At 70.3% G+C, this 57,140-nt stretch carries 52 protein-coding genes (2 of these 52 only partly in view); 14 read left to right on the forward strand and 38 right to left on the reverse strand.

Features of this window, described 5'->3' with window-relative positions; translation table 11 throughout:
* Positions 1–449 carry the 3' portion of a DUF559 domain-containing protein gene (locus MRBLWH7_RS08810; RefSeq protein WP_342001270.1) on the forward strand. The gene continues 445 nt to the left of window position 1, outside the view, so only the last 449 of its 894 coding nucleotides appear in the window; its start codon lies beyond the left edge, outside the window; the stop codon is at positions 447–449.
* A gap of 518 nt (positions 450–967) precedes the next feature.
* On the opposite strand, the gene MRBLWH7_RS08815 is transcribed toward MRBLWH7_RS08810, so the two are convergent.
* The 21 genes from MRBLWH7_RS08815 to MRBLWH7_RS08915 form a co-directional block, all read right to left on the reverse strand.
* On the reverse strand, positions 968–2,782 hold the full coding sequence (locus tag MRBLWH7_RS08815) for an ABC transporter ATP-binding protein (RefSeq protein ID WP_342001272.1): 1,815 nt from the start codon (positions 2,780–2,782) through the stop codon (positions 968–970).
* Positions 2,779–4,638 carry an ABC transporter ATP-binding protein gene (locus tag MRBLWH7_RS08820; RefSeq protein ID WP_342001273.1) on the reverse strand — a complete coding sequence of 620 codons (1,860 nt, stop codon included), beginning with the start codon at positions 4,636–4,638 and terminating at the stop codon, positions 2,779–2,781. Before MRBLWH7_RS08820 ends, MRBLWH7_RS08815 begins: the two co-directional genes overlap by 4 nt.
* 397 nt (positions 4,639–5,035) lie before the next feature.
* The gene (locus MRBLWH7_RS08825; RefSeq protein WP_342001275.1) at positions 5,036–5,545 is read right to left on the reverse strand and encodes a methylated-DNA--[protein]-cysteine S-methyltransferase; all 510 of its coding nucleotides are present in this window, start codon (positions 5,543–5,545) and stop codon (positions 5,036–5,038) included.
* Complete coding sequence (locus MRBLWH7_RS08830) at positions 5,542–7,122, reverse strand: Ada metal-binding domain-containing protein (protein ID WP_342001277.1); 1,581 nt, start codon at positions 7,120–7,122, stop codon at positions 5,542–5,544. Before MRBLWH7_RS08830 ends, MRBLWH7_RS08825 begins: the two co-directional genes overlap by 4 nt.
* A gap of 77 nt (positions 7,123–7,199) precedes the next feature.
* Positions 7,200–8,903, reverse strand: coding sequence for an ABC transporter substrate-binding protein (locus tag MRBLWH7_RS08835; protein ID WP_342001279.1), 1,704 nt, complete (start codon positions 8,901–8,903; stop codon positions 7,200–7,202).
* Between the two features lie 10 nt (positions 8,904–8,913).
* A complete protein-coding gene (locus MRBLWH7_RS08840) occupies positions 8,914–9,138 on the reverse strand; it encodes a hypothetical protein (RefSeq protein WP_342001281.1) in 225 nt (74 codons plus the stop codon).
* Positions 9,139–9,244: 106 nt separating this feature from the next.
* On the reverse strand, positions 9,245–9,538 hold the full coding sequence (locus tag MRBLWH7_RS08845; RefSeq protein ID WP_342001283.1) for a WXG100 family type VII secretion target: 294 nt from the start codon (positions 9,536–9,538) through the stop codon (positions 9,245–9,247).
* A 94-nt stretch (positions 9,539–9,632) separates the two neighbouring features.
* The gene (locus tag MRBLWH7_RS08850) at positions 9,633–14,204 is read right to left on the reverse strand and encodes an FtsK/SpoIIIE domain-containing protein (protein WP_342001285.1); all 4,572 of its coding nucleotides are present in this window, start codon (positions 14,202–14,204) and stop codon (positions 9,633–9,635) included.
* Between the two features lie 55 nt (positions 14,205–14,259).
* Positions 14,260–15,618, reverse strand: a complete 1,359-nt coding sequence (locus MRBLWH7_RS08855; RefSeq protein ID WP_342001287.1) for an RDD family protein — start codon at positions 15,616–15,618, stop codon at positions 14,260–14,262.
* 6 nt (positions 15,619–15,624) lie between these two features.
* On the reverse strand, positions 15,625–16,014 hold the full coding sequence (locus MRBLWH7_RS08860; RefSeq protein WP_342001289.1) for a hypothetical protein: 390 nt from the start codon (positions 16,012–16,014) through the stop codon (positions 15,625–15,627).
* Between the two features lie 20 nt (positions 16,015–16,034).
* Positions 16,035–16,655, reverse strand: a complete 621-nt coding sequence (locus MRBLWH7_RS08865; RefSeq protein WP_342001291.1) for a DNA/RNA non-specific endonuclease — start codon at positions 16,653–16,655, stop codon at positions 16,035–16,037.
* On the reverse strand, positions 16,655–17,356 hold the full coding sequence (locus tag MRBLWH7_RS08870) for a hypothetical protein (RefSeq protein ID WP_342001293.1): 702 nt from the start codon (positions 17,354–17,356) through the stop codon (positions 16,655–16,657). The genes MRBLWH7_RS08865 and MRBLWH7_RS08870 overlap by 1 nt, the downstream gene beginning before the upstream one ends.
* 102 nt (positions 17,357–17,458) lie before the next feature.
* Positions 17,459–18,097 carry a hypothetical protein gene (locus tag MRBLWH7_RS08875; RefSeq protein ID WP_342001295.1) on the reverse strand — a complete coding sequence of 213 codons (639 nt, stop codon included), beginning with the start codon at positions 18,095–18,097 and terminating at the stop codon, positions 17,459–17,461.
* Between the two features lie 3 nt (positions 18,098–18,100).
* A complete protein-coding gene (locus tag MRBLWH7_RS08880; protein ID WP_342001983.1) occupies positions 18,101–18,802 on the reverse strand; it encodes a hypothetical protein in 702 nt (233 codons plus the stop codon).
* A gap of 161 nt (positions 18,803–18,963) precedes the next feature.
* Positions 18,964–19,821 carry a hypothetical protein gene (locus tag MRBLWH7_RS08885; protein WP_342001297.1) on the reverse strand — a complete coding sequence of 286 codons (858 nt, stop codon included), beginning with the start codon at positions 19,819–19,821 and terminating at the stop codon, positions 18,964–18,966.
* 23 nt (positions 19,822–19,844) lie between these two features.
* Complete coding sequence (locus MRBLWH7_RS08890; RefSeq protein WP_342001299.1) at positions 19,845–20,522, reverse strand: hypothetical protein; 678 nt, start codon at positions 20,520–20,522, stop codon at positions 19,845–19,847.
* On the reverse strand, positions 20,519–21,256 hold the full coding sequence (locus tag MRBLWH7_RS08895) for a hypothetical protein (protein ID WP_342001300.1): 738 nt from the start codon (positions 21,254–21,256) through the stop codon (positions 20,519–20,521). The genes MRBLWH7_RS08890 and MRBLWH7_RS08895 overlap by 4 nt, the downstream gene beginning before the upstream one ends.
* 2 nt (positions 21,257–21,258) lie before the next feature.
* Positions 21,259–21,957, reverse strand: coding sequence for a hypothetical protein (locus MRBLWH7_RS08900; protein ID WP_342001984.1), 699 nt, complete (start codon positions 21,955–21,957; stop codon positions 21,259–21,261).
* A gap of 124 nt (positions 21,958–22,081) precedes the next feature.
* Positions 22,082–23,686, reverse strand: coding sequence for a bifunctional phosphoribosylaminoimidazolecarboxamide formyltransferase/IMP cyclohydrolase (gene purH, locus MRBLWH7_RS08905; RefSeq protein WP_342001302.1), 1,605 nt, complete (start codon positions 23,684–23,686; stop codon positions 22,082–22,084).
* Between the two features lie 27 nt (positions 23,687–23,713).
* Positions 23,714–24,316 carry a phosphoribosylglycinamide formyltransferase gene (gene purN / locus MRBLWH7_RS08910; protein ID WP_342001304.1) on the reverse strand — a complete coding sequence of 201 codons (603 nt, stop codon included), beginning with the start codon at positions 24,314–24,316 and terminating at the stop codon, positions 23,714–23,716.
* Between the two features lie 41 nt (positions 24,317–24,357).
* Positions 24,358–25,980 carry a DUF6350 family protein gene (locus MRBLWH7_RS08915; RefSeq protein ID WP_342001306.1) on the reverse strand — a complete coding sequence of 541 codons (1,623 nt, stop codon included), beginning with the start codon at positions 25,978–25,980 and terminating at the stop codon, positions 24,358–24,360.
* A 127-nt stretch (positions 25,981–26,107) separates the two neighbouring features.
* Here MRBLWH7_RS08915 and MRBLWH7_RS08920 point away from each other — a divergent pair, with 127 nt between their 5' ends.
* The gene (locus MRBLWH7_RS08920) at positions 26,108–27,592 is read left to right on the forward strand and encodes an NCS2 family permease (protein ID WP_342001308.1); all 1,485 of its coding nucleotides are present in this window, start codon (positions 26,108–26,110) and stop codon (positions 27,590–27,592) included.
* Positions 27,593–27,757: 165 nt separating this feature from the next.
* On the opposite strand, the gene MRBLWH7_RS08925 is transcribed toward MRBLWH7_RS08920, so the two are convergent.
* From MRBLWH7_RS08925 to MRBLWH7_RS08955, 7 genes are all read right to left on the reverse strand, one after another.
* Positions 27,758–28,501, reverse strand: coding sequence for an SUMF1/EgtB/PvdO family nonheme iron enzyme (locus MRBLWH7_RS08925; protein ID WP_342001310.1), 744 nt, complete (start codon positions 28,499–28,501; stop codon positions 27,758–27,760).
* A 37-nt stretch (positions 28,502–28,538) separates the two neighbouring features.
* A complete protein-coding gene (locus tag MRBLWH7_RS08930; RefSeq protein WP_342001311.1) occupies positions 28,539–30,107 on the reverse strand; it encodes a polysaccharide deacetylase family protein in 1,569 nt (522 codons plus the stop codon).
* Entirely contained in the window at positions 30,104–30,631 is a 528-nt protein-coding gene (locus MRBLWH7_RS08935) for a hypothetical protein (protein WP_342001312.1), read from the reverse strand. The genes MRBLWH7_RS08930 and MRBLWH7_RS08935 overlap by 4 nt, the downstream gene beginning before the upstream one ends.
* 75 nt (positions 30,632–30,706) lie before the next feature.
* Entirely contained in the window at positions 30,707–31,147 is a 441-nt protein-coding gene (locus MRBLWH7_RS08940; RefSeq protein ID WP_342001313.1) for a nitroreductase family deazaflavin-dependent oxidoreductase, read from the reverse strand.
* 176 nt (positions 31,148–31,323) lie between these two features.
* The gene (sucD, locus tag MRBLWH7_RS08945) at positions 31,324–32,226 is read right to left on the reverse strand and encodes a succinate--CoA ligase subunit alpha (RefSeq protein ID WP_342001315.1); all 903 of its coding nucleotides are present in this window, start codon (positions 32,224–32,226) and stop codon (positions 31,324–31,326) included.
* A gap of 32 nt (positions 32,227–32,258) precedes the next feature.
* Entirely contained in the window at positions 32,259–33,422 is a 1,164-nt protein-coding gene (sucC, locus tag MRBLWH7_RS08950) for an ADP-forming succinate--CoA ligase subunit beta (protein ID WP_342001317.1), read from the reverse strand.
* 173 nt (positions 33,423–33,595) lie between these two features.
* Positions 33,596–35,179 (reverse strand): FAD-dependent oxidoreductase, encoded by a 1,584-nt coding sequence (locus tag MRBLWH7_RS08955; protein WP_342001319.1) that lies wholly within the window; start codon positions 35,177–35,179, stop codon positions 33,596–33,598.
* A 139-nt stretch (positions 35,180–35,318) separates the two neighbouring features.
* On the opposite strand from MRBLWH7_RS08955, the gene MRBLWH7_RS08960 reads away from it, so the two are divergent.
* The 4 genes from MRBLWH7_RS08960 to MRBLWH7_RS08975 all read left to right on the forward strand — a co-directional run bounded on the left by MRBLWH7_RS08960 (position 35,319) and on the right by MRBLWH7_RS08975 (position 40,364).
* Complete coding sequence (locus MRBLWH7_RS08960) at positions 35,319–36,008, forward strand: TetR family transcriptional regulator (protein WP_342001321.1); 690 nt, start codon at positions 35,319–35,321, stop codon at positions 36,006–36,008.
* A gap of 62 nt (positions 36,009–36,070) precedes the next feature.
* Complete coding sequence (locus MRBLWH7_RS08965) at positions 36,071–38,791, forward strand: cation-translocating P-type ATPase (RefSeq protein ID WP_342001323.1); 2,721 nt, start codon at positions 36,071–36,073, stop codon at positions 38,789–38,791.
* Positions 38,792–38,812: 21 nt separating this feature from the next.
* Positions 38,813–39,925: an alcohol dehydrogenase catalytic domain-containing protein gene (locus tag MRBLWH7_RS08970; RefSeq protein WP_342001325.1), complete on the forward strand. Its 1,113-nt coding sequence runs from the start codon at positions 38,813–38,815 to the stop codon at positions 39,923–39,925.
* 52 nt (positions 39,926–39,977) lie between these two features.
* Positions 39,978–40,364, forward strand: coding sequence for a hypothetical protein (locus MRBLWH7_RS08975; RefSeq protein ID WP_342001327.1), 387 nt, complete (start codon positions 39,978–39,980; stop codon positions 40,362–40,364).
* On the opposite strand, the gene MRBLWH7_RS08980 is transcribed toward MRBLWH7_RS08975, so the two are convergent.
* Together MRBLWH7_RS08980 and MRBLWH7_RS08985 are read right to left on the reverse strand one after the other, a co-directional pair.
* Positions 40,361–40,783 carry a DUF1801 domain-containing protein gene (locus MRBLWH7_RS08980; protein WP_342001329.1) on the reverse strand — a complete coding sequence of 141 codons (423 nt, stop codon included), beginning with the start codon at positions 40,781–40,783 and terminating at the stop codon, positions 40,361–40,363. The genes MRBLWH7_RS08975 and MRBLWH7_RS08980 overlap by 4 nt on opposite strands.
* Before the next feature lie 43 nt (positions 40,784–40,826).
* Positions 40,827–41,234, reverse strand: a complete 408-nt coding sequence (locus MRBLWH7_RS08985; RefSeq protein ID WP_342001331.1) for an ester cyclase — start codon at positions 41,232–41,234, stop codon at positions 40,827–40,829.
* Positions 41,235–41,366: 132 nt separating this feature from the next.
* Here MRBLWH7_RS08985 and MRBLWH7_RS08990 point away from each other — a divergent pair, with 132 nt between their 5' ends.
* Positions 41,367–41,723 (forward strand): hypothetical protein, encoded by a 357-nt coding sequence (locus MRBLWH7_RS08990; RefSeq protein WP_342001334.1) that lies wholly within the window; start codon positions 41,367–41,369, stop codon positions 41,721–41,723.
* A 68-nt stretch (positions 41,724–41,791) separates the two neighbouring features.
* Here MRBLWH7_RS08990 and MRBLWH7_RS08995 read toward each other — a convergent pair whose 3' ends face one another.
* Positions 41,792–41,953, reverse strand: a complete 162-nt coding sequence (locus MRBLWH7_RS08995) for a hypothetical protein (protein ID WP_342001336.1) — start codon at positions 41,951–41,953, stop codon at positions 41,792–41,794.
* A gap of 250 nt (positions 41,954–42,203) precedes the next feature.
* On the opposite strand from MRBLWH7_RS08995, the gene MRBLWH7_RS09000 reads away from it, so the two are divergent.
* From MRBLWH7_RS09000 to MRBLWH7_RS09020, 5 genes are all read left to right on the forward strand, one after another.
* Positions 42,204–43,442 (forward strand): acyl-CoA dehydrogenase family protein, encoded by a 1,239-nt coding sequence (locus MRBLWH7_RS09000; RefSeq protein WP_342001338.1) that lies wholly within the window; start codon positions 42,204–42,206, stop codon positions 43,440–43,442.
* 63 nt (positions 43,443–43,505) lie between these two features.
* Positions 43,506–44,657 carry an AI-2E family transporter gene (locus MRBLWH7_RS09005; protein WP_342001340.1) on the forward strand — a complete coding sequence of 384 codons (1,152 nt, stop codon included), beginning with the start codon at positions 43,506–43,508 and terminating at the stop codon, positions 44,655–44,657.
* Positions 44,658–44,832: 175 nt separating this feature from the next.
* Complete coding sequence (locus tag MRBLWH7_RS09010; protein WP_342001342.1) at positions 44,833–45,027, forward strand: hypothetical protein; 195 nt, start codon at positions 44,833–44,835, stop codon at positions 45,025–45,027.
* 402 nt (positions 45,028–45,429) lie between these two features.
* Entirely contained in the window at positions 45,430–45,645 is a 216-nt protein-coding gene (locus tag MRBLWH7_RS09015) for a hypothetical protein (protein WP_342001344.1), read from the forward strand.
* A gap of 31 nt (positions 45,646–45,676) precedes the next feature.
* The gene (locus MRBLWH7_RS09020; protein ID WP_342001346.1) at positions 45,677–48,619 is read left to right on the forward strand and encodes an AAA family ATPase; all 2,943 of its coding nucleotides are present in this window, start codon (positions 45,677–45,679) and stop codon (positions 48,617–48,619) included.
* Between the two features lie 33 nt (positions 48,620–48,652).
* Here MRBLWH7_RS09020 and MRBLWH7_RS09025 read toward each other — a convergent pair whose 3' ends face one another.
* A complete protein-coding gene (locus MRBLWH7_RS09025; RefSeq protein ID WP_342001348.1) occupies positions 48,653–50,230 on the reverse strand; it encodes a TrkA C-terminal domain-containing protein in 1,578 nt (525 codons plus the stop codon).
* A gap of 153 nt (positions 50,231–50,383) precedes the next feature.
* Here MRBLWH7_RS09025 and MRBLWH7_RS09030 point away from each other — a divergent pair, with 153 nt between their 5' ends.
* Together MRBLWH7_RS09030 and MRBLWH7_RS09035 are read left to right on the forward strand one after the other, a co-directional pair.
* Entirely contained in the window at positions 50,384–51,430 is a 1,047-nt protein-coding gene (locus MRBLWH7_RS09030) for an ATP-dependent DNA ligase (RefSeq protein ID WP_342001351.1), read from the forward strand.
* Positions 51,431–51,526: 96 nt separating this feature from the next.
* Positions 51,527–52,699, forward strand: a complete 1,173-nt coding sequence (locus MRBLWH7_RS09035) for a serine hydrolase (protein WP_342001353.1) — start codon at positions 51,527–51,529, stop codon at positions 52,697–52,699.
* Positions 52,700–52,865: 166 nt separating this feature from the next.
* Here the strand turns inward: MRBLWH7_RS09035 and ligD are convergent, their stop codons facing one another.
* From ligD to MRBLWH7_RS09065, 6 genes are all read right to left on the reverse strand, one after another.
* On the reverse strand, positions 52,866–53,909 hold the full coding sequence (gene ligD, locus MRBLWH7_RS09040) for a non-homologous end-joining DNA ligase (RefSeq protein ID WP_342001355.1): 1,044 nt from the start codon (positions 53,907–53,909) through the stop codon (positions 52,866–52,868).
* 42 nt (positions 53,910–53,951) lie between these two features.
* Entirely contained in the window at positions 53,952–54,548 is a 597-nt protein-coding gene (locus MRBLWH7_RS09045; protein WP_342001357.1) for a dihydrofolate reductase family protein, read from the reverse strand.
* A gap of 3 nt (positions 54,549–54,551) precedes the next feature.
* Positions 54,552–55,028, reverse strand: coding sequence for an SRPBCC family protein (locus MRBLWH7_RS09050; RefSeq protein ID WP_342001359.1), 477 nt, complete (start codon positions 55,026–55,028; stop codon positions 54,552–54,554).
* Positions 55,025–55,399 (reverse strand): metalloregulator ArsR/SmtB family transcription factor, encoded by a 375-nt coding sequence (locus MRBLWH7_RS09055; protein WP_342001362.1) that lies wholly within the window; start codon positions 55,397–55,399, stop codon positions 55,025–55,027. Before MRBLWH7_RS09055 ends, MRBLWH7_RS09050 begins: the two co-directional genes overlap by 4 nt.
* Before the next feature lie 81 nt (positions 55,400–55,480).
* On the reverse strand, positions 55,481–56,698 hold the full coding sequence (locus tag MRBLWH7_RS09060) for an SseB family protein (protein ID WP_342001364.1): 1,218 nt from the start codon (positions 56,696–56,698) through the stop codon (positions 55,481–55,483).
* A gap of 189 nt (positions 56,699–56,887) precedes the next feature.
* Positions 56,888–57,140, reverse strand: partial view of a hypothetical protein gene (locus MRBLWH7_RS09065; RefSeq protein ID WP_342001367.1) — the 3' portion only. The gene runs 164 nt beyond the window's last position; the window shows 253 of its 417 coding nt (coding positions 165–417); the start codon falls outside the window, past its right edge; the stop codon is at positions 56,888–56,890.

Genomic DNA, 57,140 nt, shown 5'->3' on the forward strand with positions numbered 1-57,140 from the left:
TCTGCCTCGCCCCGGAGGACGCGCAGATCGTCTGGAACTCCGCGCTCCAGACCGAGAAGATCACGCCGATGGCGATCCGACGTGTTCACTGGCCTCACCGACAGGCGCGCGAGTGCGCACAACGCGCATCAGGTCAGTCCGACTCGGGCCTGGAGACGATTCTGGTGGTTCGTCTGAGCGGCTGGGGTGTTCCGCTACGTCAGCAGGTTGTCCTCCTCGGGCGGCCGGTCGACCTCCTCATCGGAGAACGCCTGGTGATCCAGGTCGACGGCTTCGCCCACCACTCTTCTTCTGCACAACGTTCCAAGGACGTGGCGTTCGACGCAGAACTCTCGCTCAACGGCTATACAGTGTTCCGATTCACGTATGAGCAGGTGGTTCGTGGCTGGGACACGGTCGAGCGGACGATCGCCCGCGCGATCGCCGCAGGCGTACACCTGGCTCGGTGATTCGGGGCCACCCCCGCCGCACGCCCAGCCGGCGCGGGTGTACGGCCCGTTCTGGCCAGCTCACACGGCGATCCGAGAATCGGACTCCGGCGCGGTTGTCCGGATGTTCACCCGCCCGCCAGCCCGGGAAAGCGCAAGAACCCCGAAGTCCGGATCCGGGGATGGTCGACGGCGCCGTCACCGCCCGCTGACGCGCGCTGCAGCATCCGCTCGCCGCGATATGGCGGCGAGTGATCCATCCGCGACCCGATCCGAAGATCGGACCTTCGCGCCGTTTTCGGACCGCCGCCGCCCGCCTGACCCGGAAAAGCGCAAGGACTCCGAATTCCGGATCCGCGGGGGGCGGCGGACGGGCCGAGTCGACGGCGCCGCGGCCCTCGCGGCCCTCGCGGGCCTCGCGCCGCAGCATCCGCTCGCCCACGCGGTCTCGATCGCCTACGCGTGAGCCCGAGTACGGCGGATGCCCCGGCCCTGTGTGGACAGGGGGCCGGGGCATCCGCGGTCGAAGCCGGATCGGGCTAGACGAGCGACTCCCGCCACGCGGCGTGAAGCTGGGCGAACTTGCCGGTGCCGCCGATGAGCTCCTCGGGGGTGTCGTCCTCGATGATCTCGCCGTGCTCCATGACCAGCACGCGGTCCGCGATCGCGACCGTCGAGAGTCGGTGCGCGATGATGATCGCGGTGCGGTCGGCGAGCAGGGTCTGCAGCGCGTCCTGGATCTGACGCTCGGACGGGATGTCGAGCGACGCCGTGGCCTCATCGAGGATGAGCACCGCCGGGTTCGCCAGGAACGCCCGCGCGAACGAGATCAGCTGGCGCTGACCCGCCGACACGCGACCGCCGCGCTTGTTGACGTCGGTGGCGTAGCCGTCGGGAAGCGCCTGGATGAAGGCATCCGCTCCCACCGCTCGCGCCGCAGCCTCGATCTCGTCCATCGTCGCGTCGGGCTTGCCCAGGGCGATGTTGTCGGCGACCGTTCCGCTGAACAGGTAGGCCTCCTGGGTGACCATGACGATCGCGCGGCGGAGATCCTTCGGGTGCAGGTTGCGCAGATCGACACCGTCGAGCGTCACCGCGCCGCGCGTCGGGTCGTAGAACCGCGACACGAGCTTGGCGAGCGTCGACTTGCCGGCGCCCGTCGTGCCGACGAGTGCGATCGTCTGGCCGGCCGGGATGTCGAGCGAGAAGTCCGGAAGGATGACGCGGTCCTGGGAGTACCCGAACAGCACGTCGTCGAACCGGATGTGGCCCTTCGCCTCCCACAGGTCGACCGGGGTCTTGGGGTCGGGAACCGTGGGCTCCTCCTCCAGGACGCCCGACACCTTCTCGAGCGCCGCCGTCGCGGACTGGTACGAGTTCAGGAAGAACGCGACCTCCTGCAGCGGCGAGAAGAAGTTGCGGACGTACAGCACGGCCGACAGCAGGAAGCCGATCTCCATCGCGCCGTCGACGACGCGGATGCCGCCCCACGCGATGACGATCGCGAGCGTGAACGACGCCACCGCCATGAGCCCCGGCTCGAAAGTGCCGAACAGGCGGATCGAGCGCATGTTCACGTCCCGGTAGTCCATCGCCAGACCGCCGAACTCCTCGTCGTTGCGGCCCTCCTTGCGGAAGGCCTTCACGGCGCGGATGCCCGTCATCGTCTCGACGAACTTCACGATCACCTTCGCGCTGATGACGCGCGACTCGCGGTATACGAGCTGCGAGCGCGTGTAGAACCAGCGCATCAGGAGGAAGAGGGGGATACCCATGAACGTGAGGATCAGGCCCGACTGCCAGTCCACGATGAACAGCGCGACCAGCGTGAACGCACCGTAGAGAATGCCCGACACCAGCTCGTTCAGGCCCCCGTCGAGGAGCTCGCGGATGGTGTCGAGGTCGCTCGTCTGCCGCGAGATGATCCGGCCGGACGTGTACGACTCGTGGAACTCCAGGCTCAGCCGCTGCGTGTGCAGGAAGATGCGCTTGCGCAGGTCCAGCATGATCGCCTGGGTGAGGCGCGCCGCAACGACGACGTACCACCCGATGAGAGCGGCGCCGCCGAGCGCGGTCACGAGGTACACGAGGACCACGAGGATCGTCGGCGCCCAATCCATGCGCTCCACCGCGGCGGGCAGCGCGTTGTTGATGCCGATGCCGATGAGCCACGGCCCCGCGACGCGCAGTGCCGTCGAGACCACGAGCACGACGCCCGCGAGGATCAGCTGCCCCCGCACCGGGGTGATGAGCGAGCCGAGCAGGCGCAGCGAGCGCTTGCGGATCGCCTTGCTCTCGGCGCGCGTGTAGTCGGAGCGATCTTCGCCGCTCGTTCCGGTCACCGTCGTGCTCACAGGGTCACCTCCCAATCCTGGTCTTCCTGTCTCGCCCGGATGCGGGCTTCCTCGATCTCGAGGCTCGAGATCACGTGCCGGTAGTGCTCACTGGTGCGCAGCAGCTCGGAGTGGGTTCCGACGGCCGTCACGCGTCCCGCCTCGAGAAGGGCGACACGGTCGGCGAGCGTGACCGTCGACGGACGGTGCGCGACCACGAGTGCCGTCGTCTCGTGAAGGACCTCGCGGAGCGCGTCCTCGACGAGCGCCTCGGTGTCGACGTCGAGCGCCGACAGCGGGTCGTCGAGCACGAGCACCGCGGGCCGTGCGGCGACGGCACGCGCGAGCGCGAGGCGCTGGCGCTGGCCGCCCGAGAGCGACAGACCCTCTTCACCGATGATCGTGTCGACGCCGTCCGGCAGGTCGTCGACGAACGACGCCTGCGCGACGTCGAGCGCCTCCCGCATCACGTGTTCGGCCTCGGGGCTGCCGGGCACGAGGTCCTCGCGGCCCAGCAGCACGTTGTCGCGCACGGTCTGGGAGAAGAGCGTCGCGTCCTCGAACGCCATGCCGATGTGCCGGCGCAGCTCCCCCAGCGTGAGGTCGCGCACGTCGACGCCGTCGAGCGTCACGCGGCCGCCGGTCACGTCGTACAGGCGCGTCGGCAGCGTCGTGAGGGTCGTCTTGCCCGAGCCGGTGAGGCCGACGAGGGCCATCGTCTCTCCGGGCCGCAACACGAGGTCGACGCCGTCGAGCAGGTCGCGCTCCCGCTCCGCGGCATCCTGATACCGGAAGTGCACGCCCTCGAACGCGAGCTCGCCCCGCGGCTTCGCGATCGTGGCCGGCGTCTCGGGATCGACGATGGTGTTCTGCTCGTCGAACACCTCGAAGATGCGGTCGGACGCGGTGCGCGCGTCGAGGAGGAACGAGAACAGGAATCCGATCGACTCCATCGGCCAGCGCAGTACCGTCGCCATGGCGAAGAACGCGATGAGCTCGGGGCCCTGGAGCTGGCCGATCGCCGTGAGGTAGATGCCCGCGCCGAGGCACAGCGCGAACGCGATGTCGGGCAGCAGCACGAGCCAGAACCAGATCCAGCCGACGGCGCGCGCCTTGCTCAGCTCGGTCTCGCGGAGCGTCTCGGCCTGGCGCGTGAACTTCTGCAGCGCGTGCTTGCCGCGGCCGAACGCCTTGAGCACCCGGATTCCGTGCACGCTCTCCTCGACCGATGTGGCGAGGTCGCCCGCCTGGTCCTGCGACTGCCGCGCGAGCGTGCCGTAGGACTTCTCGAACCGGTATCCCGCGTACCAGAGCGGTGCGGACGTCACGAGGAAGATCGTGCCGAGCGCCCAGTGCCAGCGGAACAGCAGCGCCGTGCCGACGGCGATGGTGATGACGTTGACGACGAGCAGCACGAGCCCGAAAGCGAGCCAGCGGCGCAGCATGCTGATGTCCTGCATCATGCGGCTCAGCAGCTGCCCCGACTGCCACCGATCGTGGAAGGCGACCGGCAGGCGCTGCAGGCGGGAGTAGAACGTCTGGCGCAGCTCGTACTCGACCATCGTCGCGGGTCCGAGCACGAACCAGCGACGGAGCCAGACCATGAGCGCCTCGGCGAGTCCCAGCGCGAGGATCGCGGCGGCGCCCCACCCGATCATGGCGATGTCGCCAGAGGCGATCGGGCCGCCGACGACCTGCTCGAGCACGAGCGGGATGGTCAGGGCGAGCAGGCTCGCGACGAGCGCGCTGGCGGCGCCCATCACCAGACGGGGAAGCACCGGCTTCGCGAAGGGAAGGAGCCGGGCGAGGGCTTTGAAGGTGGACAGTTCGGACCGTTGCGGCTGTTCTGATCGTTCAGCGAGGGCGGTGGTGGTCATGATCCTTGTGGGTGTGGCGGTGACCCGTCGTGGGGTCGCGTGGCGACAGCGAAGCGTGGGAGCGCTGTCATGAGAGAAGAGCTTCCTCGAGGAGGAACGCTCCGGGGGACGGCTGTATGCCGAATCCGGCGGGGCCGGCGGATGCGAGGAGGACTACCCCTGGACGCGGGGACGCGGCAGCCAGGAGATGGTGCGGCGTCCCGCGAGACGAAGGACGAATGCGGTCTTCGCGGCGATGGCGGCCTGATACATTTCGTCCTCCTTGGGCTGAGCGGAATAGGGCTGTGCACGCCGCTCGGTGACCCAGCGGCGCGACAGCCCTCCAGCGTATACCTGAGTGTTGCCTGAACGCAACAACCGCTTTCCGGTCCCCCGGAAAGCGGTTGAGGCGAGTGGTTCAGATCAGCGCGGGCACCGCCGCTTCGCGCTCGAGCAGGCGCTGCTTGACGGGAAGCCCCCAGGCGAACCCGCCCAGCGTGCCGTCCGTGCGCAGCACCCGATGGCACGGCACGAACAGCGCGGGCGCGTTTCGGGCGCAGATGGATGCTGCGGCCCGCACCGCGCTCGGAGACCCGAGCTCGACGGCGAACTCGCTGTACGTGAGCGGGCGTCCCGGGGTGATGCGCCGCAGCGCAGCCCACCCGACGAGCTGCATCGCGGTGCCGTGCTGCGACACCGCGACCTGGTCGATCGCGGCAAGGTCTCCGCCGTAGTAGGCGGCGACGGCGGCGGCGGCATCCGTCTCGCCCTTCTCGACGGATGACGGACGGACGCGCTCCGCGAGGCGCGCGAGGATCGCGTCGGCGTCGGGGGTCCACCCTGAGGCGAGCACGCGTCCGTCGTCGTCGGCGAGGATCGTGAACGCGCCGTCGGGGGTGTCGAGGGTCTGGATGGTGGCGGTGGTCATGACATGCCTCCGGTGGTGATGAGCGATGGGGAGGTGACGGATGCCGCGACCCGGCGCGGTGCGGCGGGCTTGGGCGGGACGGCGCGCCACAGGTGGGCGGTGAGGTAGCTGCGCCAGGGGGCGGTGCGGGCGGCCCAGGAGTCGAGCGGGCGGGCCTCTGCGGGGAGCCCCGCTGCCACGGCGCCCGCCCGCACGGCGACATCACCTGGGAGGAAGACGTCGGGGTCGGCGAGCACCCGCATGCGCACGTAGTCGGCGGTCCAGGGTCCGATGCCGGGCATCGCGAGGAGCGCGGCGCGCTGCTCGACGGCGTCGTCGCCGGCAGTGAGGACGAGCGAGCCCTCGGCGAGAGCCGCGGCGGCTCCGGTGATGGCGCGGATGCGCGCGGCCGGACCGCGGAGCGCCTCGTGGCCGCGCTCGGCGATCACGGCCATCGTCGGGAACAGACGGGCAGGAGCGGGGTTCTCGTCGGGGCCGTCGCCGAGCGAAAGCATCCCCGCGAATGCCGGCACCTCCTCGCCGAGCGCGGCGGTGAGCCCCGTCAGCGCGGTGCGAGCCGCGACCACGGTGATCTGCTGCCCGACCATCGCCCGGATCAGCATCTCGTGCGGATCGGCGGCACCCGGAACCCGGATGCCCGGCAGCGCAGCCACGAGAGGAGCGAGCTCCGGATGCCGCGCCAGCGAGTCGTCGACTGCGTCCGGGTCGGCGTCGAGGTCGAAGAGGCGGCGCGCCCGGGTGACGAGCGTCGACAGGTCGGCGAGATTCGTGAGCGCGGCCCGCAGCCGCACGCGCCCCAGGTCGTCGAGGCGCAGCTCGAACCAGGCGGGGCCGTGCGGAAGGCGGATCGTGCGGGCGAAGGTGGAGGCGGTCGCCGCCTCGGCGCCCGAGACGGCGCGGGCCGCCATCCATGAGAAGAGCCCTGGTGCATCCAGCGCGCCGCGGTGCGGGAGCGCGAGGTCGATCGTGACCCCGGGCGCGCGCGCACCCGACCCTTCGTGGCGCGAGACGCGACGCCGCGCGCGCAGTTCGAGCGGCGGCATCCCGAAGACCTCACGGATGGTGTCGTTGAATTGGCGCACGCTCGCGAACCCGCTCGAGAACGCGACGTCGGCGGCCGGAAGATCGGTGCCGACGAGGAGCATCCGGGCGGTCTGCGCGCGGTGTGCGCGGCTGAGGGCCAGCGGACCGGCGCCGAGCTCGGCGGTGAGCAGCCGGGTCAGGTGGCGCGGCGAGTAGCCGAGACGCTGTGCGAGGCCGGGGACGCCCTCGCGCTCGACGACGCCGTCGGCGATGAGCCGCATGGCGCGTCCTGCGGTGTCGCCACGCAGGTTCCACTGCGGCGAGCCGGGCGCCGCCTCGGGGAGGCACCTCTTGCACGCGCGGTAGCCCGCCTCGTGCGCGGCGGCGCTCGTCGGGTAGAAGGTGACGTTCGACGCCTTCGGCGTGCGCGCCGGGCAGCTCGGACGGCAGTAGATCCCGGTGGAGCGCACCGCGGTGACGAATTGGCCGTCGAAGCGGGCGTCGCGCGAGTCGATCGCGCGGTAGCGCTCCTCGAACGTCATGGCCAGGCTCATGCCCCTAGCCTGACACGCTCCCCCGACATCGGCTCGCGGAAATCGGACACGACTGTCGCGTCAGCGACCGACCACGCTCACGGCACCGCCGTCCACTGCGCGACACCGTACATCACCGGCGCCACCGGACCGCTGCGCGCGGTCACTCCTGCCACGTTCCGGTCGATGATCGTCACCTGGGGGCTGACGGCGAGAGGCCGCGCGACAGCGGCTTGCACGATCGTGGCCTCGATCTGGGCGAGCACCTCTCTCGCCTCGTAGACGTCGACGGTCTGAGCGAGCTGAGCGATCAGCGCATCGCGGTTCGCGTCGATCTGCGGCATGAGGGATGCCTCGCCCCCGCTGCCCCACTGCGCAACGATCTCGGCCGGCGTCTGCGGGATCGGTAGGCGCATGATCGCGGCATCCCACCCTCGCTGCCCGATCGCCGCGCCGACGTCGTCACTGCCGCAATCGGCGACGTTCCATCCCGCGGGGCCGGCAGCGCTGCGCAGCGCGGTGAACGCGCCGACGGCGAACTCGTTGCCGCGGTCGTAGAGCACGCACACCGGCGTGCCTGGGGCGACACCGGCGGCCTCGCGCTCCGACGGCGGGTCCTCGCTCGGCGCGCCGAGGGATGTCGCGAACCCGGAGTCCTCGGTCACGACCTCGTACGCCGGAGAACCGGGCGCCGACACCATCGAGGCCGTCGCCGCATACGCCGACGACCATTCGCCGGCGGCGGCCTCCACCAACTCCCTGGCGGGCACCATGCGAAGGAAGGCGGTGCGCGCGGCAGGCTGCGCGAAGACGCCCGCAGGATCGAGCAGGACCGCCCAGACTCCGCCATCGTGCGTCGTCTGCACGGTGAAGTCTCGCCGCTCGAGCTCCCGGATAGCAGCACGGTTCGCGGAGTTCGGGGCCACCCGCACCACATCCACCAGGTCACCGATCGCCGTCACCGGATCGTCCCCGGGCGGCACGAGGTCGATTCGAGCGACCTGCGGGCTGACAGCTCCACGGTACGAGGGGTTGGGCACAAGCGTCACGCTCTGGCCGTCCGCGGAGCGGGTGCTCCCTTCGACCTCGAACGGGCCGCTGGAGACCAGCAGGTCGGCGGGAACATCGGTCTTCTCCGTGACATCGAACGCCGTGTGCCACACCGCGGCGATCGCCGCGAGCGCCGAGGCATCCTCCTCATGGATGGCCCGGATGACTGCCTGCTTGGCCTCCATCGCGTCATCCAGACCGAGTGCGCGCTTGCCGACGACATGCGCGGGCACGGGAACCGTGACCGCGCGCTGCCAGGTGATCGTCGGGTGTGGAAATGTCACCTCGATGGCCCGGGCGAACTCATCCACCGTCGAGACCACCGGCACGTCGTCCGGTTCTGCAGCGCCTGCATCGGCGCTCTCGTCCTCAGCGAAGTAGCCGGCTGTGGCCGCCCAGCCGAGCATGAGGTCAGCGGCGTCGAGCGGGATGCCGTCCGACCAGGCCGGCTCTGCGAGGTCGTACCGCACCGTGAAGGGGTCGTCGCTCACGATCGTCACCCGCCCGAAGCTCTCGTCGGGCACGAAGGTGCCGTCCACGGTGTCGCCGAAGCCGCTTCTGGTCGCCGCTGCGATGTCGAGGTTCCCGGGCGTCGGTGCGGCGAGGGCGTTCATCGAGGTGAGCTCCCCGGACCACCCGACCGTGACCTTCGTGTCGGGTACGACGGTGGCGGGCAGCTCCTGGGCGCACGCGGTCAGCCCTCCGAGCAGCAGCACGACACCGACGGCCGCCGCACGGCGGTGAGACCTCATCTGGTCGCCCTCACACGAGGTCGGCGCCGTCGTCGCTCTCGGCGGCGAGTTCGCGGAATCCTTCGCTCTCTTCACTCTCGAGCCAGGCACGCGCGTACTCCAGCAGCACTGCGGGCGACTCCTCGGCCTCCTCGGCTGAGGCGAACGGGCCGATCGTGTCTTCCGACGGACGCTCGTCGGCGCGCTGCACCGACTGCGTCGTGAGGTTGTACCAGTAGCTCTGTGATGCCCTCATCGACTCAGCGCTCCGTTCATGTCTGTGATCCTATCCGGCGGGTGCACACGGCAGAGGTCGTGGGGCGATCGTCCGATCGCGCCACGACCTCTGGCGATGTGTCGGCTCAGCCGCCGGCGAGCTCCGCATCCGTGTCGCGGATCTTGTCGGCCATGCGGTCGAGTGCGTCTGCCATGTCGTTGACGGCCTCGGCTGCGTCGTCGAGCGACGTCGTCAGCTCGGAGTACGCGGTGGCGAAGGCATCCGACGCGTTCTCGGTCTTGAAACCGTCCTGCACAAGGTCGTCGATGATGCCCTGCAGTTCCTTCAGCGTGTCCGTGACGGTCTGACGTCCGTCGCGCAGCCGCTGCGCCGAACTCTCCATCTCGCTGTATGTTGCACCGAAGTCATGTCCGGCCATGAAACCCGCCTCCCAGCGTTCGTCCTGTTCGAGCCCTTCTGACCCTCACCACCACGAGGCTAGCGAAGGTTCACAATCGCGCCCATGGGGAGAACTACCCATGTGCCGCTGCGCGCTTCGTCATCGCGCGCGTCGCCCCGGCAGCCGGCGCCGCCTGGCCGTTGGCGGGCTCGGTGACGAACGGCACCTGCATCGTGACCGCGCGCCCGGCCTGCACGAAGATGCCGCGTCCGACAGGGAAGTCCGAGCGCTTGACGCGTCCGAACGGGTTCTTGAAGATCGCCTCGCCGTCGTACGTGTCGGGCTTGAGCACGATCCCCTGACGGCCAGACTTCCACTCGCCGAGCACGCCGATGCTGCCGCTGGCGCGACTGATCTCGGCCTCGCCGACCAGCAGGTGCTCGCTGTTGTTCATCGCCTGCAGCAGCGTTCGCATCGGGCGGTCGGCGGGACCATCGGCCAGGTGCGGCATGTCCTCGATGACGATCATGATCCGCTCGCCCGGAGCGTCGCTGACCACCAGCCCGGTCAGCTCGGCAGCCAGTTCCGCTTCGTCCTCGGGTCGCGTCGCACTGCGCACCCACGGCCGGAAGTCCTTCAGGTCGGCTCGGCGGCTGCCGAAGTGGTACAGCCGCACGCCCGGGTCGAAGCGCTCCATGGCCACGACGAGCGCCTTCAGCGTGTTCGTCCGGCCGGACGCGGGCGGCCCCGAGATCACGAACGATCCGATCGGCTCGAATCCGCGCGGCGACAGGGTGTCATCTGCGACGCCGAAGACCGGCATCCCCTCGACGTGCGCCGGCATCCCGGTCGCCGGGATCATCGTGGGCAGCGCGCCGATCTCAGGCAGGTCGCGCACGCCGAGCGATCGCAGTCGATCGCCCAGTGCAGCGAGCGCCTTGGTCTGCTCGACAGCGTTCGGCGTACCGCCGAGCACGGCGATCTGCGCCTCATGCCCGTCGATGACAGCCCGTCCGGGGACGGACTGCTCGTCGAGGATGTCGCGAGGCGCGCCCAGCAGCATGTACTGGCTCTGATCGCCCATGCGCAGCACCACCCGCCGCGAGATGTTCGCCGCGACAGCGCTGGGCACCGCGTTGCCGCGGTCGGCGGTGATCACGGCGTGCAGGCCAAGGGTGCGCCCCTCGCCCACGATGCGCATGAAGGTCCGATAGAACGGTCCGCGGCCCGGAGCGACCTCCCAGTCCTTCTTGAATTCCGGGTAGTTGTCGATCAGCAGCACGATGCGCGGCATCGACGGATCCACGAGTTCCCGGTATTCCTGCACCGATGCCGCGCTGGCGGCCGAGAACGCGGCGGCCCGGCGGTCCATCTCCTGATCGAGTGTGCGAAGAAGCCGCTGGATGCGCTCGACGTCGGAGCCGTCGACGACCGACCCGACATGCGGAAGGGCGGCCAAGGCTCCCAGCGCGCCGGACGCGAAGTCGAGGCAGTACACCTGTACGCGACCGCGATCGGGCCGCATGCCGGCGGCAGTCGCGATCGTCTTGAGCAGCGTCGACTTGCCGGAGCCGGAGGTGCCGTAGATCACGAGTGAGCCATCGCGGTCGGGAACGAATGCCGCCGACTCCTGCAGCTGCCACTCGGGGACGTCCACCATCGCGATCGGGATGCGGGTGTCGCCGTCGTTCGGCAGGTTCTGCAGATCCACGAGCGGGGACAGGTCATCGAGCCACGGCCGGCGCGGACGCGGAAGCCCGGCGAGGTCGCTCGCGCGGACGAGGGTCGACACGATGCGTCTCTGGTCGTTCGGGCCGAGGTCGTGCTCGTGCGCGTCCGACTCGGCCGGACGGTCGGCCTCCCATTCCCGGGTGGCGCCGAAGCGCAGTTCGGCGACCCGGACCTCTGCGACGGCGGCTTCGTCGTCGGTAGTCCAGCCGCCCGTATAGGCGGACTGGAACGGCACCAGACGCCCCGGCCCGGTCTTGGCGATGGCGCGGCCGGGGATGCTCGGGGGGAAGCTCGCCGCGATCTCGTCGTCGACGACGTCGCGGGAGTCGGATTCGTCGGCCATACGCAGCGCGATGCGCAGGTTGGTGTTCGCCCGCAGGTTGTCCTTGATGACGCCCGCAGGTCGCTGCGTCGCCATGATGAGATGGATGCCGAGCGACCGACCCCGCTGGGCGATGTCGACGACGCCGTCCACGAACTCCGGCATCTCCGAGGCCAGCGCCGCGAACTCGTCGATCACCAGCACCAGCGCCGGCGGGCATTCCGGGTCCTGACGCTTCTCCAGCTCCAGCAGGTCCTTGGCCTTCTTGCGGTTGAGCAGGTGCTCACGATGCTGCAGCTCGGCGCGCAGGCTCGTCAGCGCGCGGCTCACCAGGTGCGGGCTCAGATCAGTGACGAGGCCCACGCAGTGCGGCAGATCGACGCAGTCGGCGAACGCTGATCCGCCCTTGTAGTCGACGAAGAGGAATGTGACCCGATCCGGGCTATGCGCCGCGGCCATACCGAGAACCCAGGCCTGCAGGAACTCGGACTTTCCGGCACCGGTCGTGCCGCCCACGAGTGCGTGCGGACCCTGAGTGCGCAGATCGAGCGCCATCGCATCGCTCGCTCCCTGGCCGATGATCGCGCGGAGCGTGCCCGCCTTCTTCAGCCTGGGCCGCGGGGCCGTTGAGCGATCGATGATCGTGGTGTTCTGCCGCCATCGCTCGATCGCGACGTTCGGATCCTCGGCGATCGCCGGGTCGATCAGCTGCAGGAACATGACCGAGCTCGGGATGTCGGAGGCGTCGTGCACCACGGTGCTCACGTCGACGACCGGGGCCAGACGCCTCGCGAACATCTCCATGTACGCGTTCGACACTCCTTCCACCCGGACGTGCTCGAACGCCTCTCCGTTGCGGACGAGACCTACGCGCGCATCGTCGAGAGCGCTCGTGAGCTCGATGTAACTGCGGCAGACGGCGGGCAGTGATTCGACCGTGGGCGAGACGAACACCGCGTGCACGCCGTGATCAGCGCCACGTTCCAGCACGTCGATGAGCCGGCCCCGGTCGACAGGCGCGTCGCCGGTCACGAAGACGATGATCGACACCGGGGGCGTACGCGAGCCCTCGCTCGCCGCACGAGCGACATCGGTGCCGAACAGCAGCGGACTCCAGTCCTCTTTGAACGGTCCCCGCGGCTCGGGCTTGCCGGAACTTGCGACAGCGCGGCTGACGAACTCCTCGAGTGAGCTCAGCAGCGCGGCGCTCGTAGGCGCTGAATCGGCGAGGGGTCGATCACGGAACGGGCTGCGCTCGCTCGACGTGTGCGGCATCCACTTGAGCCACTCCAGCTCTGGCGTCCAGGCGGAGTCGGCGAAGGCGACGGCGACGACGTCGTTGGGGGCGTGAAGCCCGAACAGCTGGACCGCGACACCGCGCATCGTGTCGGCGACGAGTGCGCGGGGTCCGGCGATCCCGATCGATCCCGCCGCGGACAGCATCTCGAACACGGGCACGTCATCCACGAATTCGTAGCGCTCGCGGAGCCGGTCGATGCGCTCGATGAACTCCGGCAGTCCTTCGGGCGTCTCCGCCGACTCGATCGCGTTCCGCGCCGGAAGCCGGCAGCTGCCCAGCCGCAGGCCGAGGTAGTTCCAATGCTCGGGGCGCCTCGTCCACAGCATCGGGCCGAGCCGCATCGCCTGATCGAAGACCTCCGCGACCGGCGGTGCCTCGATGTTGCGCGCCGTCTGCTCCTCGGGCTTGGCCCGGAAGAGATCCTCCTCGAGCTGCTCGTACTGGCGCTCGAACAGGAAGAACTCGTGCCCCTCGCTCTTCTTGCTCTGCACCGACTGGTTGACGAGGTTCATCAACGCCATCATCGGTGTCATCACGATCAAGAGGAGCGATCGCGGATTGCCGTTCATCGCGAACAGCGCGGCGCCCATCAGCACGGGAGCGACCATGATCGCCCACGGGAAGATCTTGCCGATCTTCTCCGTGGGGATGCGAGGCGCCTTGAACTTGGTGCCCGGGTACCGCACCTCGACCCGGGGGCTGCGATTGAACAGCAGCCCGCCACCGCGTTCGATGATCGGCTCCTCATCAGCGGAGCCGTCGAACGATCGGGCAAGGACGAGGACGAGAGTGGTGCCGCCGATGACGAACGGCCCGCCGTCTTCGACCCGAACGCGCTGCAGCTGAATCCCGTCCACCAGCACGCCGTTCGCCGAATTGAGGTCGACGACCTCGACGTGGGTGCCGACCTCGAGCCGTGCGTGATGCTTGGAGACCATCGGGTCGACGAGGACGATGTCGTTTCCCGCATCCCGTCCGAGCGAGACGTGCCCGGCGGCGATGGGGAACTCCTGGCCGGCCAGCGGCCCGGCGACTGCGCGCAGGGTTCCCACGATCTCGCGCTGTTCGGCTGCGGTGTACCCGGGACCGTAGTTGATGATCGACGCGGCGAACCCCGACCCGATCGGCGCTTCGCCGATCGGGACGTGGGGCTGGAGCGAGATCATCCGCTTGCCCGTCGGCGGTGCCACCGCCAGAGTGAGCACGTCGCCCGGAGCGAAGGCGATGGACCGGGCCGGATCGGCTTCGGCGACGTGGCGCGCCACGTCAGCGACCGTGGCTGTGGAGTCTGTCGTGATCACGATGTCGACGGGGTCGCTCGCGTGACGATGCAGGGTCAGCTTCAGTCTCATAGCTCTCCTCCGATGCGGCGGCGCCGCACGGCTCGGGTCGTCAGTGCACAGCGAGTCATACGCGGATCACGTCCGCAACGCGGTTGCCGAGCCGGATCCTGTCGCCCCCGACCGCCCTGACCGGCACACCCGGCGAGAGTGCGCGCTCCACACCTTCGCTGATCAGCCCTGACCCGTTCGTCGAATGCCAGTCGACGATCTCCAGTCCCCCGTCGACGGGCCGGACGAGCACGTGGGTCTTCGAGAGCGACCGACTCTCGTCTGCGACGGCGACCGGCCGCGCCCCGGAGTGATCGGCCGAGTCGGGGTTGCGGCCCAGCAGGATCGGTTCCGACACGAGGATGCTGTCACCCGTGTCCAGGCGCAACTCGAAGCGCGCAGCGCTCGGCGCCGGCTGCGGCGCAGGATTCGGTGCGAGCGACTGCGGCTCGGGCGGTGGCGGCACCGCGGCCGCGTTCGGCATCAGGGGCGGCGGCTGCCAAGGGGACGGCGGCTGCGGCTGCGGCTGCGGCTGCGGCTGCGGCTGCGGCAACGATGCCGAACCGGCTTGGACGCCACCGAGATTCTGCACCGCCGGGTTCGGTGCGATCAGCTGCGGCAGCTGCGGCTGCGGCGCCTGCGGCGGTGCCAGCGTAGCGGGAGCCGGCTCGGCGAGAGCAGGTTCCTCGGGCGGTCTTGCGACACCGAGGACACCGGCGCTGATGCGACTTCCGGGACGATACTCCGGCTGTGCGCCCGGATCCCTCGGCGTGGCGAGGGAGGGCAGCTCCGAACGCTCGGGAAGCGGCTCGATCTTGACCTTCTTGCGCGCGATGCGCATGCGCTTCTCGTCGTAGGGGTTCAGCCCGTTGCGCACGTCGACGAGCCACACCCCGGTGGCCTTGTCATGCCATCCGCGACCGCGGCCGCCGGCATCGAACGTCGGCGACGCCAGGACCACCGCGGGGCCCGCGACGGGCACGATCCCGGCGGCCGCGACGATGAGAAAGCGCAGCAGCACGGCGCCGATACCGGGGCGCTCCAGCGTGCGCACATTCACACTGCGCAGGCCCGCCATCGCCTTGCCGACCGTCACACCCCTGCGACCGTTCAGCACCAGCTGGACGACGAGGAACACGAGCGACAGGAAGACTGTGATCGACGCCAGGATCACGCTGAGCACGAACCCGGGGTGGTTGAGGAACCCATAGGGCGAGACCGAGCCCGTCACGAGTTTGAGCAGCAGCGGGACGGCGCCGAGCCAGAGCGGCAGCTGCAGGATCAGCCAGATCGCTGCGTCGCAGGCCAGCGCCAGGGTCCGGCGGCCGAAGGGTGCGCGGATGAGGCCGAGGGCTGCGGCGTAGGCGGGATCGGGACGCCCGGCGGAGTCGACCCCCTCGACGACACGCTCCTGCTCTTCGATCTCCCAGATCATCAATGGTCAGTCGAACTTCGGGCGCAGTCCTTCGCGGAACTCCCTGCGGTTGCGCGGCGTCATCTTCCAGCGAGTCGCATCGGTGTCCTCGAACGTCACGTTGTACTTTCCGGTCGTGCGGTCCAGCTGCACCAGGATCTGCACCGGCAGTGCCTCATCCGGCTTGTAGTAGCTGCTCGTATACGCTTCCACTGCCTGCTTGACCGCCCAGGGATCCGCGGCGACGGCCGAGATGGTCCCCTCGGGCGAGTAGAGGTAGCCGTGTGCCTCGTTGAACTCGCCGTCCGGGAACTCGAGGATCATCGCCAGCGACTGCCAGCCTTCCGTGTCGGCGTCGGGGCCTGCCATGTTGTCGACGAGTGCCCGGATGAGATCGGCCGTCACGCTTTCTGACACGAGGTACCTTTCGGATCTGTTCAACGCCGGTGGATGCGGTCGAAGGTCTGGCCGGTGAGGTTGTCGAAGCTCGGGGAACGAGTCTCGAGGATCTCCCCGGTTGCCGGATCCGAGACGACGTAAGCCACCTGAAAACTATCAGGTCGAACCGCGCCCGCCGGGTTGACCTCGATGCGGTAGTCGACTCGGCATCCCTCCGCAACCCAGTCGGCCCACTCGCTCTCCATCTTCTTCCACGCGCCGCGGTTGAGGTTGGACGCCTGCGGCACGATTCCCTCGTCCGGCGTGTCACCGAAGAATCGGTGTGCGCCGAGATGACCGCCATCGTCCCCGGGATTGCCCAGGCGCCCGACTGCGGTGGCGTTGTCGCCGCGTTCCGTGCCACCGAAGTCGTCGAGGATCCTTCCCTCCTCCTGCGCCGGCCGCCCATTGTCGGGGTTGTAGTGCGTCGTCTTCGTGTTCCGGCCGCGCGTGGTCACGGAGTTGTCATAGTTGTCGGTGTCTCGCACCTTCTTCACGACCGTGTCGAGGTGCTCACTGATGTTGTCGGCCAGTTGTGCGAGCCGGAGGTTGAGATCGTTGCCCGCATCGTCGACCGCGTTCTTGACCCTCCGCATGACCTCGCGTGCGCCCTTGCTCATCAGTCGTCCCCTCCGAAGTCGAGCGCGGAGAACTCCGCGAAGAACGTCGACGTCAACGTCTGAATATCCGCCCCGTGCAGCTTCATCGACGACTGCGCGTCCTCCAGCGCCTGCAGATCGGCATAGAACTCGTCCGAGTCCCCCACCTGCCCCTCCACCATCGGAGCATCCAGGATCGCATCGATCACCGCGGGGAGCTCATCCGCCATGGGTTCGATGACCATCGGCAGCAGCTGATTCAGCAACTGCTCCACCGCGATGTCCACCGCCGCGTTCAAGAGCTTCTTCTTGATCAGCAGCATCGGCCCCGCCCCCGCCGCCGTGAACGGGTTCGTCAGCATCGCCACCAGAGCGATCATCGTCGACGTCACATCGACGATGACCTTCATCTTCAGCGCGAAGATCGCATCCGCACCGATGTCCATCGCCTGCGCCGCCGGCGGCATGATGTCGACGAGCTTCTGCAGATTCTGCGACCGGTTCGTCGTCCACGCACCCAACGTCGCCGGTCCCGTCTGCCCCCGCATCGCCCCGGCGACATTGCCGTTCATCTGCCGATCGACCGCTTGGATCACGTCCTCCAGGTCAGACCCGAAGTTGCGCACGAGCGTCCCACCCTTGCGGACCTCATCCTCATCGATATCGGGCCACTCGAACCCGAGCTTCTCCATGATCCAGACGAGCTCATTCGGCAACATCATTCCCACAGCGGCGCACCTCCACGCACGACCCTATGGTCGGACACCGCTGCAGGCCATGGGGAGAACTCCCCATCCACGCGGGCCGCGCGTATCGACGTCAGGTCAGCTGCCCTCGACAACGACCTCGACGCTGACGAATCGCGAACCGGGGATCGTCTTGATCTCCACCTTCGCACCCTCCAGCGAGCCGGGAGCCAGATCGAATCTGGCCTCGAGCTCGGCATCGCTGAGGCCGCTCAGGTCTCCGGCCTCACTGGCGGGTGCGACGAACCTCATCTCGCCCTGGCTCTTCTCGCCGTACTTGTCGGGACTGTCCTGCCCGATCGCATCCTCGTAGAGCTCTTCGACGAGCTGCTTCGGAAGGTTCTCCTGCACGTTCTTGATCTCATCGAGCACATCCCCTGGAACGGCGCGGACATCGTTCCCGATCGAGCGGCCGAGGTCGCGAGCCGCGTCATAGTCGGCGTCGCGGTGTCGCCCCTCGTATCCGAGGGTCTCGAGCCCGCGGCGGACGTCGTCGCGGATGTCGTACTCCTTCGCGTGCGAAGTGGGTCCCTTGCCGTCCGCGCGATGCCTGGGCGTGTGGTCGGAGTTGCGTCGATCGAGCCCACGGATGGCATCGGCATCCGCCCGGTGCTTTCCACCGCGATTGCGGAACGTCCCCGAAAACCCCCGCTTGAACTCGTGGCCCGCGCCGTCCACTGCGTCGATGATGTCGCGAATCGTTCTCTTCAACGACATGAGTCACTCCCCTGAGATCTGCAGGTTGGCAAGGTCTGCGAGCAGCCGGTCGGTGAGGTCTTCGACGTCCGCGGCGTCCGCGTCCATCTGCGAGGCAGCCTCGTCCAACGCGGCGAGATCCGCGTAGACCTCGTCCGCGTCTCCTAGTGCGCCTTCGACGACCGGAGCGTCCAGCATCGCCATCACCAGCGTGGGAACCTGCTCCGCCAGCGGTTCGAGAGCCAGCGGAAGCACCTCGTCGATGACCTTCTCGAGGGTCGCTTCCATCGCCATCGCGAACAGCTTCTTGCGTGCCAGGATCAGCACCGCCGCGCCACCCGCACCAAACGGCCCCGCCGCCAGAAGCGGGATCAGCTGGGCCAGGGTCACCGTCACGTCGACGATCACCTTGATCTTGAGCGCGAGTACGACGTCGGCGGCGATATCGATGCCGGTCGCCGCCGGCCCGAGAACATCCAGCAGCTGCTGCACGTTCTCGGAGCGGTTGCGGTTCCAGGCGGCCACATGAGCGGTTCCCGTCTGACCGCGCATGACGGCAGCGAGATCGCCGTTGATGCGACGATCCGCCGCCTGGACGAGGGCCTCCATGTCGTCGCGGTAGCCGCGCACGTAGACGGCGGCCTTGCGCACCTCGTCCTCATCGATGTCGGGCCATTCGAGGCCCATCTTGTCCATCACCCAGACGAGCTCATCCGGCAGCATCATTCCCACGCCGACCACCTCCCGCAGCGACGCTACCCGCGGACACGAGAACAGGGCGATGGGGAAATCAGCCCATGGGGCGGATGCCGCGCCTCGGCGTCCACGATCACTTCACGAGACGCACGGAAAGTGCCCGAGGACTCTCCGGGGCAGCTTCGGAAAGCTCAGGATGCCGCGGACGAGCGCGGGGGCTCGCCGGGAATGAAGTAACGCGCCGGGGAGAGACCCGTACGGACGACGGCGTCGCCCGCCGCCTCGAGGAACTGGTTCAGCGTCGCGACGCTCAGCTTCGCTCCGCCCGACGCGTCATCGGCGATGATCACGTTGTCCACGACCGGCAGCAAGGTCGCGGTGCCCTTCGGCCATGCCGCGAACGTGGTCGTGACGCCGGACTCGAGCACCCGGATCTTCGCGTCCGCGATGTGCACGTCCGGACGCTGGAGCGCCACCGTCTGCGCTTCGTACGCCCGCACGCTGAACAGACGCAGCACCCGCTCGAAACGCATCTCGAGCGACGGGAACCGCTCGCGCCAGGGGAACGGCGCCCAGGCACCGTCCGTGAGGACGACCGGGTGCGCGCTCACGAGCGGGCCGCCCGCGTCGTAGAGCTCCTCCGCCAGGTCGAGCACTCGAGCGACACCGCCCTCATCGTCAGCACCGACGATCACGAGCCGATCGCGACGGAGTGCGAACACGACGGGGGCCCCCTTGACCGCGGCCGTCGCGGCGCGATTCGGTTGCACGAGCACGGATGCCGCCACCACCTCGTCCTCGATCAGGGTCAGGCCCTCAACGGCCTCGGGCAGCGCGCCGGCGGACGACACCGCTGCGGTCACCGCGGCAGGGAAGGGCTGCGTCCACCCCTCTGATTCGCCCTGTGTGACTGCGGCGTCGTGGGGGTGGTCGAGCCCGACGAACAGCTCCCCGCCGACGTACTCGACGCGTGGATGGGCCGGGCCCGGCGCCGTGACCGCAAGAACTCCGAGCTCACTGGCACCGTAGACACGAGCAACTACGCTCACGTCGACATTCTCGAACGCGCTCGTCACGACCCCGAACCCTCCTCGTTCCGCTCTGACAGGCTACCGGCAGCATCCGACTCCGCGAACGCGACCGCATCTGCCCAGTCCCACTCGAGGTCGAGAGCAGGCATCTTCTTGGGCGGCGTGGGGCGACGCTCCGAGACCCAGCCCACCGGCACCACTTGCAGCGCCATTCGCGTCTTGCGTGCCCGGCTCGGTTCGCCGTAGTACACGAGCACGAGCGCTTCGTCGCCGAGGCTCCACCAGGAGGCGTTCTTTGCCCCAGTGCGGACCAATTCCGCCGTGTAGCCGCGCCCACTCTCCGCCTCGCCGACAAGTTCGACCGCTGACGGGTCCCCACGGTGGTACCAGCAGGCGCTCATTATGCTCTGCCCCAACTCGCTGCCACGGTCATCCAGCGTCTGACGATGCTCTTCGCCGAGATCGGACTCCGGCGGTGACCAGAACAGCGGGATGATCCATGCGGGTCCGCGAGACAGGACCGGAACGTGCTGCATCAGCCACCGGTCTCGCCGACTCGCCGTGGGGACAGAACCGATCAGCTTCGCCATGGCCGCCTCGACGATGCCTCCCCCCGTAACCACAAGCGCCTCGTCGCAGTAGGTGATCACCGCGCCGGTCCGGATCGAGTCGCGGGACAACGCCGTGCAGACACGGCGCGGGCCCTCGTCACCGCTCATAGGTGCAGCCCGAGAGAGTTCGCCGTGCCCGGCCACATGCCCGGGTTGTAGTCACCGTCGAAATTGGGACCGTATCCCGTCGCCGTCTCCGGAACATCGATCACCGCCTCCGGGATACCCGTCGGCAGATAGCCGCCCGGTAGCCAGTTCTCGTTGGCCCCCGATTCGTTCCCCGACGGCAATCGGAGGTTGGTCAGCTCTTCGGGCGCGAAGTGCCGGATCTCGACGTCCTTCAGCGGCAGGTTGAGGTCATTGTCGATGTGGAAGTACTTGGCGTCGATGCCCAGGGCATCCGCGACGGCATGCGCGTCCCCGCCGGTGTCGTCCAGGATCTTCTGCAATTCCGACGTCGGGAAGGCGAACGTCGCGTGGTCCCGCTGCCCCGGCCCGTAGGTGTGCAGCGCGTCGGAGAAGTAGATCCTGCTGGCACCATCGTCGAACCGGGCGAGGTGCTGGTCGATGTAGTCGGCATCCAGGTACTCGCCGGGCTGCGGACGGTCACCCCATCCCGCATCGACGACGTCATTCGGCGTCCAGTCGGTGTCTCTCCTCCACCCGTCCCGCAACGCGTCGGGCACATTCGTCCCATCGAGGTCGGTGACGCCATCCGTATTGCGGTTCTGCTTCTGCCCATGCTTGCGGAACATCTCAGACAGCTGCCGAACATGCACCGGCATATCGTCCAGAGCGTTCTTCAGCGGTCGGATGACCGCGTCGCCGATTCCCTTGCCCATCGTCAGTCCCCCGAGATATTCAAACTGGACAGATCGGCCATCAGCCGGTCCGTGAGCGTCTCCACGTCGCCGGCGTGCTGCTCCATCTCGCCCTCGGCCTGCTCCAGCGCCTGCAAATCGGCATAGAACTCATCGGGGTCCCCCGCGACCGCTTCCACGACGGGCGATTCCAGCGCCGCCATGATCACGACGGGAAGTTCCTCCGCCAACGGCTCGATCGCCATCGGCAGCAGCTGGTTCAGCAGCTGTTCGATCGCGATGTCGACCGCTGCGTTCAGCAGCTTCTTCTTGATCAACAGCATGGGCCCTGCCCCCACCGCTGAGATCGGGTTCGTCAGCATCGCCACCAGCGTGATCAACGTCGCGGTCACATCGACGATGACCTTCATCTTCAGCGCGAACACCGCATCGGCGGCGATGTCCATCCCGGTCGGCACCGGACCGAGCAGATCCAGCAGCTTGTCGAGATTCTGCGATCGGTTCGTGTTCCACGCGCTGACGTATGCCGGGCCGGCCTGTCCGCGCATAGCGGCCGCAAGATCGCCGTTGACCTTCCGGTCCATCGCCTGCAGCTTCCCTTCGAGCTCGTCGCGGAAGACCCGGACGATCCCCGCACCGCGGCGAAGCTCGTCCTCGTCGACATCCGGCCACTCGAAACCGAGCTTCTCCATCACCCAGATCAGCTCATTCGGCAACATCATGCCCACGGCCCCACCTCCAGGGAGAGCCTAGACGCACCCGCCAGCGCGTCTCGATGGGGAGAACTACCCATGCATCCGTCGGCTGCGCTCGCGCTCTGGCGGACGACCTGCTGTACGTCGCCGGTCAGTGGAAGAAGTGGCGCTCACCGGTGAAGAACATCGTGACGTTCGCCTCGCTCGCCGCGGCGATGACCTCGTCGTCGCGGACCGAGCCGCCCGGCTGGACGATGGCCGAGATGCCGGCGTCGAGCAGGATCTGCGGGCCGTCCGCGAAGGGGAAGAAGGCGTCGGATGCTGCGACCGACCCCGCGGCGCGGTCACCGGCCCGCTCGACCGCGAGGCGGCACGAGTCGACACGGTTCACCTGGCCCATGCCGATGCCGACCGTCGCCGAGTTCTTGGCGAGGACGATGGCGTTCGACTTGACGGCGCGGCAGGCCTTCCAGGCGAAGATGAGGTTGGTCATCTCCTCGTCGGCAGGACGCTCGCCCGACACCAGCTGCCAGTCCTTCGCGACCGACTCGATGTCGTCGGGGAACCGGTCGGCGTCCTGCAGCAGCAGGCCGCCCGAGACGAGGCGCACGTCCATGCGCTCCTGCTGCCAGTCGGCCGGCAGCTGCAGCAGGCGCAGGTTCTTCTTCGCCTTGAAGACCTCGAGCGCCGCCGGCTCGAACGAGGGCGCGACGATGACCTCGGTGAAGATGTCCTTGAGGTTCTCGGCCATCTTGAGGGTCACGGTGCCGTTCGCGGCGATCACTCCGCCGTACGCCGACACCGGGTCGCACTCGTGGGCGCGCAGGTGCGCGCTCGCGATGGGGTCGAGCGCGTTCGGCGCCGTCACCGCGATGCCGCAGGGGTTCGCGTGCTTGATGATCGCGACGGCGGGCTTGACCATGTCGAAGGCGGCGCGCAGGGCCGCGTCGGCGTCGACGTAGTTGTTGTACGACATCTCCTTGCCCTGGAGCTGGATCGCCTGGGCGATGCCGTGGCCGCCGTTGCGGGTGTAGATCGCCGCACGCTGGTGCGAGTTCTCGCCGTAGCGGAGCGTCGCGAGGCGCTCGGCCTTGATCGTGAGGTGCGCCGGCAGATCCTCTTCGAGGAGCGTGCCCTCGGTGAACCAGGTGGCGACGGCGCGGTCGTACTCGGCGGTGTGCGCGAAGGCACGAGCCGCGAGCTCGCGGCGCTGCACCAGCGTCGTGCCGCCGGCGCGGACGGCCTCGATGACCGCGGGGTACGACGACGGCGAGACGACGATCGCGACGTTGGCGTAGTTCTTCGCCGACGCGCGCACCATCGCCGGGCCGCCGATGTCGATCTGCTCGACGACGTCGTCGCCCTGCGCGCCGGAGCGCACGGTCTCGACGAACGGGTACAGGTTCACCACGACGAGCTCGAACGGCGCGATGCCGAGCTCGCCGAGCTGGCGCTCGTGGTCCTCGAGGCGGAGGTCGGCGAGGAGTCCCGCGTGCACGCTCGGGTGGAGGGTCTTGACGCGCCCGTCGAGGGACTCGGGGAACCCGGTGACGCTCGACACGTCGGTGACGGTGTAGCCGGCCTCACGCAGGAGCGTCGCGGAGCCGCCCGTCGACACGATCTCGACACCGGCGGCGGCCAGCGCCTCGCCGAGCGCCAGCAGGTCGGTCTTGTCGCTCACCGAGACGAGTGCGCGGCGCACCGCGACGACGTCGCGGGGGCGGTACAGGGCGGGGTCGTGGCTCGGTCCGGCCATGGCGGATCTCCTCGGTGGGGGTGGGGGTCAGAGCTGGGCGCTCGCGGACACCGCCGCGAGGTCGAGGTCGCCGGTCGCGACGCGGCGCACCACGTCGATCAGGAGGCGGCGCTCGACGGGCTTGATGCGCTCGTGCAGGGCGTGCTCGTCGTCGCCGGGGAGTACGGGCACGCGCTCCTGGGCGAGGATCGGCCCCGAGTCGACCCCGTTGTCGACGATGATGACGCTGGCCCCGGTCTGTGCCACGTCGGCGGCGAGTGCGTCGCGCACCCCGTGCGCACCGGGGAACTCCGGCAGGTACGCCGGGTGGGTGTTGATGATGCGCGGCGACCAGGCGTCGACGAGGTCCGCCGGCAGCAGGCGCATGAGGCCGCTCAGCACGACGAGGTCGGGCCGCCACACGTCCAGCTGGGTGCCGAGCTCGGCGCCCCACTCCTCGCGGCTCGCGAACTGCGTGAACGGCACCATGAACGTGGGGATGCCGTACTCCTCGGCGTGCCCGAACCCGTCGGCCTCGCGATCGGCGCCGACGACGACGATGCGGGCGGGGAAGTCGGGGTCGGCCGCCGCGTCGAGCAGAGCGCGCAGGTTGGACCCCGTGCCCGAGATGAGAACAGCGACCGTCAGCACCGGCCTAGTCTAATCGGAACCTTCCCTCGCGCCGGGCGGCGTCACTCCCACCCAGCGCTCTCCCCGGGCGTCGCCGACCGGGGCAGGTCGATCGGTTCGGTCGTCGCCTCCGATGTGACAGGAGGGGACGGATGCTGCGCCCCTGCGTCGCCCCCCGGCACCGCGCCGCCTCTCCGGGCGGTGAACGCGGCGACCGCAGCGAACGCGGCCGCCTCCGGGGGTTCGGGGTGCGGGTCCTCGTCCTGCGGGACCGGTTCGACCGCGGCCGGCGTCGGCGCGGAGTGCTCCGTGGCCGAGCGCCCGCCGGCGGATCGCGGCGACAGCAGCAGGATCGCGGCGCCGAGCAGCACCTCGAGCCCGACCGCCAGCGCGACGGGCCCCGCATCGGGCCCGAACTCGGCGAGCCGCCCGGGTCCGAGCGAGCCGGATGCCGCCCACGCGAGCAGCGCTGCCGCGCCCCCCGAGAGCAGCGCGATGCCCGCGGTCACGACAAGACGTGCCGCGATCGGATCCTCGGGGACATCGACGTGGCGGTCGAGAGGCGCCACCGTGGCGGGCTCCGCCGGAGCCGCCCCCGACAGCAGCCCGCTGAGCGCCGCCGTCTTCCCGGCATCGAACCGCGACGACGCCGGACCGGCCGAGGGCGCGGGATGCGGCATCCGTTCGCGGGAACCTCCCCCCGCGTGCAGGAGCCGCGAACGCGCGATCCACCCGGCGAGCCCGCCGAGGGCGATGGGCAGCAGGGCGAGCAGGAGCAGCCACGACGTCGTCGATTCGGGCACGGCGCCCAGCGCCGGCAGGCCCGGGATGACGCCGACCTGCGTGCCGGCGGGCGAGACCGAGGTCCCGGTGCCGACGGCGAAGCCGGGTCCGGCGGCGAAGCTCATCCCCCACACCGCGAGGGTGGGCACGTAGGCGAGCTGCGCGAGCGTGATGACGGTGGCGCCGAGCGGGTCGACGTCTCCGGCCTGGAACAGCGCGACGATCTGCCCCGCGCGAGCGAACAGGGCGACGGCAGCCACTGCGGCGCCGATGCCGACCAGTCCGACCACGACGACGGCCGTCCCGCGCGCGACGAGCGCGGGCACCTCCCCCCAGCCGTGCGGCGCGGCCTCGACGCGGTCGCGCAGGCGGGCGATCGCGCCGGAGCCGGCCTCGGACCACTCCGTGACCGCGGCGGCGACGACGGCGGGAACGGCGAACAGCAGCGTCGGAACGAGGATCGCCTGCCATTGCTCGGCGCGCGCGACGTCGTTCGCCCCGGTCAGCGCGGCGCCGGTGGTCAGCACGGCGAACACGGCACTCGAGGTGAGCACACCGGTGAGCCACGCGTCGGCGTGCGAGGCGCGGGTCCCCGAGCGGGCGGCGAAGATGACCGTGAACCCGGCGAACGCGAGCGGGGCCAGGGACAGGACGAAGGATGCTGCGCCCGCATCGATCCCCGTCGCAGCGAGGTAGTCGGGCGGCAGCGTGATGGCGAGCGGCACGAGATTGCCGAGCTGCCAGACCGACACGGCCGCCGGCCACAGCACACCCCAGTCCGCTCCGCCGCCGAATCCGAACACCCACAGCAGGGTGAGCGGAGCGAGGGTCACGGCAAGACCGACGGCCGCCGCGATGACGGCGTCGATGGAGGCGAGAAGGGCGACGATGAGGCGATGCATGCGCCATCGACCCTACTTCGGCGCACCGGCTCGGGGGCGGCGCCCGCGCGCGCGGTCGAGGCATCCGTCCAGCGAATCCTCAGGTTGGGAGGGAGCGACTAACGTTTCACCTCGGAGGTCCCCCCACATGAGTACAGCCGAGTCCACGGCGCCCAATGCCCCCGCCGAAATTCCCGACACCGAGCCCCCGGAGCCGAAGAACGGCGTCGACCGGTTCTTCGAGATCACCAAGCGCGGATCGACCATCCCCGCCGAGATCCGCGGCGGTGTCGTCACCTTCGTGACGATGGCGTACATCGTCATCCTGAACCCCATCATCCTGTCCAGTGGCACGGATGTCGCGGGCGCCACCCTCGGGTTCACGCAGGTCGCCGCGACCACCGCACTGACCGCCGGCGTGATGACGCTGCTGTTCGGTCTCGTGACCCGCCTGCCCTTCGCGTTCGCGGCGGGCCTCGGCATCAACTCGTTCCTCGCGGTGTCGGTCGTCGGGCAGGTCACGTGGCCCGAGGCGATGGGCCTCGTCGTCATCAACGGTCTGATCATCGTCCTGCTGGCCGCCACGGGCCTGCGCCGCATGATCTTCGACGCCGTGCCGATCCAGCTGAAGCTCGCCATCACGGTCGGCATCGGACTCTTCATCGCGTTCATCGGCTTCGTCGACGCCGGCTTCGTCACCGCGACGGGTGCGTCCTCTCCCCCGGTGGGGCTCGGCGTGAACGGCTCCGTCGCGACGGTGCCGACGCTCATCTTCGTCTTCACGCTGCTGCTCACCGGCATCCTGGTCGCCCGCAAGGTCAAGGGCGGCATCCTCATCGGCCTCGTCACGGGCACCATGGTGGCGGTGATCGTCGAGGCGATCTGGAACATCGGCCCGAAGTTCGACGGCGACGAGGTCGACCCCGGAGGTTGGGGGTTGTCGGTCCCCGAGCTGCCGTCATCGCTGGTCAGCGTCCCCGACCTGTCGCTCGTCGGCCAGGTGTCGTTCGGATCGTTCGAGCGCATCGGCGTGCTCGCCGCGCTCATGCTCGTCTTCACGCTCGTCTTCACGAACTTCTTCGACGCCATGGGCACGATGACCGGTCTGTCGAAGGAGGCCGGCCTGGCCGACGAGAGGGGCGATTTCCCGCGCATCAGGTCGGCGCTCATCGTCGAGGGTGTCGGCGCGGTCGCGGGTGGTTTCACGTCCAGCTCGTCGAACACGGTGTTCATCGAGTCCGGCGCCGGCATCGGCGAGGGCGCCCGCACCGGCCTCGCCAACGTCGTGACCGGTGGCCTGTTCCTCGTCGCGATGTTCTTCACGCCGCTCGTGTCCATCGTGCCCACCGAGGTCGCGGCATCGGCTCTGGTCATCGTCGGCGCGCTGATGATGTCGCAGATCCGCTTCATCGACTTCTCGGACTTCTCGGTCCTGCTTCCGGTGTTCCTCGCCGTCACGGTCATGCCGCTCACCTACTCGATCGCGAACGGCATCGGCGCGGGCTTCATCTCGTGGGTCGTCGTCCGGTCGCTGTCGGGCAAGGCGCGCGAGATCAGCCCGCTGCTCTGGATCGTCGCCGCGGGCTTCGTGCTGTACTTCGCGCGCGGACCGCTCGAGACCCTGCTCGGCTAGGTCACATCGGAGGGGACGGATGCTGCGCGCCGCGGTATTCGTCCCCTGCGGCGTTTCGCGGGACGTGGGTGCCCGGGTCTGGGGCGCGCGGCGTCCGCTTGGGGCGCGCGGGACGCGCCCCGAGCGGACGGGGTGCGCCCCAAACCCCAGGGGGATGGAGTGGGGTCAGCGCAGCGGGGTCCAACCCGGGGGTGTCGGGCCGTCGCCGGCGGCGCGCTCCCTGTCGGCGCGGGCGGACCAGCCCTGCGCAGCATCCGTTCCGTCGAACCCTCCGCGCGCGACGCGGAAGCCGACGTCGTCGTGGTGCATGCGCGGGGCGCCACCGCGCCGTGTCGAGGCGCGGACGCTCCAGGCGTCGTCGGCGAACCCGCCGCCGCGGAAGACGCGGTAGTCGGCGTAGCGGGCGGGGTCGAGCAGGTCCCACGTCCACTCCCACGCGTTGCCGAGGGTGTCGAAGAGGCCGTTGAGGTTGGGCAGTTTGCCGCCGACGTTCTGCGGAGCCGTCACGCCGTCGGCGCTCGTCCACGCGACCTCGGCGAGCGGGCCGTAGTGAGGGCCGGTCGAGCCGGCACGGCAGGCGTGCTCCCACTCGGCTTCGGTGGGAAGCCGGAAGCCGTCGGCGTCGACGTGCCACGTGACGTCCTCGCCGTCGAACGAGTACGCGGGATCGAGGCCCTCCCACTCCGACGCGGCGTTGCAGAACCGGATCGCGCGCAGCCAGCTGACGTCGGTCGCTGGCCGGCGCGGGTGCGACGCGGGCTCGCCGAGAAGCTCGGCGAGCTGCTCCTGGGTGACGGCGTAGACCCCGATCTCGAAAGGCTCGAGCTCGGTGCTCCAGCGCGCCTTGCGACGTGCGTCGTGCAGGGTGACCGTTCCGCCGGCGATGCGGGCGAGTTCGATGTCGGTCACCGCGGAAGTATCCCACGGCGCGGAAAGGTGGTGACGGTCAGGGAGCGCGACGCCAAGAGCCGGAGGCGGGCATCTCTCCGCCGAACAGCTGTCGCACGGTGACGAGCTGGAACCCCCGGTCGAGGAGCCCGTCGAGGACGGCTCCGGCCGTACGGGCGGTGGGTGCCTGGGTGTCGTGCTGGAGGATGATCGACCCGGCGCGCGGCTGCTCGACGGCCCGCGCGATGAGCACGTCGTCGGTGGGTCCCTGCCAGTCGAGGGTGTCGATGTCCCACAGGATCGCGGGCATGCCGGCAGCGGCGAGCACCCGCGGACCGAACTCGCCGTACGGCGGACGGAACGCGGTGATGTCCTGGCCAGAGACAGCCTCGAGCGCCCGCGTGGAATCGACGATCTGGGCGGTGATCTGGGCGTCGGTCAGCTGCGGAAGATGCGGGTGGTTCCACGTGTGGCCCTCGAGCTCGTGGCCGTCCCTGGTCATGCGGGCAAGGGTCTCGGCGAAGCCCTGCGCGTTCTGGCCCATCGCGAAGAACGTCGCCGCCGCGTCGCGGGACGCGAGCTCGTCGAGGATTCCGGCCGTGTAGGCGGACGGGCCGTCGTCGTAGGTCAGCGCGACGCACGGCACGAGTGCGCAGTCCACGGCGCGCGCTCCCGCCGGCGCCGCGACGGGCCCGCGGTAGGGCTGCCCCGACGAGGCCAGCACGCGCGCGCCGAGCGAGGAGACGAGGCCGGCCGCGACATCGGTGGGAACGACGATCTCGAGGGGCTCCGTGGTCGGCGGCGCGCCGAGCCCGGTGAGATCGGGCGCGGTGAAACCCGGCGCAAGGGTGATGACGAACCCATCCTCCGAGGGGACGGTCGTCGCCAGCGCGTCCCGGATCGTCGCCAGCTGTGCGTCGTCGCCGACCACCACCGGGCGCTGACTGAGCGCGCCCGCATCGCGGCGCAACGCGTCGACGATGTGTGCGCCGAGCGCGGCCGCCGCGCCCTCGGCCCAGAGGCCGTCGGCCGTCACCGTCTCGCCGGTCGCGACGTCGGTATACAGCGTCGTGATGGCGTCGGAGTGGACACCGGCCTGGTCGCCGCTGACCACGCGGATGCGCTCCCCCACGATCGACCCGCCCGCGGCGACGATGCCGCAGACCACGGCCGTCCCCGCGCCGCCCGCCGGACCGAAAGCGGCATCGGCCAGGAGCTCGGCAGCCGGGAGCCGCGTGCTGCCGGCGGCACAACGGCGATCCCCGAGCCCGGAACCCACGGGCGAAGGAGTGGGTACGAACGCCGTCCCCGACGCGACCACGCGGTCTGCGATCGCGCCGCGGACGAACTGCTCCACCTGGGCGTTGAACGGGTCGGTGGCGGCGCCGGCGGGGAGCAGCGCGACGCGTGCCTGGATGCCGACCGCGTCGTTGCGCACGCGCAGCGGCACGATACCCGCCCCGAGCGGCCCGTCGGCGGTCGCCGAGATCTCAGGGACCGGATCGGTCGCGTGCACGACCTCCGGCGCCCGGGCCGGGGGTTCCCATCCCTCGCGGGACGCGGGCGCGCACGCCGACAGTGCGAGGACCGCGGCGGCCAGCGCGGCCGTCGCCCACCGGGCCTTCATCGCCGGATGCCTTCCAGCAGATCGCCGATGGCGGTGCGGTACTCCGCCGGCTCATCGCCCTCGGCGGGGTGCACCTGCACGACGACGCGCACGCTGGGCGCGGCATCCGGCTCCCCCACTCCTGCGACGACTCCACCGTCGTCGAGATCGACATGGACCGCGGTCAGGCCGGACGCGAGCAGTTCCGAACGCGAAGCGCCCACGCCGGCGTCGGCGACGACGTCGCCGGGTTTCTCGTCGACCGACTCGAGCCTCGCGCGCAGCGCGCCGTCGGGCGTTCGCACCGTGATCGCATCCGCCGAGTCGCGCGTCACGACCCAGTCGGCGGGCACGACGACCGAGCCGCCCCCCAGATCGGTCGGAGCGCTCCCGTCCGACACCTCGCTCGAGAGATTCGCGATCGTCGGCGGAACGGCGACGATCGCGGCGATGGTGACCGCCGCGAGTACGACGGCAGCGGCCGCGCAGGCGAGCGCGATCTCCCACCGCCGTGCGGTGGATCCGACGCGTGCGTCCCCCGACACGGACACCCCCTGACGGGGCCGAGTCTAGGAGCGGGGCATGCCCGGGTCGCTCAGGAACGCCTGAGTTTCGCGAGATCAGTCCTCGCGCGGCTCGAGCAGGAAGATCGCGATCTGGCGGTCGGTGCGCTTCTGGTAGTTGTCGTAGTCGGGCCAGACCTCCGCAGCCCGCGCCCACCACTCGATGCGCTCGTCGCCCGACAGCTCGCGCGCGGTGTAGTCCTGCTTCGCATCGGCGTCCTGCAGCTCGACGTGGGGCTGCCGCCGCATGTTCTCGGCCCACCTGGGCTCGTCCGGCGCGCCGCCCTTCGACGCGACGACGGCGTAGCGGCCCTCGTGCTCGACGCGCATGAGCGCCGTCTTGCGCAGGGCTCCGGACTTGGCGCCGACGGTGGTCAGCACGATGATCGGCACGCCGCGCAGGGTGTTCGCCTTCTCGCCGTTCGACGCCTCGAACGCCTCGGCTTGTCTGCGGGCCCAGTCGGACGTGGACGGCTTGTACTCTCCGGTCAGCGGCATGCCACCAGCGTATGGCGGCGGAAACCCCGTTCGGGCCGCGTTCGATTCGTCGTCCGGCGATCCCGCAGGCTCCGGCGGACGCCTCGACCTCCTGCCGTCAGCGGAGGAAACGACGGGGGGACGGATGCCGCGGCCCTGGGCCGCAGCATCCGTCCCCCTTTCTCGAGCCGGTGAGGTCAGAGGCTCTCGATGATCTCGCGCATGAGCGAAGCGGTCTCGGACGGCGTCTTGCCGACCTTGACGCCGGCGGCCTCGAGGGCCTCCTTCTTGGCCTGCGCGGTGCCCGCGGAGCCCGACACGATGGCACCGGCGTGACCCATGGTCTTGCCCTCGGGCGCGGTGAAGCCCGCGACGTAGCCGACGACCGGCTTGGTCACGTTCGCCTTGATGAAGTCGGCCGCACGCTCCTCGGCGTCGCCGCCGATCTCGCCGATCATGACGATCGCCTTGGTCTCGGGGTCGGCCTCGAACGCTGCCAGCGCGTCGATGTGCGTCGTGCCGATGATCGGGTCGCCGCCGATGCCGATCGCGGACGAGAAGCCGATCTCGCGCAGTTCGTACATCATCTGGTACGTCAGGGTGCCCGACTTCGACACGAGACCGATCGGCCCCTTGCCGGTGATGTTGGCGGGCGTGATGCCGACCAACGACTCGCCGGGCGTGATGATGCCGGGGCAGTTCGGGCCGATGATGCGGGTCTTGTTGCCCTTCGACTGCGCGTAGGCCCATGCCTCGGCGGTGTCGCCGACGGGCACGCCCTCGGTGATCACGACAAGGAGGGGGATCTCGGCGTCGATGGCCTCGACCATGGCGCTCTTGGTGAACGCGGGCGGCACGAAGGCGATCGAGACGTCAGCACCGGTGGCGTCGATGGCCTCCTGCACCGAGGCGAAGACAGGGAGCTCGACGGGGTTGCCGTCGGCGTCGGTGTGCAGCACGGTGGTGCCGGCCTTGCGGGCGTTCACGCCGCCGACGACCTGCGTGCCGGCCTTGAGCATGAGCGCGGTGTGCTTGGTGCCCTCGCCGCCGGTGATGCCCTGGACGATGACCTTGGAATCCTTGTTCAGGAAGATCGACATTTCTCTGTTCCTCGTTCTTTCGGATTCTCAGATCAGGCGTGGGCGAGCTCGGCGGCCTTGTCGGCGCCCTCGTCCATCGTCTCGGCCAGGGTCACGAGCGGGTGGTTGGCGTCGCGCAGGATCGCCCGGCCCTCCTCGACCTTGTTGCCGTCGAGGCGCACGACCAGCGGCTTCGAAGCCGACGAACCGAGCTCGGCGAGCGCGCCGACGATGCCCTTGGCGACCGCGTCGCACGCGGTGATGCCGCCGAACACGTTGACGAACACGCTCTTGACCTGCGGGTCGCCCAGGATGACGTCGAGGCCCGCCGCCATGACCTCCGCCGAGGCGCCGCCGCCGATGTCGAGGAAGTTGGCGGGCTTCACGCCGCCGTGGTTCTCACCGGCGTACGCGACGACGTCGAGCGTCGACATCACGAGGCCCGCGCCGTTGCCGATGACGCCGACCTCGCCGTCGAGCTTGACGTAGTTGAGGTCGTTGGCCTTGGCCTTCGCCTCGAGCGGGTCGGCGGCGTCCTTGTCTTCGAGCAGCGCGTGACCGGCGTGACGGAAGTCGGCGTTCTCGTCGAGCGAGACCTTGCCGTCGAGGGCGATGACGTCGCCCTCCTCGGTGAGCACGAGCGGGTTGACCTCGACGAGCGTCGCGTCCTCGCCCTTGTACACGTTGTAGAGCTTGACGAAGACGTCGCTCACCTTGTCGACCAGGTCGGCCGAGAAGCCGGCGGCCTCCGCGATCTCCACCGCCTTCGCCTTGTCGATGCCCGTTCCGGGGTTGACGTCGATGCGCGCGAGGGCCTCGGGGCGCTCGACGGCGAGCTCCTCGATCTCCATGCCGCCCTCGACGCTGCACAGCGACAGGTACGAGCGGTTCGCACGGTCGAGCAGCACCGAGAAGTAGTACTCCTTGTCGATGCGGGCACCCTGCGCGACCATGACGCGCTTGACGACGTGACCCTTGATGTCGAGGCCGAGGATGGCCTGAGCGGCCTCGTAGGCCTCATCGGGCGTCTTGGCGACCTTCACGCCGCCGGCCTTGCCGCGACCGCCGGTCTTGACCTGGGCCTTGACGACGACGACACCGCCGATCTTCTCGGCTGCGGCACGCACCTCCTCCGGCGTGTCCGCGACGATGCCGGCGAGCACCGGCACCTCGTACTTCTCGAAAAGGTCTCGTGCCTGGTACTCGTACAGATCCACAGTGATTTCCTTCGCAGGTGGCGAATGGGGGTGGGGACGACGCGGAAAGCGTCTCGACGTCGAGATATCGACCAGTCCCCCAGCCTACTACCGGTCATCGTCCGGTTCTGACCGCAGCGACGCGCCGCGGCGTTCCGAAGAGCTGAACGGATGCTGCGATCCCACGCCCGCGGTCACCGCGCGGTCGTGGCCTGCGGCGTCCGGACTTCGGCGGGGTCGTCCTCGAGCTCCTCGCCGGGAACGCGGGGAAGGCGCGGGAGGTCTCGGAGGGCCGGCCCCTCGATGCGCGACCCCTCTGCCGTGAACCGCGACGCGTGGAGCGGGCAGTCCCACGTGAGTTCGGCGTCGTTCCACCGCAGCACACCGCCGAGGTGGGTGCAGACGGCGCTCACGGCGCACGTGCGCCCGTCGACCGTCGAGATCCCCACCGGCTGACCGGCCCGGTTGGCGACGACACCCTCCCCCTCGGCCGGGCGGGGCACCGGGGTGGGCACGCCCTGAGCGCCGATCCATCCCGATGCCGCCTCCCACCCGACCCGCAGGTTCTCCACCCCGCCGCGGGCGAGATCGGCGGGCACTGTGAACCGCGTGGAGATGACGTTCATCCACTCCGGGCGATCGCGGCGTGGCACCCTGCAGATCTCCGCCGTCAGCCGCAGCGCCGCAGCCGGCGCGTTCGACAGCCCCCACTTCGCGTAGCCGGTGGCGAACCGGATGCGACCGAGCGCGCGCGGCATCGCACCGACGAAGGGGATGAGGTCGTGCGATGCGTAGTCCTGCGCCGACCACGAGGCGACGGGTTCGGCGCCCGGGAAGTGGTACTGCGCCCACGACACGAGGCCCTCCACGCTCGCGAGCGGGGAGGCCGCGCGGCCGACAGGGAAGCCGTTGCCGCCCACGATCAGCTGCGCGACCTCGGCGGGGCCGTCTTCGGGAGTGATCGAGCGCACCGACTTGGTCTCGCCGTCGACCGAGATGTAGAGCCCTTCGGGGAGGGGTCCGTCTGTCGCGAACGCCACGCACGACGAGCGCAGCCCGCGCACCTTGGCGAAGTAGAGGCCCCGGTCGGTGATCGGGGTCGCCGTGGCGAGCACGACGTGGTTCGCCGCGAGGAATCCTCTCGTCGTCTCGATTCCGGACCATGGCACGGCGTGGACGCGCGTGACGCGCACGCCCGTGTGCAGCGTGCCTCCCTCGCGCAGCAGCGCCTGGGCGAGGGCGATGAGGAGACGCTGCGGATCGATCGCGACCTGGCGGTCGAGCGCCACCGCGTCGACCATGTCGAACGGCGACTGCGCGAGCTGGTCGGGTTCGACCCGCCGCACCGGGAGCCCGGCCTCGACGGACGCGTTCAGCTCGGCTTCGATGCACGCGACGCCTTCCGGCGTCTGCGCGTACGAGTACGCCGCGCGGCGCGAGTAGGGCACACCGAGCTCGTCGGCGATTCCTGTGAGCCACTGCGCACCGTCCTGGTTGGACTCGACGTACGCGCGCACCAGCCGCGCCGAGTGGTGCCGGCGCAGGCTCGAGAGCACCGCACCCTGCAGGAGCGACAGCTTGCCGGTGTTGGCTCCCGAGGCGAGCCCTCCCACCTCCCCCGCCTCCACCACGGCGACGTCCATGCCCCGGCGGGTGAGGAGCAGCGCGGTCGACAGGCCCGTCAGGCCCGCTCCGACGACCACGACGTCACGCCGGCGGCCGGACGCGAACGGGGTGCCCACGACCTCTGGGGCGTCTCTCTTCCAGATCGGCGTCATGACCACAGTGAACTCCGGTGCCGCACACACGGCGACGGGGTTGACAGTGGCCGACCGAGCCGCCCGGGCGAAACCGGCGCCGCGGCGCGCGCAGGCATGCCCGCGCCGGCCGCAGCGCGCGCATTAGGCTCTCCCCGAGATGTCCGACACCGCTGCCGCCTCCGCCAACCAGGCCGCCTCCCGCGCGGCCGTGGTCGCCGCCGCGCTCGAACTGTTCGCCGAGCAGGGGTTCGATCAGACCTCGGTGGAGCAGATCGCCCAGGCGGCCGGCGTATCGCGCTCGACGTTCTTCCGGCAGTTCGGCGGCAAGGACGACGTCGTGTTCACCGACCACGAGCTGCTGCTCGAGCGCCTGCGCGAGTTCCTGGCGCAGCCGCACCGCGATCCGTGGGCGGCCGTGTGCGAGGCATCCGTCTTCGTGTACGCGCACTTCGCGGCGGACCCCGAGCTCGCCCGGCGGCGCTACGGGGTCGTCCGAGGCGTGCCGGCACTGCGCGATCGCGAGATCGTGACGGTGTTCCGGTACGAGCGCCTCTTCGACGAGTATCTGCGCGCGTCCCTGCCCGGTCTCGACCCGCTGGACGCTGTCGGGTTCTCGGCTCTCATCACCGCGATCCACAACCACGTGCTGCGCCGGCTCATCCGCGGCCCGAAGAAGGTGCCCGTCTCGGTCCTCCGCACGGCCCTCGACGACGCCCGTCGCCGCTTCGGAGTACTCCCCGACAGCGAGGCGGATCCCGCCGCCGAGCAGGTCGTCGTGGCCGTGTTCCCGCGTGCGATGCCGACCGCCGAAGTGGCCCGCCGGCTGCGCGAGCGACTCGACGGCTGAATCCGCGGCGCGTCGGCGGAATTCCTCGTCGCAGCGCCGTGGTGCGACGGTATGTTCGAGCCATGAGCACCGTGGACAGCTCGCCCGGAACGGCAGGGAACGCCCCCTGGTACACGCAGGATCCAGACACCGTGGTCACCGCGCTCCGCAGCGACCGCGACCGCGGGCTGACGGCCGCCGACGCCGCACAGCGGCTCGCCGAGCACGGCCCCAACTCGATCGCGGCCGAGAAGCCGCCGTCGACGCTGCAGGTCGCGTTGCAGCAGCTCGCCGATCCCATGAACGTCATGCTGGTCGCCGTCGCGATCATCAGCCTCTTCATCAACCAGGTGAGCGTCGGCATCCTCGTCGGCGCGCTGGTGGTGCTGAACATCGTGCTCGGCACCCGGCAGGAGCTCAAGGCGAAGGCATCCGTCGACGCCCTCGCCAAGATGCAGATCCCCCAGGCCAAGGTCGTCCGCGACGGGTCGCTCTTGCAGGTCGACGCGACGACCCTCGTGCCGGGCGACATCGTCGCCCTCGAGGCCGGCGACATCGTGCCGGCCGACGGGCGCATCGTGCGCTCGGCGACGCTCGAGACGCAGGAGGCGGCTCTCACGGGTGAGAGCGCACCGATCCCGAAGGACGCCGGCACCCTCACCGACCCCGAGACGACCCTCGGCGACCGCACCGACATGGTCTTCCAGAACACCCAGGTGACGCGAGGGACGGCGACGGTGGTCATCACCGACACCGGCATGCAGACGCAGATGGGCCAGATCGCCTCGATGCTCTCGGCGGTCAAGCCGGCCAAGTCGCCGCTGCAGCGCGAGCTCGACTCCCTCACCGGCGTGCTCGGCTGGATCGCGTGGGGCGCGGTGGCGATCATCATCATCACGGGCCTGCTGCGCGGCCAGGAGATCACGTCGGTGATCCTGCTCGGCATCTCGATGGCGATCTCGGCGATCCCGACCGGCATGCCCTCGTTCGTGCAGGCGATGCTCTCGTACGGCTCTCGCCAGCTCGCCGAGCACAAGGCCGTCGTCAAGAACCTGACGGATGTCGAGACGCTGGGCGCGACGAGCGCCATCAACTCCGACAAGACCGGCACGCTCACGATGAACGAGATGACGGTCGAGTCGCTGTACTACCGCGGCGAGTGGTTCACCGTCGCGGGCTCCGGCTACGAGAAGTCCGGCGAGGTGCGCCATGTGGCGGGCCTGCCCGTGCCGCAGTTCCACCAGCTCGCGCTCGGACTCACCCTCTGCAGCGACGCGACCGTCTCCGACGACGGCGCCGTGATCGGCGACCCGACCGAGGCCGCGCTCGTCGTGCTCGCCGCCAAGCTGGGCGCCGACGCGGAACTCACCAGGGCGAAGTTCCCGCGCATCGCGGAGGTGCCGTTCGACTCGGCCTACAAGTTCATGGGCACCTTCCACGAGATCCCGGTGGAGGGCGTCGAGACCGTCGTGGGCTACGTCAAGGGCGGACCCGACGTGGTGCTCGACCGCTGCAGCTCGGTCGCGACAATGGAGGGCGTCGTGCCCATCGCCGACCGCCGCGACGCGATCCTCGAGGCGAACCGCTCGCTCTCGGAGCAGGGCCTTCGCGTCCTCGCGTTCGCGTTCCGCCGCTTCGCCCCCGATGCGCCTGTCGCCGACGACCCCATGGCGGCAGTCTCCGATCTCACGTTCGTCGGCCTCGTCGGCATCATCGACCCGCTGCGGCCGTCCTCGAAGGAGGCCGTGCGCATCGCGCGCGAGGCCGGCATCGAGGTCCGCATGATCACGGGCGACCACGCGATCACCGCCGCGGCGATCGGCGCGAAGCTCGGCCTCGGCGAGGGCGCCGCGAGCGGCGCCGAGATCCAGGCGATGAGCGACGACGAGGTGAAGGCGGCGCTGCCGCGCCTGCACATGTTCGGCCGTGTCACCCCGGAAGACAAGCTGCGTCTGGCCCGTCTCATGCAGGAGCAGGGTGCGGTCGTCGCGATGACCGGCGACGCCGTGAACGACGCCGCCGCGCTCAAGCAGGCCGACATCGGCGTCGCGATGGGCTCCGGCAGCGACGTCACGAAGCAGGCGGGGAAGATGATCCTCGTCGACGACAACTTCGGCACCCTCGTGACCGCGGTACGTCTCGGCCGCTCGATCTACGAGAAGATCGTCAGCTACGTCCGGTTCCAGATGTCGCAGCTCTTCTCGCTCGTGCTGCTGTTCCTCGTGGCGAGCATCTTCGACATCAACGACGGCGTGCCGCTCACGCCCATCATGGTGCTGTTCCTGAACTTCTTCATCGCCATCTTCCCGGTCATCGTGATCCTCCTCGACCCCGTCCCCGACGGCATCATGCTGAAGCCGCCACGCGACCCGAAGAAGACCATCGCCAACGCGGCCGCGGTCACGCTCTGGTTCGTCTACGGCGGTCTCATCTTCATCACCACGCTCGTGCCGCTGCTCATCTACCCCGACCTGCTCAGCTCGACCGAGCCCAACGTGCCGGTCACGATGGCCTTCGTGGTCTGCGCGCTCGGCTCGATCTTCGGCGGGCTCGTCATGCGGCGCGACCCCGAGTCGGGTCTCGCCGCCCCAATCATCGACGCGGTGAAGTGGCTGTCGATCCCGCTGGCCCTCACGGTCGTCGCGGTCGAGGTGCCGTTCATGCAGCGCCTCGTCGGCACGACGAGCCTCTCGGGCAACGAGTGGCTGATCGCGCTCGGCCTCGCGCTGCTCGTGCCCGTGCTGATCGAGCTCGAGAAGTGGATCCGCCGGGCACGACTCCGCCGCCGCGCCGCGCAGGCCTGACGTACGGGCCGAGGAGGTCGCATGAGGATCACCGGAGCCGTGCTCGAAGTCTCGGGCGCGCAGCCCCCGTTCGCGCGCACGCACCCGTTCACGGTGGGCGAGCTCGAACTTGACCCGCCCGGGCCTGATGAGCTGCTCGTGCGCATCGAATCCGCGGGGGTGTGCCATTCCGATCTCAGCGTCGTCGACGGCAATCGGGTGCGGCCCGTCCCGATGCTGTTGGGCCACGAGGCCGCGGGCATCGTCGAGCGGCTCGGCGACGGCGTCGACGACGTCGCCGTGGGCGATCGGGTCGTGATGACCTTCCTGCCGCGTTGCGGCGAATGCGACGGATGCCTCACGGAAGGGCGGCTGCCGTGCACCCCGGGTTCGGCGGCCAATGCGGCGGGCACGCTGCTCGGCGGCGGCATCCGTCTCCATCGGGACCACGGAGGCGAGCCGCAGGAGGTGCACCACCATCTCGGCGTGTCGGCGTTCGCCACGCATTCCGTGGTCAGCCGGGCGTCGGTCGTGCCGGTCGACGCCGACGTGCCGCCCGAGATCGCCGCTCTGCTCGGGTGCGCGGTGCTCACCGGCGGCGGCGCCGTCGTCAACGCCGGGCGGCCGGCGGCGAGCGACCGCGTCGTGGTGGTCGGCCTCGGCGGCGTCGGCATGGCGGCGCTTCTGGTCGCCGTCGCGCTGGGCCACCAGGTGATCGGCGTCGACACCGTGCCCGCGAAGCTCGCGGCCGCCCTCGCGTGCGGGGCGAGCGCGGCGCTGACTCCCGGGGAAGCGTTGGACCGCGGCATCCGTGCCACGGTCGTCGTGGAGGCGGCCGGCGCCGCGCGCGCGTTCGAGACCGCGCTCGCCCTCACGGCTCCGGGTGGCACCACCGTCACGGTAGGGCTGCCGGCGCCCGACGCGCACGCGCGCGTGTCTCCGCTGCTGCTGACCGCCGAGGCCCGCACCATCGTGGGCAGCTACCTCGGCTCGGCGGTGCCGAGCCGCGACATCCCTCGGTACGTCGACCTGTGGCGCTCGGGCCGCCTGCCGCTCGAGCGACTCGTCTCCTCCCGTATCGGCCTCGACGGACTCGACGCGGCCATGGATCGGCTCGCCGCGGGCGGCGAGCTGCGCCAGCTGATCGCCTTCTGACCGGACGACGCCGGACCGCCGCCGCGTCGGAGGTTCGACGTAGGCTCGCGGCGTGGCCACCCTCGACGATCTGCGCCGCACGGCGGCCGGGCTTCCGGGCACGAAGGAGCGCGCGACGACGGGCGGCGCCGCCTGGTTCGTGCGCAGCAAGCTCTACGCGTGGGAGTGTCACCCCTGGCCGAGCATCCCCGACGACATGCGGGCGATCATCGCGTCCGAGCTCGTCGTCGGTGTGAAGGTCGCCGACCCGATCGACGCGCTGGCCCTGGTCGAGATGGAGCCCGGTGTGTTCCTGCGCACGACCACGCCGTGGGGCGAGCCGAAGGTCGCGTTCCGCATGGCCGGCATCGACCGAGAGCACCTCGCCGAACTGGTGACCGAGGCGTGGCGCGTGGAGGCGCCGAAGTATCTGCGGCGCGCGCTCGACGACGCGGGTTAGGGCAGGGGGTCGTCGCCGCGCCCCCACGCGATGGCGATCAGCCGGCGCAGCACGTCGAGGTCGATGTCGTCGAGCTTCTTCACGTAGACGCAGCCCGCTCCCTCGGTGTACTTTCCGAGCTCCGGCAGCAGCTCGGCCCCCGCGGGAAGGTCCTTCAGCCCGTAGAGGGAGAGCTGCGCTTTGCGCGGGGAGAACGCGGTCTTCGGCCACTCGCCCCGGCGCCGGGGATCGGATGGGGACACGTACCGATAGCTGCCGTACCCGACCATCGAAGGGCCCCACATCACGGGCTCGGCTCCGGTCACCTCGCGGAAGATCTCGGCGAGCGCCAGGCCGTCCTCCCGTCGCCGCTGCGGTGTCGCCGCATCGAGGAAGGCCGTCACGTCGGCATCGGTCGCCTGCGTCTTGATCTCGCTCACGCCGCCATTATGGCCGCGTGCACCGACGCCGGACAGGGGCCGATCAGCGGGAGGCCGACGATCCGGTCAGTTGGTCGAGGATCTCGAACCGGCTGACCGACCCCGAGAACTCGATGATGCGTCCGCCCGTCACCCGGTACATCGCGAACTCGGCCACGTTCACGTGACGCCGGGTGGGCGCGAGCCCGCGGTACGCCCCGACGTGCGTCCCGCCGCCGCGGACGTGGGCGGCCAGGCGATCCTCTTCCGCGACGAGCTGGATGCGACGCCACTGCCAGTCGGGGAACGCATCGAAGAGGTCGGCCAGGTCGGCGATCCACGCGTCCGCTCCGCCCGGGAGGTGCGCGCGCCGCACCGCAGGGTCGACGAACGAGCGGATCGCGTCGAGATCGTGGCGGTTGCACGCGTCGAGGTACTCGGCGTGCCACTCGCGCATCTCCCAGGGCTCCACCCCCTCATTATCCGCACCCCGTGCACCGACCCATGGCGCCGCCGGTCTCGCGCCCGTCGACGCGCGTGGCACTGTCATCGCGATTCGTCAACCCCCAGTCCGAGCGGTCCCGGTGGTCATAGCGTCCTCGTCATGACCGACCTCGACCAGCACAACACCCAGGGCGTGCCAGACGAGAACGCCGCCGCCGACACCGCATCGGGCGGCGCGCCGGAACCGCCGGACACCACCGACGACCACGACGCGCCCGCCGACGAAACCCACCAGAGGATGATGACCATGCCGAAGCCCTATATCCTGACCGCTGTGCTCGGACTGGCGGCCGCCGCCGTCGCGTTCGTGGTCGGCACGAAAGCCGGCGCGAGTCGGTTCCGCGAGCTCAGCGGGATCGCCAAGGACGTCTGGAACGACCCCGCGGTGGCGAAGGTCCGTGACCGCGCCTTCCAGAAGATCGAGTCGACGGCGACGCGTGTAGCCACCAAGAGCTGACCCGACGGAACACCCGCGACCCCGGACGGCTGAGATGCCGTCCGGGGTCGCGGCTCTGACCCCTGCGATCAGCTCCCGGAGCACGCGGCGGGCGAATCCGACTGGCCGGGTGGCTTGTTCGTCAGCATGATGAGCCCCTTCCAGAGCGCCCACCCGCGCCCGCGCGCCCACCTGGCCTCGTCGACCGCCAGCGCCGCGCGGTAGACGTCGCGCGCCGTTGCCTCGAACATCGTCCAGAGCGCCCCGTGTCGCAGGCCGATCCCCGACGGCGGCGCACCCGAAGTCGACGCCTGCCGAGAGATCGCCGTGCGTTCCGTCCCGGGAGCCAGCCGTAGACCGACCACGGTGCCGGAAAGAGCGAGGACGGGTGCCCCAGGCCCCGCACCGCGCAGCACATGACACTGAGTACTATTAGTCGTGGGATTCAGTTCCATAGAATCGGATCCGCCGAACCCGCATCCACACGCCAGGAGTCCGATCGTGACCGACTTCCAGCCCCGCCCCGGCCAGCGCGTCGAGGGCTACGACGTCACCCGCCGCCGCGGCACCGACTACTACGCCGTGTTCGCCGACATCCCCGCAGCCGACCGCGAGGTGTGGGAACGCGCCCAGGCTTACGTCGACGAGGTCGGCACGCGCATGCAGGACGCGTGGGACACCGCCGAGTACCCGCTCGACATCGCGATGCGCGGCGGCGAGCTCGACCTCTTCAACGACGGCATCGTGCACCCGGCGCTCACGCGGTTCTCGCCGCTCGCGGCGGGGCTCGTGAACATGGAGGTCTCACGCGGCGACGGGTCCCTCGGCACGGTGCTCGCCGTGCAGGGCGGTCTGGCCCTGCGCACGCTCGCGCTCTTCGGCAGCGACGACCAGCAGACCCGGTGGCTCGTGCCTGTCGCGCGGGGTGAGGTCGCAGCATCCTTCGCCCTCACCGAACCCGATCACGGTTCCGACTCGGTCTCGCTCGAAACCGTCGCCCACCGGGACGCCGCCACGCAGGAGTGGGTGATCGACGGCGCGAAGAAGTGGATCGGCAACGGAGCCTCGGGCGGCATCACGTTCGTGTGGGCGCGCGTCGAAGCCGACGACGACGAGTTCCACGGCGCGGTGCGCTGCTTCCTCGTCGAGCAGGACACCTCGGGCTACACGGGCACGGTGATCACGGGCAAGGCGTCGCTGCGCGGCATCCACCAGGCCCTCATCACCCTCGATGGCGTGCGCGTGCCTGCCGGTGCCGTCCTGCCGGGAACGAAGAGCTTCAAGGATGCCTCGACGGTGCTGTACTCGACGCGCTCGGGCGTCGCATGGTCGGCGCTCGGACACGCGACCGCCTGCTACGAGGCCGCTCTCGCGTACTCGCAGCAGCGCATCCAGTTCGGCAAGCCCCTCGCGAAGTTCCAGATGGTGCAGGAGCGCCTCGCGAACATGCTCGAGGAGCTCACCGCGATGCAGCTGTACTGCCGGTGGATGGCCGATCTCGAGGAGCGCGGCGAACTGCGCCCGACGCAGGCCTCGCTCGCGAAGTACCACAACACCCGCGCGGCCCGCCGGATCGCATCGACCGCCCGCGACATGCTCGGCGGCAACGGCATCCTGCTCGAGAACGGCGTCATGCAGCATATGGCCGACATCGAGGCGATCCACACGTATGAAGGCACCGAGAGCGTGCAGGCGCTGCTGATCGGCCGCGACATCACCGGAATGAGCGCTTTCGCGTAGCCGCTCCCCCCGGTTCGGCGCAACCCACCCGGCTCGTTCACCCGCATCGCATACGCTCGGCGCATGGGACTGTTCCGCAACGACCCTCAGCGGGTCGTCCTCGAATCGCACGATGTGGAGCCGCGCGCGACCCGCGCCCCGTGGAGTCTGTGGGCCGACGGCTTCGGCAGGCTCAGCATCCGTGCTGTCCAGATCCTGGTCGTCGTCACCGTGCTCACGGGCATCATCTTCGCGATCCAGTACCTGACGCTGGTGACCATCCCCCTGACGATCGCGCTGATCCTCGCGTGTGCGTTCGCGCCGGTGCTGGGATGGATGCGGCGCCGCGGCGTGCCGTCGCTGCTCGCCACCCTGATCACGCTGTTCGCCATCACCGTCCTGCTGGCCGGGGTGGGCTGGCTCATCGTCTGGGCGGTCAGCGACCAGTGGGACGGGCTCTACGCACAGGCGGTGGACGGCGGCCAGGAGCTGATCGCGTGGGTGCAGACGCTGCCCTTCGCCCCGTCGCAGGATCAGCTCGACGAGTGGCTCGCGACCGTGATCGACTTCATCACCAGCGCCCAGTTCGGGTCGGGCGCTCTCCGCGGCGTCAACGCCGTCGTGAACTTCGTGACGGGGTTCGTGCTGATGGTCACGATCCTCTTCTTCTTCCTGAAGGACGGCCCGCAGATGTGGGAGTTCGTTCTCCGCCCGTTCCGCGGCGGGAACTACCTGCGGGCAGAGCGCATCGGCGACAAGACGGTCGGTGTGCTCGGCTCGTACATGCGGGGCACCGCGACCGTCGCCCTCGTGGACGCCGTCGGCATCCTCATCGGCCTGCTCATCCTGAACGTGCCGCTGGCGATCCCGCTCGCGGTGCTGACCTTCCTGCTGGCGTTCATCCCGATCGTCGGCGCGACGCTCGCGGGCATCATCGCCGCGCTGGTCGCGCTCGTGGCCAACGGCTGGGTCAACGCGCTGCTGGTCGTGGGTGTCGTCGTGCTCGTGAACCAGCTCGAGGGCAACTTCCTGCAGCCGTTCCTCATGGGCCGCTCGATGAAGCTGCACGCGTTCGTGATCCTCGTCGCCCTGACGATCGGCACCGTTCTGGGCGGCATCGTCGGGGCGGTGCTCGCCGTGCCGATCGCCGCCGCGGCCTGGGGCGCGGTGCAGGTGTGGGACGGCGAGGACCTCCCCGCCCGCTGGGCGCGACCGAAACGTCCGATCGCCCAGTGAAGCGGGCCTGAGGCTCCGCCGCGCGCGTAGGGCACCCCTTGCGCGGGACTAAGGTACGCGTGGCCGCCAAGACAGGGTTAACGCCCGATGAGCGCCACCCGCCTTAGCGAGGAAAGTCGTACCTGTCAGCACGACCGGAACCGATCCGAGGTTTCGCCGCAGACAGGAGACACTCATGTACGACACCAGCTACGCGGGCCACATCATCTACCAGCAGCGCGTCGGCGAGCTCGTCCGCGAACTCGAGCTCATGCGCTCTCACGCCGAGCGCGGCCAGGCGCCCGCGCGCCCGGCCGGGCAGCCGCTCTCGGCCTGGTTCCGCGGGATCCTCCACCTCCGCCGGGGCGCCGCGGCGATCGCGGGCCACTGAGTCGACATCCCGGAAGGGGGGGCGCACCCCCGATGTCCACGCGAGTGCGCACGAGCAAGGCGAGGCCGACGGGCCTCGCCCTGCTCACGTGACACGGGGCTCCCTAGGGAGATCGGGGAGATCGCCCGATTGCCTGCGCCGTGCGGCGCGGGCACGATCGACGCGAGAGGTGTGCGATGAGGTGCATGTGCAGACGGCTGACGACCGGAGCAGCCGGCTGGCTCGAGTTCGCGGCTGCCGTGGCAGGCCTGCTGGCGTGGGTGGCGCGCGTCTGATCGATCCGATCTGAGCAGACGGATGCTGCGAATAGGGCATCCGCCCGATGAGCGCCCCACCCCTTAGCGAGGACAGTCGTACCTGTAAGAAGCCCGCGTTCCGCGGGCCGCCCGACAGGAGACGCACATGAACGACACGACGTACTTCGCCTCGGTGCTCGACGCGCATCGCGCGGAGGACCTGCGTCGGGAGGTGGCGCTGCTCGCGCAGCATGCGGAGCGCGACGCCGAGTCCCCCTCAACGCCGGCTGCACGGCGTGCGTCGGCCGCAGCATCCGTCCACCACCGTTCCTGGTGGCCGCACCGCTCCGCCCGCCGCACGACGTTCGTCGCCACGCGATGACGACCCGCCGGCGCGGGGAAGGTGCCACGATATGACCATGCCCGCTCTCTTCTCGAGCCCGCGCATGGTCGGCCGGCACACCGAGCTCGCCGCCCTGCTCGAGGCGTACGACGACGGAGTCGCGGGAGTCCCGCGTACCGTGGTCGTGCGCGGTGAGGCGGGGGTCGGCAAGACCCGGCTGGTGCAGGAGTTCCTCGCACTCGTCACCGCCGACCCGCTCGACGCACGTCCCGACGACGCACCCGTCGTCGCGTTCGGGCAGTGCGTCGACCTCGGCCCCATCGGCGCCGCGTTCGGCCCGGTGCGTCGGGTGCTGCGCGACCTGCACACGGCGGTGGGCACCGACGCGCTGCGCGACGCCGCCGGATCGGTCGCCGCGATCGCGAGCCTCGCCGCGCTGGTGCCGGGCATCGCCGACGAGACGCCCGAAGCCGACGAGCCGGCGGGCGAGTTCGCCGAGGCGATCGAGGTGCTGCTCGAGCGGCTGTCGCAGCGTCGTCACGTGGTCGTCGTGCTCGAGGACCTGCAGTGGGCGGATGCCGCAACGATGGCCCTGCTCAAGACCCTGGCCAGCACTCTGCGGGGCCGCCGGCTCACGATCGTCGCGACGTACCGCTCCGACGACATCGACCGCTTCCATCCCCTCCGTCCCGTGCTCGCCGAACTCGATCGCACGCGTTCCGTCGTGCGCGTGGAGGTGACGCCGCTCACGCCCGACGAGGTCGCCGAGCAGGTCGCCCAGCTCTCGAGTGGCCTCGACCCGCGCGTCGTCGAGGCGCTCGCGGAGCGCAGCGGCGGCATCCCGTTCCTCGTCGAAGAGCTCGTGGATCTCGGAGACCGCCCCCTCCCCGACACGCTGCGCGAACTGGTGCTCGCGCGCTACACCCGGCTGAGCGACGATGCGCAGCAGGCCGTGCGCACGATGGCCGCGGGTGGAGTGCACGTCGACGACGACGTGCTCGCTGCCGTGACCGCGCTCGACGAGAACGCGCTCGACCACGCCGTGCGCGAGGCCATCGATACGCGCGTCATCGCCGCCGACGGCCCCGGGTACTGCTTCCGGCATGCGCTCACCCGCGAGGCGGTCGAGGCCGAGATGCTGCCGAGCGAGCGCGTTCGCGTGCACCGCCGCTACGCCGAGCACCTGAGCGAGCATCGGGGCGAGTCGCCGGACGACGCGTCGGCGGTCGCCGAGCACTGGCTGGCCGCGCGCGACCTCCCCGCCGCCTTCGATGCGACCGTCACGGCGCTGCAGCAGTCGCGTTCGCGATTTTCGCCCGCCACCGCCGCGAAGCTCACCGAGCGCCTCGCGGAACTCTGGGATCAGGTTCCGGATGCCGAGACCCGCGCCGGCACGTCTCTTCCTGCCCTTCACCTCGACGCCGCGCAGGCCTGGCACGATCTCGGCGACGCCGAGCGGTCGTTGCGCTCAGCGAACGAGGGGCTCAGCGTATGCCCGGACGACCCCGTCACGCGCGCCGCGCTCCTGCGTCAGCGGTTCGTGCAGACGTACAACCTCGAGCACCGCGGTCGCGGCGAGGATCTGGAGGAGGCGGTCGCGCTCCTCGAAGACGTCGATGACCCTCGCGCGCACATCCTGCTGTCACGCGTGCTCACCAACATCGCGCTCGACGAGCACGGCGAGGCGGCGGCTGCACACGCTGCGCGCGCGATCGCGCTGGCCGAAGAGGCAGGTGACGACGCCGCGCTCGCCGTCGCCCTGACAGTGGAGGCATGGCGGATCGCGGGCGACGAGGACGACGAGCCCCGCGCACTGGCCCCGCTCGAGCGAGCGGTGACCCTGCGCCTCGACCCCTCGATGCGCGCGTACGCGGGGTCGGCCCTCACCGACATGCTGCTGCGCGTCGGGAGATTCGACGAGGCGGCCGTCGTCGGCACACAGCACTACGAAGACATCACCCGGGCGGGCATCGAACGCGGATCGGGGTCGAGCCTCGCCTATGCGCTGGCGCTCGCGCTGTTCGCCGCCGGGCGCCCCGAGAGCGCGCGACGGTACGCGCAGCGGGCTCGACGGCTGATGAAGAAGCCGCTGCACGGCGCGTCCATCGTCCGGCTGCTGGCCTCGCACCTGACCTGGGACGACCGCGACGATCAGCGCGAGGAGCTGCTCCTCGCCGAGCGCGCCACGATCGAGGACTCCCGGCGACGGTACCCCGACAAGCGCGGGTGGTGGGCGGTCGAGCGCGCGGAGGCGCAGCTCACGCTGCGCGGAGCGCGCACGGATGCCTCGGACGACGTACTCGCCGGGGTTCTCGCCGACCTGTTCGACATCGCCGACTCCGACACCGGCACACCCGCGGTGCGCCGCTACGCGATGGTGACAGCGGCGCTTCTCACCCTCGCGCCTGGCCGCCTCGTCGACCCGGGGTTCCGCGACCGGCTGGCCGCGAAGATCGAGACGTGGCCCGACCACGCGGCCGCCCACGCACACGCCGACCTTGTCCGGGCGCTCCTCGTCGATGCCGGCGGCGCCCCGGAGCACAGGGTCGCCGCGTGGCGCTCGCTCATCGACGCGCCGGCCGACGAGCTCCTCGCCGTGTGGCACCGGCGGCTCGCCCGCTGCCGCCTCGCCCTCGCCCTTCTCGATTCCGGCGACCGCGACGCGGCCGCGGAACTCCTCGCGGAGACCGTCGCTGAGGCGCCCGGCGAGGGCGTCGCACGCGTGGGTAGGTGGGCTGCAGAGCTCGCCGCCCGTGCCCGCCTCGCGCCCGGTCCCTCGGGTGTCGACTCCTCGCACGGGGTCGTCGCGACGCTGACGCCGCGGGAGCTGCAGGTGCTCGAGCTCATCGCCGAGGGCCTCACCAACCCGCAGATCGGGCAGCGCCTGTTCATCAGCCCGAAGACCGCGTCGGTGCACGTCTCCGCGATCCTCGCGAAGATCGGCGCCGCCAACCGCGCCGAGGCCGCCGCGCTCTACGCCGCGTCCGCCTCGACCCCGGCAGCGTCGACCTGATGCACATGGGGGGCGCGAGCGCGGCGTCCGTCGTCACAGCTCCACCAGCACCTGTGCGAGGAGGATCTTCACGACCATGGCCGCGGGGTACACGAGGGTGTAGCCGAGGGCGACACGGATGTCGTAGTCGGTGCGGGAATTGGCGAAGCCGAGGATCGCGGGGTTGGTCTGCGCGCCGCCCACGAGGCCCGACAGCCGAGTGCCGCCGAGCCGGAAGACGTGGCGCGCGAGGAGGAAGGTCGCGGCGATGAAGAAGGTGGTGAGTACGGCGCCGAGCAGCAGCAGGCGCACCACCTCGCCGGAGGCGATCGCCGACAGGATCTGGGCGCCGGCCTTCGTGCCGGCGTACGCGAGGAAGATCAGGAGGCCCAGCTCGGCGAGCACGCTCGAGGCCGTGTTCGGCAAGGACGTGACGAACCGTCCGATGCGGCCGATGCGGCCCATCACCAGCCCGACGACGAGCACGCCGGCGGCGTAGCCGAGGCTGAACTGCCCGCCGCCGGGGAGCGGGACCACGATCGAGCCCAGCAGCAGGCCGAGGGCGACGCCGAGGCCGAGCGCCACCGGGTTGATGTCGGCGAAGCCCCGCTCGGAGTCGCCCAGGAACCGGGTCACCTCGCCCATCGACCCGGTCGGGCCGACGACCCGCAGCCGGTCGCCCTGGTGCAGCACGAATTCGGGGGTCGCGACGAAGTCCACGTCTCCGCGGCGAACCTGCGCGATGGTCGCGCCGAACCGCTCGGGCAGGCGCAGGCCGGCGATGGTCCGGCCGGCGAGGCGGGCATCCGACAGGATGATGCGCCGGAAGTCGAGCCGGCTGCGGTCGCGCGTGAGATCGATCGCCGACGTGTGGCCGAGCTCGCGCGTCACCGCCTCGACGTCGTCCTTCGGGCCGATCACGTTCACGATGTCGCCGGGCTCGAGCGCCGCGTCGGGTCCGACGATCTCGACCTCGCCGTCGGCGGAGCGCCGGCGCGAGAACGCCACGCGATCGCCACGCCCCGCCGTGACCTCGCCCACAGTGGGGCGTGAGGGGGTGTCGACCTCGATCGGCTTGCCCACGATCGCCGCCTGGGCGTCGGTGTCCTTGTCTCGGGACCGGAGCGCGAGCGCGACACCGATCATCGCCGCAATCACCCCGTAGACGTACGCGCTCGCATACCCGACGGTGGCGTCGGGGCTCCCACCGGTGGCGGCGAGCGCGGGCGTGTTGTTGAGGGCGCCGGCGAACGTTCCGGCGATGGTGATCGGAGGGATGCCGAGGGCCGAGCCCACGAGATAGGCCACGACCGCCGTCACCACCAGCACCCCCGTGACGACCAGCATCAGCGGGTATGACGTGCGCAGCGCGTTGAAGAAGCCCGGCCCCGCGATGAGCCCCGTGCAGAACGCGAAGACGACGAGCCCGAGGTCGCCGACCGCCGCCGGCATCTCGATCGTGACGCCGGTCGACACACCCCACGCGGTGATGCCGATCGCCACGAACAGCACGCCGACGGCGCCGAGCGAGACGCCCGCGACGCGCACGCGCCCGAGGGCCGCTCCGACGCCGATCAGCACGAACAGCACGACGATCGGATGCTCGGCGAGGAACTGGAAGACGGTCGCCACGGTCACCCTCCGTTCGGGACGCGCACGCGCCCGCTCCGAGTCTGCCGACTCTCCGGCCGTCGCGCATCCGATCTGTCCGGGGTGTCGGGTGTCGCATCATGTCGCGCGGGGCCGGGGTGTCGGGTGTCGGCGGGGAACGGCAGGATGAGACGCATGCCGTACGAGATCCCCGCGCCGATGCTCGCGAAGTCCGTGCCCGACGTTCCCGATCCGGCGAAGGTTTCCGGTGGGCTGAGCTACGAGCCGAAGTGGGACGGGTTCCGCGCCCTCATCTCGTGGGACGGCGAGAACGTCGAGATCGGGTCCCGCGGCGCGAAGCCGCTGACGCGGTACTTCCCCGAGCTCGTCGAGGCGTTCGGCCGGCTGCTGCCCGAGCCGTGCCTCCTCGACGGCGAGATCGTCGTGCCGATCGACCGCGACGGCAGGCGCCGGCTCGACTGGGAATCGCTGTCGCAGCGCATCCACCCCGCCTCATCCCGCGTGAACATGCTCGCCGAGCAGACGCCGGCGATGTTCATCGCTTTCGATCTGCTCGCCGTCGGCGAGCGCGATCTGCAGAACGAGCCGTTCGCGACGCGCCGGCAGACGCTCGTCGACCTGTTGCATGACGTGCCCGACCCGGTCCACGTCACGCGCACCACCGATGATCCCGAGCTCGCGCGCAGATGGCTCGCCGAGTTCGAGGGCGCCGGGCTCGACGGCGTGGTCGCGAAGCCGCTCGACCAGCCGTACGCGCCGGGCAAGCGCACGATGTTCAAGATCAAGCACGCGCGCACGGCCGATGTCGTGGCACTGGGCTACCGCATCCACAAGTCGGGTCAGGGCGTCGGCTCGCTGCTGGTCGGGCTGTACGGCGAAGACGGCACGCTCTACCCCGTCGGCGGTGTCGCCGCCTGGAGCAACGCCCGCCGGCTCGAGCTCGTCGACGAGCTCGCTCCGCTCGTCGAGCGCGACGCCGACGGCGAGGCGCTGCGCGGCGAGGGCGAGAAGTCGCGCTTCCAGGCCGGTCGAGCCGACTCGTCCTTCGTGCGGCTGCGGCCAGAGCGCGTGCTCGAGGTGCGCTACGACCAGCTCGAGGGCTGGCGCTTCCGCCACACCGTGCAGTTCGAGCGCTGGCGCCCCGACCGCGACCCGCGCTCGTGCACGTACGAGCAGCTCGAGGTGGTCGCCGCGTACGACCTGGCCGACGTGCTGGTCTGAGACACTCCGGCGGCGAGCGGATGCCGCAGCAGTGGCCTGTTCGCCGCCTCGACACGGGTGTACCGTGCGGTCAGGGTCACCGCTGACGGAGGCATCATGGCCCGCCGAGACCAGCAGGGTTCCCGCGGTCGTGCCGGCACGCGGATCGCGCTGATGTGCGCTGTCATCGCGGCTCTGCTCGTCTCCGGGTGTTCGTCCACCCCGTCGCTTCCGGAGGAGCCGCAACCGGCCGATGCCATCCGCGAAGACATCGAGACCATCTTCCGCACGCTGTACGGGGAGGCCGCCGTCCGCGCGGTCCTCGTTCAGCAGCACGGCGAACTCGTCTTCGAGGAGTATCGGGAATCGACCGCGGAGGACACCTGGGATGTGCGAGGCGTCACCCGTGCGGTGACCTCGACCCTCATCGGCATCGCCATCGACCGCGGGCTCATCTCAGGGGTCGATGCCACCCTGGGCCAGCTGCTTCCCGACTACGCCGCCGTCCTCACACCGGAGACCGCGGCCGTGCAGCTGAAAGCCGTGCTCACCCATACGGCGAACTTCGCGCCGATGTCGGAGGAGCGCGACATCCGTGGAACGCCGGCCGACCTGTACGCGCAGCCGGACTGGGTCGCCGCGATCCTCGCGGATCGCGCATCCCGCGGGCCGGGCGACGGACGGTTCCTCTTCTCCGACCCGGGCACGCACATCCTCGCCGCCATCATCGCGGAGGCCACGGGGATGTCGCCGTTCCGGTTCGCAGACGAGGTGCTGTTCGATCCGCTCGACATCGACACCGCGCCCCTGTGGGAGGAGCGTTTCGCGCCCGGCGGCGACCCCCAGGAGCTTCTCCGCCAGTACCAGGAGGCCGACGTGGCGTGGCCCGCCGACCCTCAAGGGGTGAACCTCGGCTATACCCACCTGCGGCTGCGCCCGCCTGACCTCCTGGCGATCGGCCAGCTCATGCTCGACGAGGGCGTCTGGGACGACGAGCAGGTGGTGTCGGCCACGTGGGCCGTCCAGGCGACCAGTCCCGTCGTCGCCACCGTGGGATACGGAACGATCGCCTACGGCTACCAGTGGTGGGTCGACCCGCAGCGCGGCGTGTTCTACGCCCAGGGCGAGGGCGGGACGGCGGTCGTCGTCGACCCGGTGAGGGATGCCGTCGCCGTGATCGCCTCGGAGGTCACGATCGACGACCCGCGCGGGAACCACGGCTTCGCGAGTGCGACAGCTGTGGGACTCGCAGCCCTGCTCCTCGCAGACCTCTCCGACGACGCCGAGTGAGAGCGGCCGATCATCACGATGCGGTGGCCGAAGATCCACCCGAAGCCTGCACGGTACAGCGGGATCGGTGTCCGCATCAGCCACGGCGTCGCGAGCAGTCGCACCGCGATGCGGCCGAGCATCCCAGGCCCCCGCGGGGACTGGTACGGGTCGGTCACCGACTCCGTCATCCGTCGTGCTTCGGCCAGTTCTCCGGGTTGATTCGGCTGGGCTGCACGCGCGGCGGCTCGCCCGGCATCTTGGGGAAGTCCGGCGGAAACGGCAGCTCGCCGAGCCCGTCGTCGAGGTCGCGCTGCCACCACTCCAGCAGCGTGTCGATGCGCCCCGGCTTCGCGAGCAGGTCAGCCCACGGGTCGCCGACCTCGGCCAGGCGCTGCGGAACGGTCCGCACCGTGAAGTCCGCCGGGTCGACCCCGGCCTCCAGCTCGTCCCAGGTGAGCGGCGTCGACACCGTCGCGGTCGGCAGCGCACGCGGGCTGTAGGCGCCGGCCATCGTGCGGTCGCGGTTGGCCTGGTTGAAGTCGATGAAGATGCGCTCGCCGCGCTCCTCCTTCCACCAGTTCATCGTGACTCTGTCGGGCAGGCGCCGCTCGAGCTCGCGGCCGGCCGCGATGACCGCATGGCGCACGTCCAGGAACTCCCACTCCGGCTCGATCGGACAGAACACGTGGATGCCGCGGTTGCCGCTGGTCTTCAGAAACGCGGTCAGTCCCGCCTCGGCGAGAACGTCGCGCATCGCGGGAGCGACGGCCGCAGCATCCGTGAAATCCGTCCCCGGCTGCGGGTCGAGGTCTATGCGCAGCTCCACGGGATTGTCGGTGTTCGCCGTCAGCGACGCCCACGGGTGGAAGACGATGGTGTTCATCTGCACGGCCCAGACCGCGGCTGCGATCTCGGTGAGGATGATCTGCGGATGCCGCCGCCCGCTGTTGTACGTCACGGTCTGGGCTTCGACGAAGGCCGGCGCCCCCTTCGGCGGGTTCTTCGAGTAGAACCGCTCGCCGTCGACACCCTCGGGGAACCGCTCGAGCGAGACGGGGCGGTCGCCGTTCGCCGCCAGGAACGGCCCCGAGACCGCGATGAGGTACTCCGCGAGCTCGCGCTTGGTGATGCCCGCCTCGGGCCAGATCACCCGGTCGGGATTCGAGATCCCCACCTCGCGATCGCCGTCGGGGCCGGGCACGGTGAGGGTGATCCGCGGGGACGCCATGGATCAGACGCTAGCGGCCGGCCGCGACATCCGTCACCCCGCTCACCGCTCGACCGGGAACACCATGTGCGTCACGCGGGTGCTGGGGATGACCATCGTCGGGTCGCCCAGTCGCACCGCCGCGGGATCGACGTCGGCGAAGTACCGATGCCCCTCCCCCAGCACGACCGGCACGAGGTCGACCGCGACCTCGTCGACGAGTCCCGCGGCGAGTGCCTGGCCCGCGACGGTGCCCGCAGCCACCGCGACCGTGCGATCGCCGGCGAGCTCCTTGGCCTTGGCGACCGCCGCCTCGATCCCGTCCGTGACGAAGTGCGCGTTCCCGGTGTGGGCATGGGCCCAGCCCTGCGGGGCCTCGTGCGTGAGCACGACGAACGGCACGCCCAGCGGGTGCACGCCGCTCCAGCCGTCGGTGATGTCGAACAGCAGGCGGCCGACCACGAGGCATCCGAGTTCCCCGATGAAGCCGCGCCAGTAGTCCGCGCTGGTCGGCGTGAGATGGAACGACGCCGGCTCGCTCGCGGTGACGACCTCGACCTCACCCGCCTCGTACCAGTCGAAGAGGCGCCCCGGATCGTTGTTCTCGTGCGCGACGAAGCCGTCCAACGACATCGACGCCGACGTCACGACCTTGCCCATGGGTCAGCCCTCCGCCGCGAGCAGCCCGTCGAGCTTGTCGTAGCCCTCGCGCATGCCGCGCTCCATGCCCTCGGACTGCATGTTCGCGAGCACCTCGACGGTCGAGAACACGCTGTGGTCGACGATCCGCGAGCGACCGCCTTCGAGCGCCTCGAAGCGGATGCAGTCGATGCTGACCTCATCGGGCCAGCCCTCGAACTCGAACGTCTGGATGATCAGCTCGTTCTCGCGCACCGTGTGGAACACGCCGCGGAACGCATACTCGCCGCTCGCGTCGCGCTGTACGAAGCGATAGCCGCCGCCGGTGCGGAAGTCCCAGTGGGTGATCTCGGTGCGCTCCTCGCCGGGTCCGATCCACTGCTGGAACAGCTGCGGATCGGCATGCGCCCGGAACAGCGCCTCGACGGGAGCGTCGAACTCCCGCGTGATGTCGGCATACGACGTGCCCGGAACGGCTTCGATGATGAGCGGGTTGCTCATGATTCCTTCTCCTTCGTGTCGGTCCTGCGAGGGTCTCCTGTCGAGGGGACGGATGCTGCCGCCGCGAGCACCGCGTCGAGCCGCCGGTAGGCGCGCTCGGCGTCGAGCCGGTAGCGGTCGATCCACGCGGTGAGCTCCTCGAGCGCCGCGGCGTCGAGGTGGACGGGTCGCCGCTGCGCGTCGCGCGACCGCGTGACGAGCCCGGCGTCTTCGAGCACCTTGATGTGGCGGGAGACCGCCTGCATGGTGATCGGGAACGGCTCGGCGAGCTCGCCCACCGTCGCCGGCCCGCGGCTCAGGCGCGCGATGATCGCGCGGCGGACCGGGTCGCCCAGCGCCACGAACGCTCGATCGAGTCGGTCATCGCTCATTGCTCAACGCATCCCTTTATCAACGTTTATGTTGAATAGAGTACCCGCGATCGGAGCGGTGTCAACCCCTGCTCTTGCCTCTCAGTCGGCGAGGGCGAGAAGGGGTGCGAGGTCGTCGCGGCTGAGGCGGATCCACGGCCCCGCGGGGTCGACCAAGAGGCCGGTGAGTCCCTCGTCGGTGCTCAGCGCCTTCGCGAGCTGGGCGGGAGTGATGGGCCCCGCGTTGTCGCCACGGCCCATGACCGCGACCTCGAGCGGGTGCGAGTAGACCTCGAGGAAGCGGCGCCCCTCGGCATCGCGTGCTTCGGCGATCCCGGGCGTGCCGCTGTCCGAGACACCTACGGCGACCCAGAGCGGAACGCGCGTGAGCGCCTCGGCCACCTTGGCGCTGATCTCGGGTGCGCGTTCCGCGGCGAGGAGCGTCTTGACGGTCAGCTGGGGGTCTGCCTGCTCGACGGCACGCTGCAGCAGCTCCTTCGGCAGCACCGCGCGCGAGGGCGACGACGCGGGGTCGATGATGATCCCGTCGTACGAGCTCGCGAACACGTGCCGCAGCACCGTGAGCACAGGCTGGCCCATCGCCGAGGTCTCGGTGTCGCCGTCGGCCTTGACGCTCGCCTGCAGCGCGGCGCCGCTCGAGTAGACGAGCGCGAACGTCCGGTCTCCCGAGTTCGCGATCGCGAGCGGCAGCCCCTTCCCCTCGGCGAGGAGCGCACGCGCATCCCCCTTGACCCGCAGGAACACGTGCCCCTGCAGCAGCTGCCGCGTGACGTCGAGCAGCGCCTGCGAGGCCGGGGCGTCGCCGATGCGCCCGAGCGCGGCGCGCAGCAGCACGTTGTCGCGGAGCCCCGGGACAGTCTCGGTCTGTTCGGGCGCCGTGCGCATCCATTCGCGGGCGCCGAGGCGGGGCTTCGGCCCCGGCGGCACGGTCTCACCGGCCTCGGGCTCGCGCGGCTCCGCCGGCTGCGACGTCGCCGGCGACACCCCGAGCCCGCCGAACGACGAGACGGAGATGGACACGGATGCTGCAGCATCCGTCGCCGCATCTTCCGCTGGCACGTCGGGCGTGGGGTCTTGAGGCGCAGGCCGGGCGGCAGCATCCGTTCCCGCGGCGGGTGCATCACCGGCAGCGGCGGTGGGCGCATCGCCGGCAGCGGCGGTGGGCGCCTCGTCGGATGCTGGTGCCGCATCCGCGGCAGCGGCCGCCGTCTCGGCCGCGACCTCGTCCCCCGGCGAGGGCTCGGGGGAGGTCGGCGGCTGCTCGGCGGGCTTCTTCGGACGGCGCGAGAACAAGGCCATTGTGCGAGCCTAACCCGCCCGCCCTGCCCGATCGCGTGCCGTTCTCAGGATCGCTGAGCGAGGCTGCGGCCGGCGCCCGCGGAATCACGCGAGCCCCGCGCCGCGCGGCCGCAGTGTTCCTGAATTGCGTACACACGCGAGGCCCGAGGCGACCACCGCGCCCCGCGCCGAAGGCCGCAACGGCGGGCGTCAGCCGAGCGCGGCGACGCCGACGGCGATCACCGCGATACCGACGGCGAGGAGGGATGCCGCGAGCACGACGACTCCGGCCCACAGGAGCGCGATCGGCCGGCCCGGGCGCTGCGGGTCGCGTCCCAGCACCGAGAGGAAGAACCCGCCGGGGATGAGGAGCGCGCTCGCGAGCACCCCCACCGATGCCCATTGCCACGCCAGGGGCACGCCGACCGCCGACACCAGGAGCAGGCTCACGAGCCCGAGGATC

Source organism: Microbacterium sp. LWH7-1.2 (assembly GCF_038397755.1).
In the GTDB taxonomy this organism is placed as follows: Bacteria; Actinomycetota; Actinomycetes; order Actinomycetales; family Microbacteriaceae; genus Microbacterium.

Bases quoted from the DNA above. Each gene is read 5' to 3' on its own strand.
- MRBLWH7_RS08870 (WP_342001293.1), bottom strand. From the start codon at position 17,356: ATGATGTTGCCGAATGAGCTCGTCTGGATCATGGAGAAGCTCGGGTTC.
- MRBLWH7_RS08965 (WP_342001323.1), top strand. From the start codon at position 36,071: ATGAGCACCGTGGACAGCTCGCCCGGAACGGCAGGGAACGCCCCCTGG.
- MRBLWH7_RS08875 (WP_342001295.1), bottom strand. From the start codon at position 18,097: ATGTCGTTGAAGAGAACGATTCGCGACATCATCGACGCAGTGGACGGC.
- MRBLWH7_RS09020 (WP_342001346.1), top strand. From the start codon at position 45,677: ATGACCATGCCCGCTCTCTTCTCGAGCCCGCGCATGGTCGGCCGGCAC.
- MRBLWH7_RS08850 (WP_342001285.1), bottom strand. From the start codon at position 14,204: ATGAGACTGAAGCTGACCCTGCATCGTCACGCGAGCGACCCCGTCGAC.
- MRBLWH7_RS08835 (WP_342001279.1), bottom strand. From the start codon at position 8,903: ATGAGGTCTCACCGCCGTGCGGCGGCCGTCGGTGTCGTGCTGCTGCTC.
- MRBLWH7_RS08840 (WP_342001281.1), bottom strand. From the start codon at position 9,138: ATGAGGGCATCACAGAGCTACTGGTACAACCTCACGACGCAGTCGGTG.
- MRBLWH7_RS09060 (WP_342001364.1), bottom strand. From the start codon at position 56,698: ATGGCCTTGTTCTCGCGCCGTCCGAAGAAGCCCGCCGAGCAGCCGCCG.
- MRBLWH7_RS09030 (WP_342001351.1), top strand. From the start codon at position 50,384: ATGCCGTACGAGATCCCCGCGCCGATGCTCGCGAAGTCCGTGCCCGAC.
- MRBLWH7_RS08825 (WP_342001275.1), bottom strand. From the start codon at position 5,545: ATGACCACCGCCACCATCCAGACCCTCGACACCCCCGACGGCGCGTTC.
- MRBLWH7_RS08940 (WP_342001313.1), bottom strand. From the start codon at position 31,147: ATGCCGCTGACCGGAGAGTACAAGCCGTCCACGTCCGACTGGGCCCGC.
- MRBLWH7_RS08865 (WP_342001291.1), bottom strand. From the start codon at position 16,655: ATGAGCAAGGGCGCACGCGAGGTCATGCGGAGGGTCAAGAACGCGGTC.
- MRBLWH7_RS09005 (WP_342001340.1), top strand. From the start codon at position 43,506: ATGGGACTGTTCCGCAACGACCCTCAGCGGGTCGTCCTCGAATCGCAC.
- MRBLWH7_RS09035 (WP_342001353.1), top strand. From the start codon at position 51,527: ATGGCCCGCCGAGACCAGCAGGGTTCCCGCGGTCGTGCCGGCACGCGG.
- MRBLWH7_RS08920 (WP_342001308.1), top strand. From the start codon at position 26,108: ATGAGTACAGCCGAGTCCACGGCGCCCAATGCCCCCGCCGAAATTCCC.
- MRBLWH7_RS09015 (WP_342001344.1), top strand. From the start codon at position 45,430: ATGAACGACACGACGTACTTCGCCTCGGTGCTCGACGCGCATCGCGCG.
- MRBLWH7_RS08900 (WP_342001984.1), bottom strand. From the start codon at position 21,957: ATGATGTTGCCGAATGAGCTGATCTGGGTGATGGAGAAGCTCGGTTTC.
- MRBLWH7_RS09045 (WP_342001357.1), bottom strand. From the start codon at position 54,548: ATGGGCAAGGTCGTGACGTCGGCGTCGATGTCGTTGGACGGCTTCGTC.
- ligD (WP_342001355.1), bottom strand. From the start codon at position 53,909: ATGGCGTCCCCGCGGATCACCCTCACCGTGCCCGGCCCCGACGGCGAT.
- MRBLWH7_RS09010 (WP_342001342.1), top strand. From the start codon at position 44,833: ATGTACGACACCAGCTACGCGGGCCACATCATCTACCAGCAGCGCGTC.
- MRBLWH7_RS08995 (WP_342001336.1), bottom strand. From the start codon at position 41,953: ATGTTCGAGGCAACGGCGCGCGACGTCTACCGCGCGGCGCTGGCGGTC.
- sucD (WP_342001315.1), bottom strand. From the start codon at position 32,226: ATGTCGATCTTCCTGAACAAGGATTCCAAGGTCATCGTCCAGGGCATC.
- purH (WP_342001302.1), bottom strand. From the start codon at position 23,686: ATGGCCGGACCGAGCCACGACCCCGCCCTGTACCGCCCCCGCGACGTC.
- MRBLWH7_RS08820 (WP_342001273.1), bottom strand. From the start codon at position 4,638: ATGACCACCACCGCCCTCGCTGAACGATCAGAACAGCCGCAACGGTCC.
- MRBLWH7_RS09050 (WP_342001359.1), bottom strand. From the start codon at position 55,028: ATGAGCAACCCGCTCATCATCGAAGCCGTTCCGGGCACGTCGTATGCC.
- MRBLWH7_RS08970 (WP_342001325.1), top strand. From the start codon at position 38,813: ATGAGGATCACCGGAGCCGTGCTCGAAGTCTCGGGCGCGCAGCCCCCG.
- MRBLWH7_RS09055 (WP_342001362.1), bottom strand. From the start codon at position 55,399: ATGAGCGATGACCGACTCGATCGAGCGTTCGTGGCGCTGGGCGACCCG.
- MRBLWH7_RS08930 (WP_342001311.1), bottom strand. From the start codon at position 30,107: ATGAAGGCCCGGTGGGCGACGGCCGCGCTGGCCGCCGCGGTCCTCGCA.
- MRBLWH7_RS08990 (WP_342001334.1), top strand. From the start codon at position 41,367: ATGACCGACCTCGACCAGCACAACACCCAGGGCGTGCCAGACGAGAAC.
- MRBLWH7_RS08955 (WP_342001319.1), bottom strand. From the start codon at position 35,179: ATGACGCCGATCTGGAAGAGAGACGCCCCAGAGGTCGTGGGCACCCCG.
- MRBLWH7_RS08880 (WP_342001983.1), bottom strand. From the start codon at position 18,802: ATGATGCTGCCGGATGAGCTCGTCTGGGTGATGGACAAGATGGGCCTC.
- MRBLWH7_RS08895 (WP_342001300.1), bottom strand. From the start codon at position 21,256: ATGGGCAAGGGAATCGGCGACGCGGTCATCCGACCGCTGAAGAACGCT.
- MRBLWH7_RS08915 (WP_342001306.1), bottom strand. From the start codon at position 25,980: ATGCATCGCCTCATCGTCGCCCTTCTCGCCTCCATCGACGCCGTCATC.
- MRBLWH7_RS08855 (WP_342001287.1), bottom strand. From the start codon at position 15,618: ATGATCTGGGAGATCGAAGAGCAGGAGCGTGTCGTCGAGGGGGTCGAC.
- MRBLWH7_RS08845 (WP_342001283.1), bottom strand. From the start codon at position 9,538: ATGGCCGGACATGACTTCGGTGCAACATACAGCGAGATGGAGAGTTCG.
- MRBLWH7_RS08890 (WP_342001299.1), bottom strand. From the start codon at position 20,522: ATGAGCGGTGACGAGGGCCCGCGCCGTGTCTGCACGGCGTTGTCCCGC.
- MRBLWH7_RS08960 (WP_342001321.1), top strand. From the start codon at position 35,319: ATGTCCGACACCGCTGCCGCCTCCGCCAACCAGGCCGCCTCCCGCGCG.
- MRBLWH7_RS08830 (WP_342001277.1), bottom strand. From the start codon at position 7,122: ATGAGCCTGGCCATGACGTTCGAGGAGCGCTACCGCGCGATCGACTCG.